This window comes from Streptomyces sp. GD-15H (assembly GCF_045291515.1).
GTDB lineage: Bacteria > Actinomycetota > Actinomycetes > Streptomycetales > Streptomycetaceae > Streptomyces.
The window spans coordinates 1,370,604-1,427,322 of the sequence record NZ_CP149447.1; the positions used below are offsets into that span (position 1 = coordinate 1,370,604).

Consider the following 56,719-nt stretch of genomic DNA (forward strand, 5'->3'; position numbering starts at 1 on the left):
GGGCTATCTCACGGCGCTCGACTACGGTCATACCCCCTCCCCCGCAGCCGATTCGTCCCCGGTGGGTTCATCCCCGGCGGATTCTTCCCCGGCGAATGAATAGGCCGCCCAGGGGCCGGTGAGTTCGACGCGTATCCCGGGCGTCCCGTTCTTCGTCCGTTCCACCTTTTCCACGAATTCCTCGGATTCCGTCCGCGGTACGAGATAGGCCGCATTCAGCACATTGCGTCCCGACGCACCGGAGAGTGTGGGATTCTGCGGGGCGTGCAGCCGGGAATCCTCAGCGCAGCCGGAAAGCGTCTCGTGCAGCCGGGTCGAAAAGGTCTCGGCCTGCTGCCACAGATCGTCGTGCGATTTCGTCGCCATGCGCCGTTGGCGCAGGTAGTCCCGGCCCGACGCGGGCTTCTGCGCGGGCGGTGCGGCGGTGTCCGGCGGCCGTTCCGCCTCGAGGAAGACCTTCACGCCCCACTCCACCCGGCCTTCCAACCGGTCCAGCGTCCGCAGGAAGCCCTCCTCTCGCGCCTCGATCATCGTCCGTACGCCGCTGTCGTCACGGAACACGGTGCCGAGCCGCAGCGGCAGCGGCGTGGTGACGGTGGTGAGCGCGTCGATGACGCCCTGGTGGGCGCGGGCGACCGTGGTCAGCCAGTCGAGGTCCTCCAGATGCGCGCGGAAGGGTTCCTCGGCGAAGTCCGCCTCCGGCACATGGCTGACGACGGCCACCAGGCCGTGGTGGGTCAGCAGCCGGGGCGGATCACCCGCCACACCGGTCAGCTGTGCCTGGAGCGGTGCGCCGAAGGGACGGCAGACGGCGTAAACGTACCGCAGTCCGGTCACGGGGCCTCCTCCTGTGGACGGCCGGTCTTCCGCTGGCCGGTCTCCAGCGGACGGCCCGTCTCCTGCGAACGACCGGTCTCCAGTGGACGGTCGGTCTCCAGTGCGGCCAGCCGCTCACGCAGCTCGGCGTTCTCCCTGGCCAGTTCGGAGCGACGGGCGCGGGAGGACAGCGCCGGGTCGGTCTCCCACCAGTCGATCCCCATCTCCTTCGCCTTGTCGACGGAAGCGACGATGAGCCGCAGCTTGATGGTGAGCAGTTCGATGTCGAGCAGGTTGATGCGGATGTCGCCCGCGATGACGATGCCCTTGTCGAGCACCCGTTCAAGGATGTCGGCGAGGTTGGCGCCGCCGCCCTGGCCATAGGGCTCGGGGAGCCGGCGGGGAGTCGTCATCGGCGGTTCCCGTCCTCGGCGTACTCGGGCTCGTCCTCGGGCTCGTACTCGCCTTCGTCCTCTTCCTCCTCCTCTTCCTCGTAGGCGTCCTCGTCCTCGTCCTCAGCCGGTTCCTCGTCCTCGGCCGGTTCCTCGTCTGCGGCTTCCTCCGTTTCGGCGCCCTCGGCGCCCTCGGCGCCCTCGGCGCCCTCGGCTTCCGGCTCCTCATCCCCGCGCGGCGACTCCTCGGTCTCCTCCTCGGCGACGGCGTCCTCGTGGCTGCGGACGACCTCACCGTCCTGGATCTCGCCGCGCCAGCTGTCCTCGGCCTCACCCTTGAACGTGATGAAGCGGGCGAAGTTCTTCAGGTCGAGTCGGGCCCGGCGGCCCTGGGCGCGCCAGATGTTGCCGGTCTTCTCGAAGAAACCCGTGGGGTAGTACTCGATGATCAGCAGGATCCGGGTGAGGTTGTCGTCGAGGCGGTGGAAGGAGACGACGCCCTTCGTCGTGCCCTTGGCCCCCTCGGAGGACCAGGCGATGCGGTCGTCGGCGACCTGCTGGGTGGTCTGCGCCTTCCAGCTGCGGTTGGACCAAAAAACCTTGACCTGCCAGTCCGAGGTGGTGTCGTCGGACTTGTTGGCGCTCTTGACGCCCTTGGCGAAGGTGCTGAAGTCCTGGTACTGGGTCCACTGGTCGTAGGCCGTGCGCAGCGGGACGCCGACATCGATGTGCTCCAGGATGACGGTGGGTTTCTTGCCCGCGGAGCGCTTGCGCTTGCCCTTGCCCTTGCCGCCGACCAGGCCCTTCAGGGCGCCCATCACATTGTCCTTGGCCCGTGAAGCTCCCAGCTCGATGGCGCTGCGCAGGGGGCCCTTGCCCTCGGCGAGTTTGCGGCCGCCGTCGAGGGCGAGCTTGGCGAAACCCGGACTCTTGCCCTCGGCGATGTCGGTGAGTTTGCCGGTCGTCTCGCCCAGCTTGTGGCCGACACCGGTCAGCAGGCGGGTGGCCTGGGCCGCGAGGTAGTCCTGCAGCTCCGCCTTGAGGCGGTCGGCGGCCTCGCTGTGGGCCACGTCGGCAAGAGGGTTCTTCGTCCCCTCGCGCGCCGCCCCGCGTGCGGCGGAAGCGGCCGATCCGAGTGCCTCGGTCATCACTCACCGCCTCCCTTCGACGCGCGGGTGCCCCGGGACGAGGTCGTCCGCGCGGCCTCGGTCTTCTTGCCGGCCGTCTTCTTCGCCGGAGCGACCTTCCTGGCCGGCGCCTTCTTCGCGGATGCCTTCTTGGCGGCCTCCTTCGACGGAGCCCTCTTCGACGAGGCCTTCTTCGCCGACCGCTCGGGTGCCGGTTCCGGCTCCTCGTCGTCCGGTTCCTCGTCCGTGGCGTCCTCGTTGTCCGTGGCGTCCTCGTCGTCCGTGGCGTCCTCGGCGCCCCTGCCGTCCTCGGTGTCCTTGTCCTTGTCCTTGTCCTTGTCCTTGTCCTCGGCGTCGCGGTCCGGGCGGCCCAAACCGGTCAGCTGGTCGCGCATCTCGGCGGTACGGCCGTGCAGCTTGTCGGCGAGGGAGCCGAGCTGCCGCTCGACGAGTGCCCCGGAGGCCGCCTTGCCGGCACCGCGCAGATCGCCGCGCAACTGATCCCCGAGCTCCTTGAACTGCGGGTTTTTCTGCAGCTGCGTGGACACCATGTCCGTGATCATCCGCGGTCCGAGGTTCAGCTTCTTGCCGGCCACCAGCCCGCCGACGGCGACCGCCGCCTTCAGCTTCCTCGTCCGTCCGAGGAGGTATCCGGCCCCTACCGCGAGGCCGAGTGCTGTTCGATTCATTGTGGTGCCGTCCCATCCCCTGTGGCGCTGGTACGCATCACGGTCTCCAATCGGTCGAGGAGTTCGTCCTCCTGCCGGTCGAACTCCTCCTCGGTGATCTCTCCGGCCTCCAACTGCTCCTCGAGCCGCGCCAGTTCGGCACGGATCGCGGAGGGGTCGTAGTAGATGCGCTCCGCCTCGCGAAGCACCTGTTGGATGACCCAGCCGCTGCCGCGCGCCGGGGCCAGCGGCAGCAGCAGCACTTCCGAGATCAAACCCATGTCGTCACCCCATTCCGGCGCCCGCCCCACCCGCCGTGGCGCCCGCCGGCTCGGCCGGGCCGGGCTCCACGAAGCTGTACGGCGGCAGCGGACCGTTGAGCCGCACCTCCAGGTGCGGCATGTCCTCGCGGACGCGGTCCAGGGCGGCCATGAAGTCCCCGGCCGCGTCGCGCTGCACCAGGAAGGAGACGTTGGCGAGCCAGCCCGTGGACTCGGGACCCACGCTCACGGCGTCGGCCACCGGTTCCAGGGCGCGCTGCACGGCGACGCCGTCCTCGACCTCCTGTGCCCTGACCGCATCGGCGACCATCTCGCCGAGGCGGATCTTGTCGTCGTAACTTCCGCCGCCGGACTGCCGGTTGGCCTCCGCGAGAGCGCGGATCTCCGGATGGCCGGCCATCACGTGGTGGAGTACGGCTTCCTCGTCATGATTGGCCTTGACGTTGTACTCGACCCGGCCGTCCAGCGCCCGCAGGCGCTCCTTGTAGTGCTCGGCACGCTCGGCGAGGACGCCGGTGACGGTGTCGTCGTCGGGGGCGACGCTGCCGAAGCGCATGGGCAGCACACAGCCTGCCGCGCCGACCTCGGCGAGCACGTTCTGGTGGGCGAGCAGTTCCCTGCGTTTGGGGCGCAGGTCCTCGGGGGCGTCGCTGACGACGGCCGCCAGGTCGCCCTCCTTCAGGACGCGCACCGGGCGCGCCGGGTCGCCGACGCCGCTTATGTTCTCGGGGAGGGCGGGGTGCGAACTCGCCGTGATGCCGTAGACGTAGGTGCTCACTCCTGCTCCTCCCTGCGACGCGACGAGGTGCTCTTGCGGGCCCGCGGACGGGACTCGGTCTCACGCTCGGAGCCGTCGCCGCGCGCCTGCTGGAAGGCCTCGGAGATGGTCTCGGCGGCGCCGGACAGCGCCCCCTTGGACTTGCCGCGGGCGCCGGACTCGGTGACCTGGCCGACCACGTCGGGCAGACCCGGGCTCTTGCGGGGCCCGGCCTCCAAGTCGAGCCGGTTGCACGCCTCGGCAAAGCGCAGGTAGGTGTCGACGCTGGCGACGACGACGCGGACGTCGATCTTGAGTATCTCGATGCCGACCAGGGACACCCGCACGAATGCGTCGATGACGAGCCCCCTGTCCAGAACGAGCTCAAGCACGTCGTAGAGGCCGCTGCTGCCGCCTCCGCCGCCGGACTGTTGTGCCGGTACAACTGTCATGCCGACTGTTCCTTCCTTTCTGTGGGTGTGGGAGCGGATCCGGGCGGGCGGCCTACCGGCCGCCGGACCTGCGCGCGTCGGCCCGTCCTCGCTCGTAGCGGCGAACACGCCGGTAACCGATGAGCTGTCCGTCGGGATCGAGCTCCACCTGGTAACTCGCCATCAGGCTCATCGTGTCGGGTACGCGCTCGAGCTCGAGGACCTCGATCTCCAGCGCCCAGCCCTCCTCCGTCTGCTCGAAGGACGACACGGACTCGGCTTCCATACCGGTGAGCTCCGCGAGCTGTCCGCGCGCCTGGCGCAGTACCTCCATCGGGCCCGGCCGCTTGTTCGCTCTGGTGTTTTCCGTGGACTTGCGGGATGCGTAAACATCCTGTGGTTCCTGTGAACTCTTGGAGTTTTCGGTATCTCTTGTGTTCGCCATGGGCACCTCCTTCTCCGTGTGGCCGTAAGTCCGTTCGCCAAACCTCCCGGGGCTCACCCGATTGCCACGGCCGCGCTCCGTGCCTGGTCGTCGGCCTGGACGGTCAGCCCCGCAGCGCGCCCAGCCGCCGGCGGGCCGGCCCAGGGCGCGGCCCCGGCGCGGCAGTCCGGCCCAGGGGTCGGTACGCAGCTGTTCGACGGCGTCGGCGACGGTCCAGCGGCGGGCGTGCAGCTCCGGGTCGTCCAGCTGGTCCCAGGAGAGGGGGGTCGCGACGGGGGCGCCGGGCAGGGCCCGGACGGTGCAGGGCGCGACCGCGGTCTGCGCGTAGGCGTTGCGCTGCACGTCCAGGTAGAGCCGGTCGCCGCGCTCCTTCTTGCGCGCGGCGGTGGTGAGCCGGTCGGGGTGGGCGTCGGCGAGGGTGTCGGCAACCTCGCGGGCGAAGGCGCGCACCTCGTCGAATCCGTGGTCACCGTTCAGCGGCACGATCACATGGAGCCCCCGGGAGCCGGTGGTCATCAGCGCCGAGGGCAGGCTCAGCTCGTCCAGCAGATCCCCCAGCAGCCGCGCCGCCTCCCGTACCGTCTCGAAATCGTCCTGCGAGGGGTCGAGGTCGAAGACCAGCCGGTCCGGATGGTCGAGCCGGTCGGTCCCGTCGATCGGGGCGGCGCGGGACAGCCAGCGGTGGAGGGTGATGCTCGCCTGGTCGACGAGGTACAGCAGGGTCGCCGTGTCGTCGCACACGGTGTGGCACACCGTGCCGCCCTCCTTGGCGACCTCGACGCGGGTGATCCACTCCGGGTAGCTCCCGGGGGTGTTCTTCTGCATGAACGTGGGCCCGTCGAGGCCGTCCGGACGCCGGTCCAGCATCAGCGGGCGGCCCCGCAGGTGCGGCAGCATGAACGGGGCGACCGCCCGGTGGTAGTCGACGAGGTCGCCCTTGGTGTACTCCTCGGCGTCCCCACCGCCGGGGAAGAGCACCTTCCCCGGCCGGTGGATCCGCACGGTGCGGCGGCCGGCCCGTACCGGTCGCACACCGTCGTCGTCGCTCACGGCGCGATCGTCTCCTCCCCCACATCGTTCACGGCACGATCGCCTCCTCCACCAGCAGCCGCCCGGCCGCCGCGATCGACTCGGCGTCGATGCCGGCGGCGTGCAACTGCGCCTCGGGGGAGGCCGACCCCGGCATGCCGCGGACGGCGAGCCGCACCAGGCGCGGGACGGGCCGCCCGTCGGTGAAGGCGTCGAGGACCGCGTCCCCGAGCCCGCCCTCCGGGTGGTGGTCCTCCACCGTCACCAGGCAGCCGGTCTCCTCCGCCGCCCGGCGCAGCGCGTCCCGGTCGACGGGCTTGATCGAGTACAGGTCGATCACCCGTACCGCGATGCCCTCCCCCGCCAGGGCGTCCGCGGCGGCCAGGGCCTCGGGCACCGTGACGCCCGCCGCGAGCAGGGTCAGCCGGTCGTCGGCCGAGGAGCGCAGCACCTTGCTGCCGCCGACGGGGAACTCCTCGTCGGGGCCGTACAGGACAGGGCCCTCGCCTCGCGAGGTGCGCAGGTACCGGACGCCGTCGAGTTCCGCCATGGCGGTGACCAGGCGCGCGGTCTGGTTGGCGTCGCAGGGGTACAGCACGGTCGAGCCGTGCACCGCCCGCATCATCGCCAGGTCCTCGAGGCCCATCTGGCTGGGTCCGTCCTGGCCGATGGCGACGCCGGCGTGCGAGCCGACCAGGTTGATGCCGGAGCCGCTGATCGACGCCATGCGGATGAAGTCGTGGGCGCGGGTGAGGAAGGCGGCGAACGTGGTCGCGTACGGCACCCAGCCGCGTGTCGCCATGCCGACCGCCGCGGCGACCATCTGCTGTTCGGCGATGTAGCACTCGACGTAGCGTTCGGGATGCTCCTTGGCGAAGAACTCCGCGCGTGTGGAGTCGCCGACCTCTCCGTCCAGGGCCACGATGTCGCCGCGCACGGTGCCGAGGGCGGCCAGCGCCTCGCCGTAGGCGTTGCGCGTCGCCACCTCCTCGCCCTTGTCCCACCGGGGCGGTTCGGCCTGCCCGGTGTGTACGGCGTGCGGCGCGCGGGCGTCGGACGGTTCCCGCACCCGGAGGCGCAGGTCGCGCGGACCGCCGAGTTCGGCGATCGCCTCGTCGGCCTCGGGCAGCGGTTTGCCGTGCATGCCCTCGCGGTCCTGGACGGCCGCGACGCCCTTGCCCTTGAGGGTGCGGGCGAGGATCACGGTCGGCTGCCCCTTGGTGGAGGCCGCCTCGCCGTAGGCGCGGTCGACGGCGTCGATGTCGTGGCCGTCCACCTCCACCGTGTGCCAGCCGAAGGCCGCGAAGCGGTGGGCGTAGGCGTCGAGGTCGTGGCCGTGCCGGGTGGGGCCGCGCTGGCCGAGCCGGTTGACGTCCACGACGGCGGTGAGGTTGTCGAGGTTCTCGTACCCGGCGTGCTCGGCGGCCTCCCACATGGAGCCCTCGGCCAGTTCGCTGTCCCCGCACAGCACCCACACCCGGTAGCCGGACCGGTCGAGTCGCTTTCCGGCCAGCGCGATGCCGACGCCGACCGGCAGTCCCTGGCCGAGCGATCCGGTGGCCGTCTCGACCCAGGGCAGCCGCCTGGGCGTGGGGTGCCCTTCGAGACGGCTGCCGAGCTTGCGGAAGGTGAGCAGTTCCTCGTCGTCGATGGCCCCGGCCGCCTTGAAGGCGGCGTACATCAGGGGTGAGGCATGTCCCTTGGAGAGGACGAAACGGTCGTTGCCCGAGTGGTTGGGGCGGTCGAAGTCGTAGCGGAAGTGGCGCGCCAGCAGGACGGCCATCAGGTCGGCCGCGGACATCGAGGACGTGGGGTGCCCGGAGCCCGCGGCGGCTGCCGCGCGGACACTGTCCACTCGCAGCTGCTGTCCGAGCTCGACGAGTTCACCGGTGTTCATGAGTCTCCTTCGGCCGGATCACGGGGATCGGCGGGGTCGGCTGGGTAGTCGGTGCGCTTGACGGGGCCGGGGGCCGGGTGCCCGCCGGCGGGCGGCCGGGGGCCGGGTCGGCCCTTCGCGGGCTCAGCACTCGGCTGGTTCTTCGCCGGCTCGGCGGCCGGCTGCGGTGCGGCGGCCCGGTTCGGCTTCGCCGGCTCGGCGGCCTCGCCGCCGGACCGCTTCCGCTCCGGACCGGTCGGCACCCGGACGAGTTCCGGGGACGCCGTGTCCAGCGGCACCGACCAGGACCGTACGAGCCCCAACTGCACCGCCTGACGCGGCAGTACGGCGTCCAGCAGCCAGTCGGCGGCGACGCGCACCCGGTTGCCGGGCATCGCCGCGAGGTGGTAGCCGCGAGCGACCGCTCCGGCCGCCTGCCCGGACAGATTGACGCCGAGCGGGTTGGCCGCCCCCTTGACTCCACCCAGGTCCACCACGAACCCCAGGTCGCGGTGGCGGTAGGCGCGCGGCTCGCCGTCACCGAAGGAGGCGGCGATGTTGTGCGCGCAGACCTTGCCCTGCCGCCAGGCGTGCTGCGCGGTCATCGGGGTGTACTGGCCGGGCTTCTCCAGATCGGGCACCGCCGCCGCGTCACCGCAGGCGAACACCTCGGGCCGCCCCGGCACCCGCAGTTGCGGATCCACCAGCAACCGCCCGCGTTCCATGGGAAGACCCAGCGAGTCGGCGAGCGGATCGGGCCGTACGCCCACGCACCACACCAGCGTCCGCGTGTCGACGAACTCGCCGTCGGTCAGCAGCACTCCGTCGTGCGTGGCCTCCTTCACGGAGGTCCCCATCCGTACCTCCACGCCCCGTTCGCGCAGCACCCGGTCGGCGGTGGAGGAGAGCCGTTCGTCGAGTTCGGGCAGGACGCGGTCGGCGATGTCCAGCAGCAGCCAGCGCGGTCGCATGCCCGTCCGCATGGGGTGCTTGTGCACCTGCGCGTCGCTGAACAGCTTTCCGTGCGCGGCGACTTCGGTTCCGGTGTACCCGGCGCCGACCACGACGAAGGTGCACCGGGCGGCGCAGTTCGCGGGGTCGTCGGTGGCGGCCGCGAGTTCCACCTGGCGGGTCACGTGGTCGCGCAGATACAGCGCCTCGGGCAGACCACGGAAGCCGTGGGCGTGCTCGGCGACGCCGGGGATCGGCAGCAGTTTGTTGACGCTGCCTGCGGCCAGCACCAGCCGGTCGTAGGCGAGGGTGCCGCCGTCGCCCTCGGGGCCGGTGTAGTGCACGGTCCGCGCATCGAGGTCGATGCCGTCGGCCTCGCCCAGCACCAGCCGTACGTGCGGCAGCGTGCCGGAGAGGGAGACGGTGACCCGGCGCGGTTCCAAAATGCCGGCGGCGACCTGGGGCAGCAGGGGCAGATACAGGAAGTAGTCGGTCGGATTCAGCAAGGTGATCTCGGCGCGCCCCCGGGCGAGCCGGGACAGGGTGCGGGCCGTGCGGTATCCGGCGAAGCCGGCACCGACGATCACGATGCGGGGTCGACTCACGGTTCGCCTCCAGCGCTGTCGTCGCATGGCTCGGGACACTTCCGCGTTTCCCTCGCCGCGGCCGCCAAACGTCCGCCGGGCCACGCCCCCGCGCTGCCGGCTGTTTCGGCCCCCGGAAGCCCGGCATGATCCAAACGACAGGCCCTAGGCTCGTCCCATGGAGATACTGGGTGCCACGCTGCGCGTCTGCGTCGACGACATCGAGACCGCGATCCCCTTCTACGAGCGGCTGGCGGGAGGCAAAGCGCTCCGCTTCGAGCGGGCCGGTGTCCAAGTGGCCGCGGTCGGCTGTTTCCTGCTGATGAGCGGTCCCGCGGCCGAACTGGACGTGCTGCGCAAGGTGGCGGCGACCATCGCGGTGAAGGACGTCGAGGAGGCCGGTCAGGTACTCGCGGAGATGGGAGCGGACATCATCGCGGGTCCGCTCCCCACTCCGGTGGGCCGCAACCTCATCGCACGACACCCGGACGGGGCTGTCTACGAGTACGCGGACCGCCGCGCCACCGTCTGACCCACGCGGTCACGGTGCGGGCCGCATCCGGAAGTCGTACCGCTGAGGCAGCGGCTCCGTGGTGAGCCGCTGCCACATCCGTCCGATCATCTCGTCCCCCTCCCGCAGGTCGGCGACCTCGAAGCCCGCGTCGAACACGGTGCGGGCCTCGTCGCGCAGGCCCTCGGCGAGCAGGAGTGCCGCCTCCATCAGGCGCAGCCGTCCGCCCGCCCGGGTCGCGGGGTCCAGCCGCCGCCACACGGACCGCGCGTCCGCGGTACGCCCCACGGCGAGCAACGCCTCGACCGCCTCCCGCCCGAGTGCGGCGACGACCGGCGGCCACGGCTCGGCGGCACCACCCTCGGCGGCACATGGTGCCTCCTCGGCCGCACTCCACAGGTCGTCGAAGGCCTGCGCGTAGCGGTCGGCGGCCCGCTCGGGGTTGCGGTCCTCCCGGTCGGCCACGGCGAGGCAGCGCAGCGTCGCCCAGCGGCGCTTCGGCCGGGCGTCCCGCAGGCCCCGTTCCCAACTGCGCACCGCCTGTGCCCGGTCGCCGGCGTGCCACTGGGCGATGCCGAGGTGGTATTCGGTGAGGGGGGTGGCGGGGGCCGTCTCGAGCATGTCCCGCCAGTGGGTGGCGACCAGCGTCCCGCCGGGCGGCCGGCTGCCGGGCGGCTCGGAGAGGGAGCCGGCTCGCAGCAGGTGCAGCCAGGGCTCCTGTTCCTCGGTCAGCGTGCTCGCGGCGAACGGTGTACCGGGCAGTTTCCAGCCGGCGCGCAGTACTTCCAGCGCGCCCCAGCCGGAGCCGGTGGCCAGCTTCTCGCCGGGTTCGGCGTCGGCGTACGGGAGCCAGGCCGCGTGGGCGGCGTCGACCTCGGCGCGCGGCAGGACCGCCTCCAGCCGGGTCTCGGCCTCGCGCAGCACGTCGGGCCACCGCCCTGCCCACGGCGGTGCGTCGAGCGGCCCGTACGCCTCCAGCCAGGTCACCTCGCTGCCGGGCTCCAGCCGGACGTGTTCGAGCTGGGTGCGGGCGAGCCCGGCCTGGATCTCGCAGTAGCCGCCGGTGCCCGGCTCGGTGAGCCACTCCTGCCAGCGCCGCCCGCCGGGCCCCCTGCCCCACACGAACAGCTTCCGGCCGCGCAGTTCGTCGGTGGACGTCTGCACCAGCCCGTGGCCGTCGGCGTCCAGGGCGGCGATCCAGCGCCTGCGGTCGTCGGGCACCTCGTAGAAGTAGTCGGCGGCGTAAGTGCTGTTCGGCGGGTACGTGCGGTCGACGCCGTCGTACTCGGGCACCGGCACCCGGCGCAGTCGCCGCTCGTAGCCGATGGGGGTACCTCCCACGCCGTTCAGGCAGTGGGGGAGCCAGGCCTCCTCGGCGGGGGCAAGGACCCTGCGCTCCTCGGGGACGGCGATGTTGGACCACCAGTAGGTCGGCACCGGCCGCTCGTGCGGGTTGCGGACGCGGACGCCGACGTACAGGAAGTCGGAGCCGTCCGGCAGCCACAGGTCGACCTGGAAGGGCAGGTCGCGCAGCCGTTCCCACTCCCACAGGCGCAGCATCTCCCCGCCGTCGGGAGCGGGCACGCGGGCGGCGTGCACGGGTGCGCAGGAGAGGGTGGTGTGGCCGGTGGCGCCGATGTTCCATTCGATGCCGCCGGAGAACCAGGCACCGTTGAGGGCGAAGTTGGCGGGCTGGAACACCGGGTTGCGGTACAGGAGTTCACGGCCCGTCGGTTTGTGGAACAGGGAGGAGATCCGGCCGCCGAGGCCGGGCAGCACGGTGGCCCGCAGCCGGTCGTTCTCGATCACCAGGGTGTCCAGCGGGCGGGGCCGGCGGTGCCGGTCGTAGCCGTCGCGGACCCGTACGGGCAGCAGGCTGTGCAGGGGGGCGTAGCCGATCTGCCGGGCCATGTCGCGCGGCAGGTGCTCCTTGTCGCGGTCCTCGATGCGGTGCGCCTTGTCGAGGGGTCGCAGGGCGGGCAGGGGGTTGTCCGGGCCCAGGTGTGCGGCGGGCAGGGTCGTCGCGTCACGTCGGATCGTCGTCACGGTTACCCATGGAAGCCGCCGGCCGCCCGTCTGAACAGGGGCGGGACGCGCCGACCGGGGCGGCGGCAGCGGGCGGCGGTCAGCGGGGCCTTCGCATCTCCTGGGTGAGCGCCCAGCGTTCGTGGTCGCGCCAGGCCCCGTCGATGAAGAGCATGTCCGGTGAGAAGCCCTCCAGGCGGAATCCGCAGCTGCGGGCCAGGGCGATGGAGGCGGCGTTGGCGGGCTGCACGTTGATCTCCAGCCGGTGCAGCCGCATCGGCCCGAACGCGTGCCGCACGACGAGGTCCAGCCCTTCGCGCATCAGTCCGCGCCCCGCCGCGTGCGCGAACGCGCCGTAGCCGAGGGCGCCGCTCCGGAACGCGCCGTGGACGATGTTGTTGATGTTGATGAACCCGGCGATGGAGCCGTCGGCAGGGCCCTCGCCCGGGTCCTCGCCGGAGGCTGCGGCCTTCTCGCAGACCAGGAAGCCAGCCTTGGCGGGGTCCTGGATCAGCTGCTCCACGTACGCGGAGTACGCCGCGGCGTTGTCCGGTGGGAACAGCCAGGGGTGGTGCAGAGCCGTGCTCTCCCGGGCGCGGGCGGTGAACTCCGCGCTGTCCGCGTGGGTGAAGTGGCGTATCCCCACGCGGGAGCCCTCGGCGAGGTGGCGGGAGGCGGTGTGCGGCACGGTGCCACCCTACGCCGGGCACGGTGGGCACGCTCAGCTGAGCGCCGGTTCGTCGAGTGTCAGCGTGCCCGCGTCCGCGTCGAGTTCGGCCGTGACGCCGAAGGGGAGGGTGAGCGCCCCGTCGCAGTGACCGAACCCGAACCGCTCGGCCACGGGCACACCCAGTCCGCCGAGCCGGTCGGCGAGCAGGCCCCGCACCGTCTCGTACGGCTCGCACTGCGCCCAGGAGCCGAGCAGCAGCCCCGACACCCCGTCGAGCCATCCGGCCCGCAGGAGTTGGGTCAGGTACCGGTCGAGTCGGTACGGCTCCTCCCCCACGTCCTCCAGGCACAGCAGTCCGCCGCGCGCGGAGTCCCTGGCGTGCGGAGTGCCGAGGTCGGCGGCGAGCAGGGCGAGGCAGCCGCCGAGGGTGACGCCGCGTGCCCGGCCGGGGACCAGCGCGGTGCCGTCGGGGGAGGTGAGGGTGAGGACGGTCTCCGGGGCGAGGAGGGTCGCCTTCAAGTGATCCTGCGCGCGTGCGTTCTTGACGAAGTCGATGCCCGCCGCCATCGGCCCGTGCAGGGTGACCAGGCCGAGCCGGGTCGCGAACGCCTCGTGCAGGGCGGTGATGTCGCTGAACCCGACGAACACCTTCGGCCCGGCGGCCCGCATCGCCGGCCAGTCGAGCAGGTCGACCATGCGCTGGACGCCGTAGCCGCCCCGGGCGCACATCACCACGTCCACGGCGGGGTCGCACCAGGCGGACTGCAGGTCGGCGGCCCGGTCGGCGTCCGTGCCGGCGAGGTAGTCGAAGTCGTGGTGCCGGTCCAGGACATGGGGGGCGATCACCGGGTCGAGGTCCCAGCCGCGCAGCACGTCCAGCCCGGCCTGGAGCCGTTCCTCCGGCACGGGTCCGCTGGGTGCGACGACGGCCACCCGGGCACCGGGGCCGGGCCGGGGCGGCCGCAGCAACGGCTCGGCCCGGCTCATTCGGTGAGTTCCAGTACCGGCACTTCCGGCACCGTCAAACCGAACACCTGGGCGTACAGGGACAGTTCCGCCTCCAGGGCTCGCACCATGGTGGCCGTGCGCCGGAAGCCGTGTCCCTCGCCCTCGAAGGTGAGATACGCGTGCGGCACCCCCTTGCCCTCCAGCCGGGCCAGGAACCGCTCGCACTGCACGGGAGGGCAGATGACGTCGTCCAGGCCCTGGAGCAGCAGGAAGGGGACGGTGAGCCGGTCGGCGTGCGCGGCGGGCGAGCGTTCGGCGTACCGCTCGGGGACCTCGGCGCGCGGGCCGATGAGGCTCTCGAGGTACTCGGACTCGAAGTCGTGGGTCTCCCCCGGGCCCCAGCCGGTCAGGTCGAGCACCGGATAGAGGATGGTGCCGCAGGCGTAGACGTCGGTCGTGGTGAGGGAGACGGCCGTGGTCCAGCCGCCGGCGCTGCCGCCGCGGATGGCGAGCCGGTCGCGGTCGGCGGTGCCCTCCTCGGCGAGGGCGAGCGCGACGGCCGCGCAGTCCTCAACGTCGACCACGCCCCACTGCCCGCGCAGCCGGTCGCGGTAGGCGCGTCCGTATCCGGTGGAACCCCCGTAGTTGACCTCCACGACGCCGATGCCGCGCGAGGTGAAGTAGGCGATCTCCAGGTCGAGCACGGGGGGTGTCCGGCCGGTGGGTCCGCCGTGCGCCCAGATCACGTACGGCGGCAGCCGGCCCTCCGGCGCGACGCAGTCGGGGTGGTGCGGCGGGTACACGTGGGCGTGGATCTCGCGGCCGTCCGGACCGGTGAAGGTGCGGATCTGCGGGTCGGGGTAGTGGGCGGGGTCCACGGCGTCCGTGTGCGGGGCGCCGATCACCCGGGTCCTGCCGGTGCGGGGGTCCAGTTCCACCACCTCGTGGCCGCTGCGGGGTCCGGCTCCGACGGCGACGACCCTCTCGCCGTGCGCCGCGAGCGTGGGCGCGAACTCGGTCCAGGGCCCGACGGCGTCGACGACCTCGCCCGTCTCGGGGTCGAGTATGCCGAGCGCGGCAGCGCCCCGGCCGTGCACGACGGCGATCAGGCCGCTGTCCAGCGGGGCGAACCAGCGCGACCCCGGCTTCCACAGCGGTCCGCCGAACTCCTCCTCGCGCGGGCAGACCGGTTCGCCGTCAAGGTAGAGGTTCCACCAGCCGGTGCGGTCGCTCGTGTGGAGCAGCCGGCCGTCGTGCGTCCAGTCGGCCTGGGCGATCGACTCTCCGGGGCCGCCGGCCACGGTGCGGGCGTCGTACAGGGTGCCGTCGGGTGCGACCTCGGCGAGACGCAGTTCGGTGCCGTCCCACGGCATACGGGGATGGTCCCAGGCCAGCCAGGCGACGCGTCGCCCGTCGGGTGAGAGGCGCGGTCCGGTGACGAACCGGTGGCGGTCGTCGGTGAGTTCGCGGACGGCGCCGCGGTCCTCGGCGGCCGAGCCGTCCAGCGGTACGGCGGCCAGGACGCGGCGCACCTCGCTCGGTCCGTCGCCGGTGAACTCCTCCAGGACACACCACACCTCGCCGCGGTCCGGCAGCAGTGTCGGCTCGGCCCAGCGCAGCCCCTGCCCCACCGGGGAGAGGGGGGTCAGCGGACGCGGCTCGCCGCCGGGTTCATAGCGGTGGAGGCGCTGGTCGGCGAAGTTCACGAACACCACGAGCGGATCGTCGTCGCGGACGAACCCGCCCCAGGGCCGTCCGCCGTACTCGACGACCCGGCTGCGCACGTTCCACGGCGCCGCCAGCACGGACTCCTCCGTGCCGTCGGAGTGCCGACGCACCAGGGTGCGCCGGCCGCCCTCGGCGGGCCGGGGCTCGGTCCACCACACCTCGTCCCCGACGAACCCCACGAACTCGGGGCTTCCGTCGTGTGCCGCGGCCGTGGCCGCGTCGATGGGCGAGGGCCACTCGCCGTAGGGCAGGGTCTGCACCGTCTCCCCCATTCGCTCAGGCCGTCCGCAGGAACCGGTCGAGGACGCGGACACCGAAGTGGAGCGCCTCGACCGGGACGCGCTCGTCGACTCCGTGGAAGAGGGCCTGGTAGTCGAAGCCCTCCGGCAGTTTCAGCGGGGCGAACCCGTAGCCGGTGATGCCGAGGCGGGAGAACTGCTTGGCGTCCGTGCCGCCGGACATGCAGTACGGCACGGCGTGTCCCTCGGGCGCGAACTCCTCCACCGCGGCCCGCATCCGCGCGAACGTCGGCGAGTCCACCGGCGCCTCGAGGGCCGGCTCGCGGTGCTGGAACTCCCAGTCCACGTCCGGCCCGGTGAGCCGGTCCAGGGTGGCGCGGAACTCGTCCTCCCCGCCGGGCAGATACCGTCCGTCGATATGGGCCACGGCCTGCCCGGGAATCACGTTGATCTTGTAACCGGCGTCCAGCATCGTCGGGTTGCTGCTGTTGCGGAGGGTGTGCTCGACGAGTTTCGCGGCCGGGCCCAGCTTGCCCAGCAGCGTGTCCACGTCGGAGAGGTCGGGGTCGACACCGTACAGGGCGGCGAGTTCGGTGAGCGCCGCACGGACGGTCGGGGTGAGCCGCAGCGGCCACTCGTGCTCACCGATGCGCGCGACGGCGGCGGCGAGGCGGGCCACCGCGTTGTCCCGGTTGACCTTGGAGCCGTGCCCGGCCCGCCCGCGCGCGGTCAGCTTCAGCCAGGCCGTGCCGCGCTCCCCCGCCGCGATCGGGTAGAGCTGCCGGCCGGTGCCGTCGTGGACGGTGAAGGCGCCCGATTCGCTGATCCCCTCGGTGCAGCCCTCGAAGAGCGCCGCGTGCCGGTCGGCGAGGAACCCGGAGCCGTCCTCCGCGCTGGCCTCCTCGTCCGCGGTGAACGCGATCACGATGTCGCGCCGGGGCCGCACGCCCTGCCGTGCCCAGGCCCGCACCACGGCGAGGATCATCGCGTCCATGTTCTTCATGTCGACGGCGCCGCGCCCCCAGACCACTCCGTCGCGTACCTCGCCGGAGAACGGGTGCACGCTCCAGTCGGCGGCCTCGGCCGGTACGACGTCGAGGTGACCGTGGACGAGGAGCGCGTCGGCCGTCGGGTCGGTGCCCGCGAGGCGCGCGACGACGTTGGTCCGGCCGGGGGTGCGCTCCAGCAGCACCGGCTCCAGGCCCGCCCCGGCCAGCCGCTCCGCCGCGTACTCGGCGGCGGGTCGCTCCCGGCAGTCGCCCCCGCCCCTGTTGGTGGTGTCGATCCGGATGAGTTCGGAGGTGAACGTCACCACCTCGTCCAGGGCACGTGCGTCAGCCATACTGCTCCTCCACCGCGGCCGAGGCGATCGTGGTGACCGCCTTGAAGGTGCGGATCCCGTCGTGCATGGTTCCGCTCGTGTACGCCACCCTCCGCTCGCCGGTGCGAGCCACGCCCGGCACCACGGTGGCGGCCATCGCCAGATGCTCGGCGTCGAACTCCACCGCGACGGTGAAGGGGCCTGCTGCCAGCGGTTCCTGACGGACCGCCAGCGCGGCGGCCTCCTTCGCCGCGGCCCGGATGTCGGCGGCCGTCCTGGCGGGCGTGCGGCACACGGCCGCGTACCGCGACACATGGTCCTTGACCGCGACCTTCAGCGCCTCCGGCGCGTAGCCGAGGGCGTCCTCGCAGGCCACGTCGTCACCGGTGACCAGGACCACCGGCACCCCGTACTCGGCGACGACGGCCGCGTTGAGCAGGCCCTCGCTGGCCCGTTCGCCGTTCAGCCACACTCCGGTGATGGAGTTGGCGAGGTAGGTGTGCGCGAGGACGCCCTCCATGCCGGCTCCCGCGTGGTAACCGACGAACGCGATGCCGTCCACGTCGCCGTGCTGCACGCCCTCCACCATGGACAGCGACTTGTGCCGCCCGGTGAGCATCTCGGCCCGCTCGTCGAGCCGCTCCAGGAGCAGGTTGCGCATGCTCCAGTGCGCCTCGTTGATCAGTACCTCGTCGGCGCCGCCGTCGAAGAAGCCCCGTACGGCGGCGTCGACGTCGGAGGTGAACATCGATCGGCAGCGCTCCCACTGCGGTGTGCCCGGCAGCACGTCGGCGGGCCAGGTGACACCGGTGGCGCCCTCCATGTCCGCGCTGATGAGGATCTTCATGCGCTCACGCTACGTCGTGCTGCCGAAGCGCGGCCAGGCCTGTGGAAAACTCTCACCGGGCCAGACCAATGACGGAACGGAAGCTCCGGCCCACACCTCCGCCGACCGCTACGTCATGTGGCGCGACCCGTCACATACCAGGCGGACGGCAGTTCTATGCGTGTGCCGTCGGGCCCGTACTCGGTGGTGGTGAGGGGCAGGGTGCCGGTCGCCAGGAGGGTCGGCCCGGCCGCGGTCAGAAACTCCGGTACCGCGCCGTCCGCCACCTTGCCGGGGGCTATGCCGTGTGGGAAGACCGGCGCCGACTTGGGCGGCGGCCCGGAGGACGAGGTCACCAGGTCGCGCAGCACGAACCCGGCGGCCTCGGAGGGTTCGACGAGGAAGGCACGGCCGCGCTCGCCGAGCAGGGTGGCTATGCCGTCCGCCACAGGCTGCCGGTCGTCGGCCTCGCACTGGTGCAGCACCCCCCGCATGTAGACGTTGACGTCGCCGAACTCCGCGTGCAGCCCCTGCGACTCGCCCTTCCCCGCGGCGTCCAGCCGCCGGTATACGGCCCGGCCGGCCGGATCGGCCGTGCGGGCGTGCTCCAGGGCGGCGGCGGACAGGTCGACGCCGAGAACTTACGGGAAACGGTCTGCGAGGAAACGGGTCTGGGTGCCGTTGCCGCAGCCCAGGTCCACCAGGGGCAGACCGGGGTCGGACAGATACGGCTCGAACAGGGCCAGGTGGCGGACGACGGTCAGGGCGGGTTCAGCGTCCCAGAACACGGCGCCCCGCTCGTACGGCGACTCACGCCAGAAACCCTCCCAGGCCGCCCGGTACCGACTGGTCACGCCCATGCCCAACTCCCCAGGGCGTGAAGCGAACCCGCCCGTGTGACGGACCAGTACGGTGTATCGCGCGCCGGGACGCGCGGACAGGCACGCGGCGCATTCCTTCACGCCTCGTCCGCGGCCGGTCCGCCGTCGTGCGCGTCAGCGACAGCCCTCACGCACGGGCGGTCTGCACTCACTCGCGTCGGCTCAGCGGCGGGGCAGGGCCAGTTCGAACCACACGGTCTTGCCGGACGTGGTCCGGCTGGTGCCCCACTCCCGCGCGAGCGTGCTGACCACGCGCAGTCCGCGCCCTGCTTCGTCCATCGGCTCGACGTCGAGCAGCGTCGGCAGTTCGTGGTCGTCGTCCTCGACCTCGCACAGCAGGGTGTCGCCACGGACCAGGCGCAGGGCGACGGGCCGGGCGTGGGCGTGCTGTACGGCGTTGGTGACGAGTTCGCTGACCATCAGCTCGGCATGGTCGGCCGGCTTGCCCAGACCCCACTCGTACAACTGCTCGCGGACCATGGCGCGGGCTCGGGCGACCTCCGACGGGTCGGGGACGAGCCGCCACTCGGCGACGTGGTCGGGCTCGATGCCGCTCAGGCGTGCCATCAGCAGGGCCACGTCGTCCTTGCGGCCGCCGCGCCCCGCTTCCGAGAACGTCGCAGCGAGGGCGCGGATGATGGTGTCGCAGGCATCGTCCATGGACGCGGCCGGGTGGGCGGCGGATTCGCACAGCGTGGCGAGGCCGACACCGATGTCCTCGCCGCGCACCTCGACCAGCCCGTCCGTGCACATCACCAGCCGGTCGCCGGGCTCCACGCGCACGCGTACCGCCTCGAAGGGCACCCCCCCGACGCCGATCGGGGCGCCGGTGGGCAGGTCGAGCAGTTCGCTGCGGCCGTCCGCCGCGCGGACCAGGACCGGCGGGATGTGCCCGGCGTTGGCGAGGTGGAGATCGTTCGCGATGGGGTCGTAGACGGCGTACAGGCAGGTCGCCAGGTGGGTGTCGCCGAGCCGCTGCGCGAGGTCGTCGAGATGGCGCAGCAGTTGCGCGGGGGGCAGGTCCAGCCCCGCCATGGTCTGCACGGCCGTACGCAACTGGCCCATCGTGACGGCCGAGTTCAGGCCGTGCCCCATGACGTCGCCGACGACGAACGCGGTGCGGGCGCCGGGCAGCTTCACCGAGTCGAACCAGTCGCCGCCGACCCGGCCGAGCAGGGTGCCCGGCAGATAACGGGTGGCGATGTCGCAACCCGCCATGCGCGGCGGGATGTGCGGGAGCATGCTCTCCTGGAGCGTCTCGGCGACGTTCTCCTGGTACGTGTACATGCGCGCGTTGTCGAGCACCAGGCCCGCGCGGGCGGCGAGTTCGGCGCCGGTCACCCGGTCCATGTCGTTGAAGACCGGCCGCTCCGGGTGGCGCAGCAGGACCATGAAGCCGAGGACGACATCGCGCGCCTTCAACGGCACGACCAGCATGGAACGGCCGGTGATCAGCGGGCGGAGGTCGCGCTTCTCGAACTGCGAGGCGACGGCGTGCCCCATCTCCTCGCTGATGCGCGGCACGAGGACGGGCTCGCCGGTGGTCATGCACTGGAAGAACGGGGTGTGGGCCGGAAAGGGCATGGCCTCGCCGACGGGCACGACGTCGTCCCAGCGGCCGGGTTCGTCGGTGTGTTCCAGGGCGACCCGGTGCCACATGGTGGTGGTGTCGGGCACGCCCTCGTCGAACCCCTCGCCGGCGACGACCTGTTCGCGCAGATAGGTGCACGCGACGTCCGTGAAGCGGGGCACGACGGCCTCGCTGACCTCGACGATGGTCCGCGACAGGTCGAGGGAGGTACCGATCCGGGAGCTGACCTCCTTGAGGAACTCCAGGTGTTCACGGACGGCGGCGTACTCGAGGTCCTCGCCGTCGTCCCGCAGTTCCTCGGGCACCGGCTCGCCGGCCGCACGGGCCCGCGCCGCCCGCTCACGGCGCGCCTTGCGCTCGGCGCGCCGGGGCACACCCCAGTCGGGGGTGACGGGCACCCGGTCGTTCTGACTGAACTCCAGTATGGGGTAGCCCAGTTCGAGGATCTGGGCGACAATGCGGGCGCTCTCCCCGACGCTCATGCTGGGCAGGATCTCGGGGAGCCGACGGGCCAGGTCCGCGGAGCCGGGGAAGTCGGTGTGCAGGGCGAATCCGGGGGCGATCCGCTCGGACACCTCCGTCTCCTCGCCGTGCAGCGCCTCCGCGTCGGCGGCGAGCACCAGCAGCCGCTCGTGCCCGGGGCCGACCAGCGGGTAGGCCCACCACAGCACGTCGACCCGGCCGGACCCGGACCCGGCGGCGGTGGCAGCAAGGCGGGCACGGCCCGCGGCCGGATAGGAAAGGCCCTGGTCGAGGGAGAACTCGAGACCAGGGCCGAGACCGTCGCAGGCTTCGTGCGAACCGTACGGATCGTGCCGGGCGGCTGTCCCGCCCTCCTCCTCGCCGCCGTCGGGGAGGGCACCGGAGACGGGCAGCAGATCGACGGCGGAGCGACCGAGGGCATCGCCCTTGGCGAGCCCGAACAGGCGCCGTGCTCCCGTACTCCAGTGCGAGACAAGCCCGTCGCGGTCCACCACGACGACGGCCAGCGGGATACGGCCGGCGCCGAGGTCCCCGGTCACCGTGCCGTCCTCTGCTCCATGGTCGGCCGACGCGTCCCGCTTGGTGCCACGGTCCATGGCCCAGGCCCTCTCTCCCCATGGCTCCCAAGATCTGTACCGCCGTCACCACCGTACGGCCACGGCTGGTGGCGATGTGCGGCAATACGGGAATTGCCCACCGGGTTCGGCCCGCGGTCAGTCCTCGTGCCCCAGTTGCAGGTCCCGTTCGGTGCGGCCTCCCCCGGCGACCTGGAGCACGGTCGCGACCGGCGGATAGCCGGCGGCGATGACGGTGTACTCGCCGGACGACAGGTCGACGAACCGGAAGGTCCCGTCCGGCCCGGTGGTGAGGGTGTCGACCACGTTGCCCGCCGCGTCCAGCAGGGTCACGCGCGCGTCCTCCACGGCCCGTCCGCCACCGGCCCGCACGGTGCCGCGCAGCACTGCGCCGCCCGCCAGCTCGACGTCCTGACGGGTCTCCCGGGCCGCCTGGACGGTGACGGGGAGCGCGGCCGGGCGGAACGCGGGCGCGCTCGCGGCGAGGGTGTACTCACCGGCCACCAGCTCGGTGATCTCGTAGCCGCCCTCCCGGCCGCTGCGGGTGGTGGCGACGACCTCGCCGTGGACGTTGGTCAGGGTCACGATGGCGTCCCGCACGGGCGAGCCGTCGGCGGTGAGCACACAGCCGGCGAGACGGCCCGCGCCCCCGAGGACGACGTCCAGCTCGACAGGCCGTTCGCCGACGGTCACCGAGACCGCCTGCGGCTGGTGACCGCCCGCGGCGGCGATCAGGACGTACGCCCCAGGGCCGGGCGTGGCCAGCGCGTACCGCCCGTCGGCGCCGCTCGCGCCCCGCCCGATCTGCTGACCAGCGACGTCGATGAGGGTGAGCGCGGCGCGCGGTACGACGGTCCCGTCCGGATGCTGGACGGTGCCGCAGACGGCGATGCCCGCGGCGTGCGGCGAGCGGAGCGAGGTGGGGGTCCCCCCGCCCGCAGGGTGGGGGAGGGCCTGCGACACGGGCGCCGTCATGTGCGGTGCTTCCGCTGCCGGGCCGGCGGTGGGGGCGTAGTGGGACACCAGGGGTTTCTCCTTGAGGAAGAAGGTGATGAGCAGGCCGAGGACGAGCACCGGCACCAGGTAGAGGAAGATGCGCGGCATGGCGTCGGCGTAGGCCTGGATGTAGGAGTCGCGCAGTGCGGGCGGCAGCGCGTGCACGAGCTGCGGGGTGATCGACTCGGCGTCGGGCAGCCCCGCGCCCTCCCCCGCGGGGAGCCGCTCGGCGAGCGCGTCGGTGAGACGGCCGGCGAAGAGGGTGCCGAAGACCGCGGCGCCGACGCTGCCGCCGATCTGCCGGAAGTAGTTGTTGGCGCTGGTGGCGGTGCCGAGGTCGCCGGGGCGTACGGAGTTCTGCACGGCGAGGACCAGTACGGGCATCACCATGCCGATGCCGGCGCCGAGGACGGCCATCCAGATGCTGTAGTGCAGCCGGGGCGTGTCGGGTTCGAGGCGGGACAGCAGCCACATGCCGGCGATGGAGAGGGCGGCGCCGAGCAGGGGGTGGCGCCGGTAGCGGCCGGTGCGGCTGATGAGCTGCCCGGAGACGAGGGAGGCGCCGACGATGCCGCCCATCATGGGCAGCATCAGCAGGCCCGACTCGGTGGCCGTGGCCCCGTCGACCATCTGCAGGTACGTCGGCAGGTAGCTGGCCGCGCCGAACAGGGCGACGCCGATCACCAGTCCCACCAGAGCGGTGACGTTGAAGACGGAGTCCCTGAACAGCCGGAGCGGGATGAGGGGTTCGGCGGCGAAGCGCTCGACGACGAGGAAGAGCACGGTGGCCGCCGCCCCGCCCGCGCCGAGGCCGAGGACGACGCGCGAGTCCCAGGCGTACTCGGTCCCGCCCCAACTGGTCAGCAGCACCAGGCAGGTGGAGGCCGCGGCCAGCAGCAGGGCACCGAGGACGTCCAGACGGGCTCTGGCGGAGGGCTTGGGGAGTTTCAGCACCAGGGCGACGACGACCAGGGTCACGATGCCGAGGGGGACATTGAAGTAGAAACACCAGCGCCACGACAGATGGTCGGTGAAGTAGCCGCCGAGCAGCGGCCCGGCGACCGAGGCGAGGCCGAAGGCGGCGCCGATCAGGCCCATGAACCGGCCGCGTTCCCGTGCGGGCACGATGTCCGCGATGATCGTCTGGACACCGATCATCAGTCCGCCCGCACCGACGCCCTGCACCGCGCGGTAGGCGATCAGCTGGTCCATGGTCTGTGCCCGGCCCGCGAGCGCGGAGCCGACGACGAAGACGACGATCGCGAACTGGAAGACGCCCTTGCGTCCGAACAGGTCGCCGAGCTTGCCGTAGATCGGCAGTCCGATGGTGGCGGTGAGCAGATAGGCGGTGATCGCCCAGGACATCCGGTCCAGGCCGTGCAGTTCGCCGACGATCTTCGGCAACGCGGTGGCGACGATCATCTGCTCGAGGGCGGCGAGCAGCAGCGCCAGCATCAGCGCGAAGAACACCAGCCGCACCCTGATCCGGCCCAACACGGGGCCTTCCGGGCCCTGATGGGTCTCCTCACCGGGTTCCGCGCCGTACTCCGGGCCGTATTCAGAACGGTGCTCCGGGCCCGGCCCCGGACCCGGTCCGGGCTCCGGGCCGGAGCCCGGTGCGTGGACCCGTTCCGGAGGCGGGCGCTCGGCCGACGGGGCCGCCGCCGTGGCCGGTTCGTCCTGCGTCAGAGTGATCCCGCCGGTGTCGCCCACGTGCCGCTCCCCTCGTCGCGCTGCCACACAATTCCCGCGTAAAAGCGACAACCACGAGCAAGCGCGACGAGTTACGGCATACGGAAGGTCGGCATGGAGATCACTCGAACCGGTGAGGAGAGCCGCCCGGGAGCCAACCTCCCCTCGTCACCGGCTTCTTGAGACGACGGCTACTTCTCGACCTCGGCGGCCAGCTTGGCGAGCAGCGCGTCGTAGATGCGCCCGAGCCCCTTGGGCGCGAAGGTCTTCTCGAAGAAGCCGCCGATGCCGCCCGCACCCGTCCAGGTGGTGGTCACGACGACTCGGGACCTGCCCTCTCCGGCCGGTGTGACGCGCCAGGTGGTGACCATGGAGGAGTTGCGGTCCTTCTCGACCAGTTCGCCGTCGCTCGGCTCGGTGACCTCCAGGAGGCAGTCGCGGACGCGCTTGCTGGTGGCCTGGAGCTTCCAGTGGACGAGGGTGCCCTCTCCGTCGCCGCCCTCACGGACCTCGTACTCGCTGAACTGCTCGGGCAGCAGCCTCGCGCGCGTGCCGCTGTAGTCGGCGATGGCATCGAACACCGTCTCCGCGTCCGCCGCGACGATCCGCTCCGTAGTGGCCTCGACCTGCGCCATCGTTTTCCTCCAGGACATGAGTTCTCAGAGTGCTCAAGCGGTCGGTGCAAGCCAACCACCCCCTCACCCGACCCCCCAAATCGGGGGTCCGGAAGTGATCAGGAGTGTGACCGAAGATGCCGTTCACATGATCAAGGGAACGTTTGTTCCGCTCTGTGGGCCAGTGTTGCCGAGGAGACGTCATGCGCTGGGAGAGACCCCGGCCCTGCACCGCTACCTCCGCCTGCGCAACGCCCACGCCCGCCGCCCCGACGTACTCGCTGCCCAGCGCAAGGAACGCGCCCGCATCCGCAACGAGAAGGGCATCCGTTGGATCGGACGTCCCCTCGCACCAGCGGTCTGACCAACCCGTGGTGCGGCAGGCGCGGCGAGTATCTGGGCGCCGTGTACGCCGAGCTGTTCCCGGAGCGGGTGCGGCGCCTCGTCCTGGACTCGATCATCGACCCCACCGAGGTGTGGTACGAGTCCAACCTGCACCAGGACTACGCCTTCAACGACCGCCACCGCGCCCTCATGGGCTGGATCGCCGAGCACGACGACACGTACAAGCTCGGCATCGATCCGGAGAAGATCGAGGCCAAGTGGTACGCGATGCGCGCGGCCCTGGCCATGGAACCGGCCGACGGCAAGGTGGGCGCCGCCGAACTGGAGGACACCTTCCTCCCGGGCGGCTACGACAACGGCTACTGGCCCTGCCTGGCGGAGGCGTTCGCGGCGTACGTGAACGACGGCGACGCCGAGCCGCTGATCCAGACGTACGAGGACTTCGGCGCGATCGGCGCCGCCGGCGACAACGGCTACAGCATCTGCACGGCGGTCGAGTGCCGGGACGCGTCCTGGCCGCGGGACTGGCGGCAGTGGCGCAAGGACCACTGGGAGGCGCACGAGGAGGCGTCGTTCCCGGCTTGGAACAACGCCTGGTACAACGCACCGTGCGCGTTCTGGCCGGCCCGGTCGCTGCGGCCGGTGAACATCGCCAACGGGAAGCTGCCACCGGCGCTGCTGTTCCAGGCCACCGACGACGCGGCCACCCCGTACCGGGGCGGTGCGACGGTCCACCCTCTGCTCGCCCGCTCCAGCCTGGTGGTCGAGGAGGGCGGTGGCAACCACGGCGTCACGCTGAGCGGCAACGCCTGCCTCGACGAGCATCCGGCGGCGTATCCGACCGACGGGACCGTGCCACGCGGGCCTGGTCAGGCCGACGCGGTATGCGATGCCCTGCCCGCCCCGACGCCGCGGACGTCGAAGGCGGCGCCGACCACGTCACGCGGCTCGACCCTGCACGGCCTGCTCGGCTTCCGCAGCTGAGCGCCTGACGACGCGTCGGGCCGTCAGGCCGTCGTCGGGACGGGAGTCGGCAGACCCCCGGCCCGCCATGGAGCCATGGGTGAGCCGGCCAGCACTCCCGCCCTTGACGACGCCCTCCGGCGGCCCTCGGCCGGCCCGGCTACCTCTGGCCGGGGATCCGTGGGCCGGGTGCCCGGCGCTGCCGGGGGATCCGGGCCAGGGCGTGGACCGCCGCCTCGGCCAGCGCCGGGTGGGCGAGGGCCTCGTTCAGGACGGGCTCGGCACGGGCGTCGCCGAGTTCACCCAGCCCGTCCACACACGCGAGGGCGACCCGGCGGTACGGGTCGTGGGGGCGCAGCCGGCGCCGCAGGGTGGTGATCAGGGCGGGCACCGCCTCCGGGGCGCGCAGTTCGACCAGCAGGCGTACCGGGTGCAGGGCGTAGGCGACACGCAGTTCGTTGGTGGCGAGCGCGGCGGCGGCGCGGGCGGTGCGCGGGTCGCCGAGCCGGGCCAGCGCGTACGCGGCGCAGGCGCAGCGCGGGGGGTCGCGGTGGTTGAGGAGGAGCACCAGGGACTCGAAGGCCCGCCGGTCCCCCCTCAGCCCCAACCGGAAGGCGGCCAGTTCCCTGGCCCACAGCGGCTGCCCGGGTTCGGTGAGCACGGCGGCCAGGGCATCGGGGTCCTCGATCGCCAGGAGCCGGTCGAGAGCCACCGATCCGGACGCCTCGGCCCGTAAGCGCTCCGTGAGCGAACGCAACTCTTCGTCCATGCACCCGAGGTTAGGGGCCTGGAGGGCCGATCGGGACCTACATCACAAACACAGGGGGCTGGCGCGCTCGTTACCCGCAAGTTAGGCTCAGAAGAGCGAGTGACCCACTCGTGTTTCGTTTCTCCTCACAGTGGTCTGGTGACGCGGCCACGGTGAGTGCAGTCGGTTCGGTACTCGTGTACCGCAGTACGGCTCGGCCCCGGGACAGGGCCGGTCGGACCCGCCGTTCCCGGGCGTGCACGCGCCCGCCGCGACGGCACCGGGCGTGTGCGCTCGCAGCCCGGCACCACCCGCACTCCGCGCGCACCCCGTGCGCCCTCGGCGCATCCGGGCGCGGTTTCCGTCGTCACCCTCATTCCTGGAGTCCCTCGATGGCCACTCCCCTGTCCCCCAGTCCGGCACTCCTCTGCCCCCGCTCAGGACCATCGCCGTCGTCGGCCTCGGCACGATGGGCACCGGCATCGCCGAGGTCCTGGCCAAGGCCGGCCGCGAGGTCGTCGGCATCGACATCAGTGCGGCCCAGGCCGCGCGGTGCGTCGCCGCCCTGGAATCCTCGACCGCCCGCGCCGTGGAGCGCGGGCGGCTCACCGCGCGGGAGCGCACGGAGCTCCTCGCCCGCGTGACCACCTCGACCGACATCACGGCGGCGGCCGACGCCGACCTGGTGATCGAGGTGGCGCCGGAGTCGTACGCGATCAAGCAGCAGATCTTCCGTGAACTCGACGCCGTCGTGCGGCCGGAGACGATTCTGGCGACCGGTACCAACGCCCTGTCGGTCACCCGCCTCGCCGCCGAATCGGCCCGCCCCGAGCGCGTGCTGGGCCTGCACTTCTTCAACCCGGCCCCGGTGATGAAGCTGGTGGAGGTCGTCTCCTCGGTGCTGACCGCGCCGGCGGCCGTCACCGCGGTCACCGACCTCGCCCTGGACCTGGGCAAGGAGCCCGTCGCGGTGGGCGACCGACCCGGATTCGTCGCCGACGGACTGCTGTTCGGCTACCTCAACCAGGCCGCCACGATGTACGAGGCGCACTACGCCTCCCGCGAGGACATCGACGCGGCGATGCGGCTGGGCTGCGGCCTGCCCATGGGCCCGTTGGCGCTGCTCGACCTGATCGGCGTGGACATCGCGCGTACGGTCCTGGAAGCCATGTACGCGGAGTCCCACGACCGGTTGCACGCGCCGGCCCCGATCCTCAAGCAGCTGAGCGAGGCGGGGCTGACGGGCCGCAAGGCCGGGCGTGGTTTCTACACGTACGAGGAACCGGGCAGTGCCGCCGTCGTGCGGGACGCGCTGACCCCCTTGGCGGGCGGCTCCCCCGTCGCGGGCCGGGCAGTCCACTCGGTGGGGGTGGCGGGCTCGGGCACCATGGCCTCCGGTATCGCCGAGGTGTTCGCGAAGGCCGGCTGACGAGGTGGTCCTCGCCGCTCGCAGCGACGAGAAGGCACAGGGTGCCAAGGCGCGTATCGGCAAGTCCCTGGCGCGCTCCGTCGACAAGGGGCGGATGACCGCCGAGGCCGCCGCCCAGACCCTGGAGCGCGTCCGGCCGACGGGCACCTATGACGACTTCGCCGACGTGGACCTGGCGGTCGAGGCGGTCGCCGAGGAACTGGAGGTCAAGCAGCAGCTGTTCGCCGCGCTGGACAAGGTCTGCAAGCCGGGTGCGGTGCTCGCCACCACCACCTCGTCCCTGCCCGTGATCGCCTGCGCCCGTGCCACCTCGCGTCCGCAGGACGTGATCGGCATGCACTTCTTCAACCCGGCGCCGGCCATGAAGCTGGTCGAGGTGGTCCGCACGGTGCTGACCGCCGACGACGTCCACGCGACGGTGCGCGAGGTCTGCCAGGCGATCCGCAAGCACGCCGTGGACTGCGGCGACCGGGCCGGGTTCATCGTCAACGCGCTGCTGTTCCCGTATCTCAACAACGCGGTCAAGATGGTGCAGGAGCACTACGCCACCCTCGACGACATCGACGCCGCGATGAAGCTGGGCGGCGGCTACCCGATGGGCCCCTTCGAGCTGCTGGACGTCGTCGGGCTGGACGTCTCGCTCGCGATCGAGAAGGTCCTGCACCGCGAGTTCCGCGACCCGGGGCTCGCTCCGGCGCCGCTGCTGGAGCACCTGGTGGCCGCGGGCTGCCTCGGCCGCAAGACCGGCCGTGGCTTCCGCGAATATGCCAAGCGCTGAGCAACCCCGCCTGGACGACTGGTTCCGCGGCGACGCCCAGTGGGGCGGGCTGCTGGATCCCGGCCGGTGCGCGCCGCCCGCGGGCCGCACGGCTCCCCCGCCGCCGGAAGGCGGGGGAGCCCCCGGTCCCGCGCGGTGGGCCGCGCGCATGCAGTACGTTCGGGGCATGTCCCAGCCCGCCAAGTTCGCCCGTACACCAGCCACGACCGAGCCGCAGGAACGTGCCGCAGGCAGTCGCGCAGCCGCCCAGCGGCTCAAGATGCGCCGGGAACTGGCGGCCGCCGCGATGGAGCTGTTCGCGACCAAGGGGTACGAGGCCACCACCGTCGACGAGATCGCGGCCACGGCCGGGGTCGCCCGCCGCACCTTCTTCCGGCACTTCCGCTCCAAGGAAGAGGCGATCTTCCCGGATCACGACGACACCCTGGTGCGCGCCGAGGCGGTGCTCAACGCCGCGCCGGCGCACGAGCATCCGCTCGACACGGTGTGCCGCGGCATCAAGGAGGTCATGCGGATGTACGCGGCGCGGCCGGAGATCTCGGTCGCCCGCTACCGGCTGACGCGCGAGGTGCCCACGCTGCGCGAGGCGGAGATCGCGTCGGTGGCCCGCTACGAACGTCTCTTCACCCGTTATCTGCTCGGCCACTTCGACGAGCACGCGAACGACGACGACGCGGGCGACGACCCGCTGCTGGCGGAGGTCGCGGCGTCCGCCGTGGTCACCGCGCACAACCACGTGCTCCGGCGCTGGCTCAGGGCGGACGGCCGGGGCGATGTGGAGGCGGAACTCGACCACGCCTTCTCGATCGTCCGCAAGACCTTCGGGAGCGGGATCATGGCGGGCCGCCGCACCGCGCCCCCGAGGTCGCCCACCGCGTCGGTGTCCGCCCACGGTGAGGTGCTGGTGACGGTCGCCCGCACCGACGCCCCGCTCGACGAGGTGATGCGGACCATCGAACAGGCCCTGAAGGAGCGCTGAGCGCACCCTCACCACTGTGACGACGGCCACCCCACGGGGTGGCCGTTTTGCCATGCCAGAGCCCCTTTTGACGCCCTTCCGGATCCCATTCGATCGATCATCGCTCATTTGTCACGTAAAGATTTCATCTGAGACCGATTTCTGGCACCCAGTGCCTTGCGCACTGTCACGGCGTGCCATACGTTGAAGGAGTCCGGGCGGCCGGCGCGCAGAGACCCTTCGTGCGTCGGCTGTCCCAGCAAGCCTCTCCCAGGCCTGCCCGCCCGGACGCCTGCGTCACAGGCACCTCCCGCGCCACAAAGCGCTGCCGAAGCACCACCCCGCCGAACCGACGGCATCCCCTCGAACCCTCAGCAGCACCGACGTAACCCTCAGCGCCCCTCCCTCAGGGTGCTCACCGCCGGAGGCAACACCGTGACCGTCAAGGACATCCTGGCCGCGATCCAGTCGCCCGACTCCACGTCGGAGGACTTCGCCGCCCTGCCGCTCCCCGAGTCGTACCGTGCGATCACCGTGCACAAGGACGAGACGGAGATGTTCTCCGGACTCGCCACCCGGGACAAGGACCCCCGCAAGTCGATCCACCTCGACGACGTGCCCGTGCCCGAACTCGGCCCGGGTGAGGCCCTGGTGGCAGTCATGGCCTCCTCGGTCAACTACAACTCGGTGTGGACGTCGATCTTCGAGCCGCTGCCGACCTTCGGCTTCCTGGAGCGCTACGGCAAGCTCAGCGAGCTCACCAGGCGTCACGACCTGCCGTACCACATCATCGGCTCCAACCTCGCGGGCGTCGTGCTGCGCACCGGCCCCGGCGTCAACGCCTGGCACCCCGGCGACGAGGTCGTCGCCCACTGCCTGTCGGTCGAGCTGGAGTCCAGCGACGGCCACAACGACACGATGCTCGACCCGGAGCAGCGGATCTGGGGCTTCGAGACCAACTTCGGCGGCCTGGCCGAGATCGCGCTGGTGAAGTCCAACCAGCTGATGCCGAAGCCCGACCACCTGAGCTGGGAGGAGGCCGCCGCCCCCGGCCTGGTCAACTCCACCGCCTACCGGCAGCTGGTCTCCCGCAACAGCGCCGGCATGAAGCAGGGCGACAACGTGCTCATCTGGGGCGCCAGCGGCGGACTCGGCTCCTACGCCACCCAGTTCGCGCTGGCCGGCGGCGCCAACCCGATCTGCATCGTCTCCAGCGAGCAGAAGGCCGACATCTGCCGGGCCATGGGCGCCGAGGCGATCATCGACCGCACCGCCGAGGGCTACAGGTTCTGGAAGGACGAGAACACCCAGGACCCGCGCGAGTGGAAGCGCTTCGGCAAGCGCATCCGCGAACTCACCGGCGGCGAGGACGTCGACATCGTCTTCGAGCACCCCGGCCGCGAGACCTTCGGCGCCTCGGTGTACGTCACCCGCAAGGGCGGCACCATCGTCACCTGTGCCTCGACCTCGGGCTACAACCACGAGTACGACAACCGGTACCTGTGGATGTCCCTGAAGAAGATCATCGGCTCCCACTTCGCCAACTACCGCGAGGCCTGGGAGGCCAACCGCCTGGTCGCCAAGGGCAAGATCCACCCCACGCTGTCCCGGGTGTACTCCCTGGAGGACACCGGCCAGGCCGCCCACGACGTGCACCGCAACGTCCACCAGGGCAAGGTCGGTGTGCTGTGCCTCGCCCCCGAGGAGGGCCTGGGCGTGCGCGACCACGAGAAGCGCGCGAAGCACGTGGACGCCATCAACCGCTTCCGGAACATCTGAGGGCTGCCGGATGACAGAGCGTCAGACCGCGCCGCAGGCGCGAAGGGAACGGGACCGGCCGTGGCTCATGCGCACGTACGCCGGTCACTCCACGGCCGAGGCGTCCAACGAGCTGTACCGGCGCAATCTCGCCAAGGGCCAGACCGGTCTGTCGGTGGCGTTCGACCTGCCGACACAGACCGGCTACGACCCCGACCACGTCCTCGCCCGCGGTGAGGTGGGCCGGGTCGGGGTGCCGGTCTCGCACATCGGCGACATGCGCAGGCTGTTCCAGGACATCCCCCTGGAGCAGATGAACACCTCGATGACGATCAACGCCACCGCCATGTGGCTGCTGGCTCTCTACCAGGTGGTCGCCGAGGAGCAGGGCGCGGACATCACCAAGCTCCAGGGCACGACCCAGAACGACATCGTCAAGGAGTACCTGTCCCGCGGCACGCACGTGTTCCCGCCGGGACCGAGTCTGCGCCTGACGACGGACATGATCGCGTACACGGTCTCCCACCTGCCGAAGTGGAACCCGATCAACATCTGCAGCTACCACCTGCAGGAGGCGGGCGCCACGCCGGTGCAGGAGATCGCGTACGCGATGTCCACGGCGATCTCGGTACTCGACGCCGTGCGCGACTCCGGGCAGGTGCCGCCGGAGCGCATGGGCGACGTCGTCGGCCGTATCTCGTTCTTCGTGAACGCGGGCGTCCGCTTCGTCGAGGAGATGTGCAAGATGCGCGCCTTCGGCCGCATCTGGGACCAGGTCACGCGCGAGCGGTACGGCATCGAGAACCCCAAGCACCGCCGCTTCCGCTACGGCGTCCAGGTCAACTCCCTCGGCCTGACCGAGGCGCAGCCGGAGAACAACGTCCAGCGGATCGTGCTGGAGATGCTGGCCGTGACCCTCTCCAAGGACGCACGCGCGCGTGCCGTCCAGCTGCCGGCCTGGAACGAGGCCCTGGGCCTGCCCCGCCCGTGGGACCAGCAGTGGTCACTGCGCATCCAGCAGGTACTCGCCTACGAGAGCGACCTGCTGGAGTACGGGGACCTCTTCGAGGGCTCCAAGGTGGTCGAGGCCAAGGTGGCGGAGCTGGTCGAGGCGTCGCTGGCCGAGATGGGGCGGATCGAGGAGATGGGCGGTGCGATGGCCGCCGTCGAGTCCGGCTACCTCAAGTCCCAGCTGGTCTCCTCGCACGCCGCGCGCCGGGCCCGGATCGAGTCCGGCGAGGAGAAGATCATCGGTGTCAACGCCTTCGAGGGCACCGAGCCGAACCCGCTGACCGCCGATCTCGACACCGCGATCCAGACCGTCGACCCGGCCGTCGAGGCACGGGTGGTGGAGGCGCTGGGCCGCTGGCGCGACACGCGCTACCAGCCGCCGTTCAACCACCCGCGTCCCTGCAAGGCGCTGGAGGCGCTGAAGGAGGCCGCGAAGGGCGACGGCAACCTGATGGAGGCCACCCTGGAGTGCGCCCGCGCGGGGGCCACGACCGGCGAATGGGCCGGTGCCCTGCGCGAGGTGTTCGGCGAGTACCGCGCCCCGACCGGGGTGTCCTCGGCACCGGTCGCCGTCCCCGCCGAGGAGGGCTCGGCGCTCGCCCGGGTCCGCCGCAAGGTGGAGGTGACGGCGCGTGACCTCGGCGTCGGCAAGCTGCGCTTCCTGGTCGGCAAGCCGGGCCTGGACGGGCACTCCAACGGCGCCGAGCAGATCGCCGTACGGGCCCGGGACGCCGGGTTCGAGGTGGTCTACCAGGGCATCCGGCTCACGCCGGAGCAGATCGTGGACGCCGCCCTCGCGGAGGATGTCCACGCGGTGGGCCTGTCCATCCTCTCCGGCTCGCACGCCCAGCTGGTGCCGGACGTGCTGGAGCGGCTGCGCGAGGCCGGCGCGGCCGACATTCCGGTGATCGCCGGCGGGATCATTCCGAACGCCGACGCCGAGCAGCTCAGGGCCGCGGGAGTGGCCGCGGTCTTCACCCCGAAGGACTTCGACATCACCGGGATCATCGGCCGTATCGTCGACGAGATCCGCAACGCGAACAAGCTCGACCCCCTGGAGGTCCCCGCATGACGAGCGCCCACCCGTCGCCCGCCACCGCCCTCGCAACGAGTGGCTCCGCCGCACACCACTTCAATCGCCTTCGCCCCCGGCGCTCCTGCCTCGCGGTTCCCGGAAGCAACCCCCGCTTCCTGGAGAAGGCCCAGGGCCTCCCCGCCGACCAGGTCTTCCTCGACCTGGAGGACGCCTGCGCGCCGCTGGCCAAGCCCGAGGCGCGGCACACCATCGTCAAGTTCCTCAACGAGGGCGACTGGACCGGCAAGACCCGCGTCGTGCGCGTCAACGACTGGACGACCGAGTGGACCTACCGCGACGTCGTCACCGTCGTCGAGGGCGCCGGGGCGAACCTGGACTGCATCATGCTGCCGAAGGTCCAGGACGCCCAGCAGATCGTCGCCCTGGACCTGCTGCTCACCCAGATCGAGAAGACCATGGGCCTCGAGGTCGGCCGGATCGGCATCGAGGCGCAGATCGAGAACGCCCAGGGCCTGAACAACGTCAACGAGATCGCGCAGGCCTCCCCGCGGGTGGAGACGATCATCTTCGGCCCGGCCGACTTCATGGCGTCCATCAACATGAAGTCGCTGGTGGTGGGCGAGCAGCCGCCCGGCTACCCGGCGGACGCCTACCACTACATCCTGATGAAGATCCTGATGGCCGCCCGCGCCAACGACCTCCAGGCGATCGACGGCCCCTACCTGCAGATCCGCAACGTGGACGGCTACCGCGAGGTCGCCCGGCGCGCCGCCGCGCTCGGCTTCGACGGCAAGTGGGTGCTGCACCCGGGGCAGGTCGAGGCGTCCAACGAGATCTTCTCGCCGTCCCAGGAGGACTACGACCACGCCGAGCTGATCCTGGACGCCTACGACTACTACACGTCCGAGGCGGGTGGCAAGAAGGGCTCCGCGATGCTCGGCGACGAGATGATCGACGAGGCCAGCCGCAAGATGGCCCTGGTCATCTCCGGCAAGGGACGCGCCGCCGGCATGCGGCGCACCTCCAAGTTCGAGACGCCCACCGACTAGAAAGGCCCTGAGCGCGATGCAGTTCGGACGCACCTTTGAGGAGTTCGAGGTCGGGGCGGTCTACAAGCACTGGCCCGGGAAGACGGTCACCGAGTACGACGACCACCTGTTCTGTCTGCTCACCATGAACCACCACCCGCTCCACCTGGACAGCCACTACGCCGAGCAGACCACGGACTTCGGCAAGAACGTCGTGGTGGGCAACTACATCTACTCGCTGCTGCTCGGCATGTCGGTGCCGGACGTCTCCGGCAAGGCGATCGCCAACCTGGAGATCGAGTCGCTCAAGCACGTGGCGCCGACCTTCCACGGCGACACGATCTACGGCGAGACGACCGTGCTCGACAAGTGGCCGTCCAAGTCCAAGAACGACCGCGGCATCGTCCACGTCGAGACCAAGGGCTACAAGCAGGACGGCACGCTCGTGTGCGTGTTCCGCCGCAAGGTGATGGTGCCGACCGAGACGTACATCAAGGAGCGCGGCGGCGAACAGCCGGGCCGCCCGGAATTGAAGGACCAGGAGAAGTAGAGATGAGCCGTCTCGCCCAGACCCACGGTCTCACGGACGTCCAGCGGGAGATCCTCTCCACCGTCCGGGACTTCGTGGACAAGGAGATCATCCCGGTCGCGACCGAGCTGGAGCACCGCGACGAGTACCCGCAGCAGATCGTCGACGGCCTGAAGGAACTCGGCCTGTTCGGACTGATGATCCCCGAGGAGTACGGGGGTCTGGGCGAGTCGCTCCTCACCTACGCGCTGTGCGTGGAGGAGATCGCCCGCGGCTGGATGTCGGTGTCCGGCATCATCAACACGCACTTCATCGTGGCGTACATGCTCAAGCAGCACGGCACCCAGGAGCAGAAGGACCACTTCCTGCCCCGCATGGCCGCCGGCGACGTCCGGGGCGCGTTCTCCATGTCGGAGCCGGCCCTGGGCTCGGACGTGTCGGCGATCTCGTCGAAGGCGGTGAAGGACGGCGAGGAGTACGTCCTGAACGGCCAGAAGATGTGGCTGACGAACGGTGGGACGTCGTCCCTGGTGGCCGTTCTGGTCCGGAGTGACGAAGGACACCCCGAGGGGACGCCCCCTCACAAGTCGATGACCACCTTCCTGGTGGAGAAGGAGCCGGGCTTCGGCGAGGTGCGGCCCGGACTGACCATCCCGGGCAAGATCGACAAGATGGGCTACAAGGGTGTCGACACCACCGAGCTCATCATGGACGGCCTGCGTGTTCCCGCGGATCGCGTGCTCGGCGGGGTCACCGGCCGCGGTTTTTACCAAATGATGGACGGCGTGGAGGTCGGCCGCGTCAATGTGGCGGCGCGTGGCTGCGGCGTCGCCCAGCGTGCCTTCGAACTCGGCGTCCGGTACGCCCAGCAGCGTCACACTTTCGGCAAGCAGATCGCCCAGCATCAGGCCATTCAGTTCAAGCTCGCGGAGATGGCCACCAAGGTGGAGGCCGCGCATGCGATGATGGTGAACGCCGCACGCAAAAAGGACTCCGGCGAACGAAACGACCTGGAGGCGGGGATGGCCAAGTACCTCGCCTCCGAGTACTGCAAGGAGGTCGTCGAGGACGCCTTCCGGATTCACGGTGGCTACGGCTTCTCCAAGGAGTACGAGATCGAGCGCCTCTACCGGGAGGCCCCGATGCTGCTGATCGGAGAGGGCACCGCCGAGATCCAGAAAATGATCATCGGTCGCAGACTGCTCGAAGAGTATCGATTCCAGGGCTGAATGTCCGGATACGGGGTGTTTTCTTGGAATAGCGGATCACACCCCGTCAACACCCTCCGGTCGTCGACTCGACTGCCTGGCTTACCCAGTTGTCACCTGGAGCCGCTACGATCGCCGGACAGCCGCCGTCCCCCGTCAGTGCGCGGCACCATCCGCTACGAAGGTCATCCATGCCCCACAGCCAAACCTCTGCATCTCGCGACAGCCTCGCCGGTGTACGCCTCGCGCGCGGAGCATCGCCGTGGCTTCTGCCGACCGTCGCCACCGCAGCCGTCAGCCTGGTCCGTGCCCGCCGCTCGGGCGCCGCCAAGGCCGTAGCCGTTCCCGCCACCGCTCTCGCGGCGGGGATGCTGTGGTTCTTCCGCGACCCCGAGCGCGAGATCACCCGAGGCCGGGTCATCTCGCCCGCCGACGGTGTGGTGCAGAGCATCATGCCGTGGAAGGACGGCCGGACCCGTGTCGCGATCTTCATGAGCCCGCTCAATGTCCACGTCAATCGGGCGCCGCTGGCCGGCACGGTGACGTCGGTCGAGCACGTCCCCGGTGGCTTCGTTCCCGCTTTCAACAAGGAGAGCGAGAACAACGAGCGCGTGGTCTGGCACTTCGACACCGAACTCGGTGACATCGAGATGATCCAGATCGCCGGTGCGGTGGCCCGCCGCATCGTCCCCTACGTGCCCCAGGGCACCAAGGTCGAGCAGGGCGAGCGGATCGGTCTCATCCGGTTCGGCTCCCGTGTGGATCTCTACCTGCCCGAGGGCGTCGAGATCGACGTCGAGGTGGGGCAGAAGACCGTGGCTGGGGTGACTCGAATTGACCGTGATTGATCCTGAGACACAGGCCGGATGGGTGACCGACGTCCACGAGGAGGACGACGAGGAGGAGATGCCGCTCTCGCTCCGCCTGTCGATAGCGGACACCCTCACCCTCGGCAACGCCACCTGCGGCTTCATGGCCGTTTACTTCACCACCACTGGCATCCTGATCCCGCACCTCACAGGCAGCCAGGAGTCCGGCATGGCCCGCCACAGCGCGGCCACCGCCGTGATCCTGATGCTGTGCGCGGCCGTCTTCGACCTGTTCGACGGCCTGGTGGCCCGGAAGCTGCGCTCCTCCCCGATGGGCGCGGAACTGGACAACCTCTCGGACCTGATCAGCTTCGGTCTGGCACCGGCGTACTTCGTCCTCGTGTACGGCATGGTCGCGGACGACGCGCACCAGAGAGTGGCCGCGGTCGGCGCGATCGTGGTGTTGCTGGCGGTGGTGCTGAGGCTGGCGAGGTTCTCCTGCGTCACGGTCAAGGACGGCACCTTCCAGGGCATGCCGTCACCGTTCGGCGCGCTGACCATCGTCTCGATCGTGCTGCTGGAGCTGCCGTTCGTGGCGACGGTGCTGGCGATCCTGGGCACCGCCTGGCTGATGGTGAGCCGGGTCGAGTACCCGAAGCCGCGGGGCCCCCTCGCGGTGGCGATGCTGGCCTGGATCGTGCTGAGCATGGGGATGCTGGCGGCCTGGGCCTTCGACGCCCCCAGCGGCCAGCTGCTGCTGCAGACGGGCTGCGCGCTGCAGCTGGTGATGGGCGCGGTGATCCCGCTGTTCGCCACGGCCCGCCGGGTGAACAACTTCCGCGACAACCGCCGCGAGGCGCGGGCGGCACAGCCGTAACGGCGCCGCGGAGGGCCCCAAACCCTGGTGGGTTCGGGGCCCTCCGCTTTTCGGCGGCCTTCTCGCCGACCGGGTCGGGTGGTGGGCGAAGGACGGACGGGGGTCCAGGGGGCGGAGCTCCCTGGTACGGCGACCGGGCTGGCTCAGCTCAGGAAGTCCCGTGCGATCCGCTCCGCGGTCCGCTCCAGGATCGGCCCCGCCTCCGCGATGCACGTCGCCACGTCCGGCTCGAGATCCGTCAGCGCGTACGCCCGCCGGATCCCCGCCCTCCCCAGCACCTCCGGGGGCAGGGCGAGCCGCCCGCACACCGCGACGACCTCCTTGCCGGCGGCACGGGCCGCGGCGGCGACCCCTGCCGGGGCCTTGCCGTGCAGGGTCTGCTCGTCCAGTGACCCCTCACCGGTGATCACGAGGTCGGCCCGCTCCAGCGCGGACGCGAAGCCCAGGACGTCCAGCATGACCTCGATCCCGGGCCGGAACCCGGCCCCGAGGAGCAGCGCGCCGAACCCGAGACCGCCGGCCGCACCCGCGCCCGGGGAGACGGCGGACTCGGCGGCTTTCGCCCCGGCCGACTCCTCCAGCACCCGCGCGAAGTGCCCGAGCGCCGCGTCCAGCCGCTCCACATCCTCCGGCGAGGCACCCTTCTGCGGCCCGTAGACCGCTGGGGCGCCCTTCGGGCCGGTCAGCGGGTTGTCGACATCGCTCGCGAGCACGAACTCGACCTGGCCCAGACGGGGGTCCAGGCCCGACAGATCGGCCGAGGCCAGCTCGGCGAGGCCGCCGCCGCCCGGCGCCACCGGCTCACCGTCGGCCTTCAGGAAGCGGGCGCCCAACGCGGCCAGCATGCCGGCGCCGCCGTCCGTGGTGGCGCTGCCGCCGACCCCGAACACCAGGGTGCGCGCGCCCGCGTCCAGCGCGGCCCGCAGCAGCTCGCCGGAACCGTACGTGGACGCCGTCAGCGGTGCGAGTACGCCGTCCGGAAGCCGCTGGAGGCCGCTGGCCTCCGCCATCTCCACCACGGCGGTGCCGCCGCGCAGCGCGAACACCGCCGTCACCTCGTCACCGACGGGGCCGGTGACCCGTACCTCCCGTCGGTCGAAGCCGGCCGCGACCGCCGCCGCGACCGTGCCGTCACCGCCGTCGGCCACGGGCAGCGCCTCGACCTCGAGGTCCGGCACCACCCGACGCAGCCCGGCCGTCACCCGCTCGGCGACCTGCACGGCCGTCAGCGACCCCTTGAACTTGTCCGCGGCGACGAGCACCCGTTGCGCCGACTGTGCCGACCGTGCTGATCGAGTACCGCTCACTGCAGCGTCCGCCACTTTCGCAATCCCCCTGCTCTCCGGGCCCCGTACGCGTGTCGAAGCCGGTCGCGCGCCCCTGCGACCCTAACCGGCGGGCACCCGCACCGTCATGCGCTGCGCGTCCCGTGGACCGGGCGGACACCGGTCGGAAAGGCGCGGTCGCGGCCGGAATCGGGTAGACCGGACGCATGACCGCTGTGGATACGGAACCGGGCCTCGCCGACCGCGTCCTCGGGGGCTGGCTGGGCCGGATCGCGGGCAACATGCTCGGCAAGCCGGTCGAGCAGGGCGAGGTGTGGACCCGTGAACGCATTCACCGCTACCTGCGCCGGGCGACGGCCCTCCCCCTCGACGACTACCTGCCCGAACCGCTCACCGAGAGCGACCGCCGCGACCTGCGCCCCGAGTGGCGGTACTGCGTCCGTGGCCGCGTCCACGGCAGCTGCCGGGACGACGACATCGACTACGCGATCCTCGGCCTGCACCTGCTGGAGACCCACGGCTTCGGTTTCAGCACCGAACAGGTGGGCGACCTGTGGCTGCTGCGGCTGCCGTATCTGCAGACGTTCACGGCGGAACGTGCGGCGTACCGGAACCTCGCGAACGGCCGCAGACCGCCGCTGACGGCCACCTACGACAACCCGTACCAGGAGTGGATCGGTGCCCTGATCCGCGCCGACATCCACGGCTGGACGTCCCCCGGCGCCCCGCGCCGCGCGGCCTCGCTGGCCCGCCGGGACGCGGTGCTGTCGCACACCGGCAACGGGGTCTACGGCGCGATGTGGGCGGCGGCACTGGTCTCGGCGGCGTTCACGGCGCGCACGGTGCGCCGCGCCGTGGACGAGGCGCTGACGGTGATCCCGGCGGGCTGCCGCCTGGCCCGCACCGTGCGCAGGGTGTGCGCCCTGCACGACACCGGGCTGGCCTGGGAGGACACGCTCAGCGCGCTCGAGGTGGAGACGGCGGGCCTCGGCTGGATCCACACCGTCCCGAACGCCGCCGTCCTCACCGCCGGCCTCCTGTTCGGCGACGGTGACTTCACCCGCACCATCGCCCTGACCGTCCGGGGTGGCCTGGACACCGACTCCAACGGGGCGACGGCGGGCTCGGTGGCCGGCGTCCTGTGCGGCGCATCGGCCGTACCGGAGCAGTGGAAGGACCCGCTGGAGGACACGGTGCGCACCGCCGTCTTCGGCTTCGACGGGGTGCGCATCAGTGAGCTGGCGGAGCGCACGCTGAGGCTGGCACGGACAGCGGTCTGATCCCGGCTCCGGGATACGGGCGGTGCGGCTGACGGCTCCTGTGGCTCGTGTGCCCCGGCGCGTGCGCCGTTCGGTGTCGATCTTGGGGCCGGGGTGTGCTGCCGTGCGCCCCGGTCGGGCCGCCCCGTCGTCACGGTGGCGTTTTCCGGCGCCACTACCCTGCCCGTATGACCACCACACAGCACGTTCAGGACTTCGCCGCCTATCTCGCCTCGCTCCCCCGGGTCCTCGCCGGGGCAGCCGCTCTGTTCCGGGACGGCGAGGGCCGGGTGCTGCTCGTCGAGCCGAACTACCGGGAGGGGTGGACGCTGCCCGGCGGCACGATCGAGTCGGACGACGGGGAGACCCCACGGCAGGGTGCGCGGCGCGAGACGGCCGAGGAGATCGGGCTCGACCGTGCGCTCGGGCGGCTGCTCGCGGTGGACTGGGTGCGAGGGCCCGGGCGGCCCCCGCTGGTGGCGTACCTGTACGACGGCGGGGTGCTCGGCGCGGACGACCTCGCGGCGATCCGGTTGCAGGAGGAGGAGCTGCTCTCCTGGCGGCTCGTACCGCGCGAGGAGCTGGCCGGGTATCTCCAGGCTTCCCTGGGGCGCCGGGTGCTGGCCGCCCTGGACGTCCTCGCCGACGGCTCGGACACGGCGGAACTGGAGAACGGGCACCGGGTGCACTGACCGGGTCATCACCCAGAACGTGGACGGCCTGCACCGGCTCGCCGGGATGCCTGCCCACCAGGTCCTGGAACCGCACGGCAGTGCCACGCGCGGGTCCCGTGGAGGACGCCTTCGCCCGGGTCGGGCCGGGGAGGGCGGTCCGCCGTGCCGTGTGTGCGGCGGGATCCTCAAGTCGGCGACGGTGGTGCTCGGCGAGCGGCCCGACCCCGTGGTGCTCGGCGGCGCACTCGCGCTCAGCAAGACCTGCACCGCCTTCCTCGCCGTCGGCACCAGACTCCAGGTCCAGCCCGCCGCCGGCCTCTCGGGCGGCGCCGCCGACCACGGCGCCCGGCTCGTCGTGGTCGGCGGCGAGCCGACGCCGTGCGACGACCGCGCCGACGAGGTCATCCGGGAACCGATCGGCACGGCCCTGCCCGAGCTTCTCGGCCGGATCGCCGCTCAGAACAGGGCCGTCCCGCGCTCGAAGTCCAGCAGGCGCTGTTTGCGGACCAGGCCTCCGCCGTAGCCGGTGAGGCCGCCGCTCGCGCCGATGACGCGGTGGCAGGGGATGATGATGCCGATCGGGTTGCGGCCGTTGGCGAGGCCGACCGCGCGGGAGGCCTTGGGACTGCCGAGTACATCCGCGAGCTGGCCGTAGGAGCGGGTCTCGCCGTAGGGGATGCGCGTCAACTGGTCCCAGACGCGACGCTGGAACAGGGTGCCGTGCAGACGTAGTTCGAGGGTGAACTCCTTCAACTCGCCCGCGAAATAGGCCTTCAGCTGTTCCTTGGCCTCGGCGAAGGGAGTGTCGTCGCTCCCCCACGCTCGGCTTCGCTCGCGCGGGGGGACCTCCATGCCGAAGGTTTCCTCCGGCGGGCGGTGGCGCTGGTCGGTCATGTAGAGGCCGCACAGCACGCCGTCGTCGGCGACGAGTGTCAGGGGGCCGTAGGGGCTGTCGGCCACGGTGTGCTGCTTCGTCTGCGTCATCTGCTTCGGCTCTCTGTTTCCCTGCGGTTTCCTTACACAGGCAGGAAGTTGATCGGGTGGCTGTCCGTCGCCCACAGGTACTGGACCGCGTACGCCCGCCAGGGCTGCCAGGCCGCCGCGCGTGCGGTGAGCGCGGCCGGGGTGGACGGCAGGCCGAGTCCGCGAGCGGCACGGCGGATGCCGAGGTCGGTCGGGAGGAACGCGTCGGGGTCGCCCAGGGCGCGCATGGCGATGACGTCGGCCGTCCAGGGGCCGAAGCCCGGGAGGGCGAGGAGCTTCGCGCGCGCCTCGGGCCAGTCGCTCCCGACGCCCAGCCGGAGGTCGCCGGCGGCGAGTTCGCGGACCAGGGTGGTGAAGGTGGTCCGGCGGGCGCGCGGCATGGCCAGGGTCTCGGGATCCAGGGCCGCGAGCGCCTCGGGCGACGGGAACAGGTGGGTGAGGCCGCCCTCGGGGTCCGGATCGTCCACCGGTTCGCCGTGCGCGGTGACCAGGCGGGCGGCGTGGGTGCGGGCGGCCGCCGTGGAGACCTGCTGGCCGAGTACGGCCCGGAGGGCGAACTCCGCCTCGTCGACCGTACGCGGGACCCGGCGACCGGGCGCCTTGTCGACCAGTGGTGCGAGCACCGGGTCGGTGCGCAGCCGGTCGTCGACGGCCACCGGGTCGGCGTCCAGGTCGAGCAGACGGCGGCAGCGGCTGATGGCGACGGTGAGGTCGCGCGGGTCGGTGAGGGTGAGGCGGCAGGCGATGTGGTCGGGCTGCGGGGTCAGGGTCACGACGCCGTGTCCGTACGGCAGCCGCAGCGTGCGCCGGTAGGCGCCGTCCCTCCACTCCTCCACGCCGGGTACGGCGGTCGCGGCGAGGTGGCCGAAGAGGTTGTCGGGGTTGAGTGGGGCGCGGAACGGCAGACGCAGGGACAGCGCGCCGGGAGTCCCCGGAGTGCTGGCAGGGGTGCCCGGCGTCCCGGGGGTTCGCTTCGGGGCGCGGGCGCGCAGGTCGCTCGGGGCGAGAGCGAAGACCTCGCGCACCGTGTCGTTGAAGGAGCGGACTGAGGAGAACCCGGCGGCGAAGGCGATCTCCGTCATCGGCAGGGCCGTCGTCTCGATGAGCAGCCGCGCGGTCTGGGCGCGCTGCGCCCGTGCGAGGGCGAGGGGCCCCGCGCCCAGCTCGGCGAGCAGTTGGCGTTCCACCTGCCGGGCGCTGTAGCCGAGCCGGGCGGCGAGGCCGGGCACGCCCTCCCGGTCCACGGTCCCGTCGGCGATCAGCCGCATGGCGCGAGCCACGGCGTCGGCGCGCTGGTTCCACTCCGGGGATCCGGGGCTGGTGTCGGGACGGCACCGCTTGCAGGCCCGGAACCCCGCCTGCTGGCAGGCCGCCGCACTCGGCTGGAAGACCATGTTCTCGGGTTTGGGCGGTACGGCCGGGCAGCTGGGCCGGCAGTAGATGCCGGTGGTCAGGACGGCGGTGAAGAACCAGCCGTCGAACCGCGCGTCCTTGGACTGGACGGCCCGCACGCAGCGTTCGGTGTCGATGTGCATCCCCTTCTGCATGTGTCCAGCATCGGGGACGGGCCGGGCCCGGTCTCGCGGAAATCCGACATGAACCTCGGTCGGCCTGCACCACCCCGGTTCGCCATGCCGACTCGCGCGGCAGCCGCGGTCCGTTGGGGCCGACCAGTACGGTCGAGCCCTCGTGGCCGACGACGCCGGGCGGGAGCGGGAGGTGGCCGATCAGGTCCCACAGAGCCAGGCCGGTGATGGCCGCCCCCGCGATGACGAGGTTCCGCACGACCAGGCGGCGGGCGGCCCGGGACAGCCGTACGACCGCGGGCACGGCCGCGAGCTCGTCCCGTACGACGACCGCGTCCGCCGTCTCCAGGGCCAGGTCGGAACCCGCGCGCCCCATGGCGACGCCCGTGTGGGCGGCGGCGAGGGCGGGCGCGTCGTCGACGCCGTCGCCGACGAAGGACCTTGCGGTCGGCGTCCTGGAGGCCTCGGACGTCGGTGAGGCCGGTCGCGCAGGCCACGCGTGCGCCGGTCCGCCTCCGGCCGGCACCCGCATCGGCTTCTCCCCGCCGGTGGCCGGCGGGGCACGCGGCCTCAGGGTTTCAGCACCGCACCGCGGCCGGCCGATCTCCCCGGTGAACGTCTCGTACACGGACGCTTACGCCCGGTGCCTCCAGGGCACTCAGCCTCCGGTGACCGCTTTCAAGTCACGTCGGAGAGTGGCGCAACTGCTCTCGTACTCCTGTCCCAGCCGGGCTGCCCGTTCGACTGTGACCCGCAGCATGCGGTGGGTGAGGCCGAGGCGTCGCATGACGTAGTGGCGAGTGATGTCCTCGGCCTCTCGATGCGCCTCGCCGTGATGAGCCTGAGCCTGAGCCATGAGGTGGTCCTTGGCCTTCCGCGACGGGGGCCGAGACCCGGCCGACCGGCGGGTGACTGCCGCACCCCGTGATCACGACCGGTCACTCTCATGGCCCGAGGCGTCGATCACGTCGCGTTTACCGGTGTTCTCCTTCTCGTCCAACGCGGCCACGGCCGGATGGTGGAGGTCGAAGGCGGGGGATTCGGAGCGGATGCGCGGCAGTGTGACGAAGTTGTGGCGCGGCGGCGGGCAGGAAGTGGCCCACTCCAGAGAGCGGCCGTAGCCCCACGGGTCGTCGACCTCGACGCGCTTGCCGTACTTGGCGGTCTTCCACACGTTGTACAGGAAGGGCAGGGTGGACAGGCCGAGCAGGAACGCGCCGATGGAGGAGGCGGTGTTGAGTGCGGTGAAGCCGTCGGCGGCGAGGTAGTCGACGTAGCGGCGGGGCATGCCCTCGGCGCCGAGCCAGTGCTGGATCAGGAAGGTGGTGTGGAAGCCGACGAACAGCGTCCAGAAGTGGATCTTCTCCAGGCGCTGGTCGAGCATGGTGCCGGTCATCTTGGGCCACCAGAAGCTGAAGCCGGCGAACATCGCGAAGACGACCGTGCCGAACACCACGTAGTGGAAGTGCGCGACGACGAAGTAGCTGTCGTGGACATGGAAGTCCAAGGGCGGCGAGGCGAGGATGACGCCGGTCAGGCCGCCGAAGAGGAAAGTGACCAGGAAGCCGATGGACCAGAGCATCGGAGGTTCGAAGGACAGCGATCCTTTCCACATGGTGCCGATCCAGTTGAAGAACTTCACCCCGGTGGGGATGGCGATCAGGAAGCTCATGAAGGAGAAGAACGGCAGCAGTACGGCACCGGTGGCGAACATGTGGTGGGCCCATACGGTCACGGACAGGCCGGTGATGGCGATGGTGGCGCCGATCAGACCCATGTAGCCGAAGATCGGCTTACGGGAGAAGACCGGGATGACCTCACTGACGATGCCGAAGAACGGCAGCGCGATGATGTAGACCTCGGGATGGCCGAAGAACCAGAACAGGTGCTGCCACAGGATCGGTCCGCCGTTCTCGGGGCTGAAGATCTGGGCGCCGAAGCGGCGGTCGGCCTCCAGTGCCAGCAGCGCGGCTGCCAGGACGGGGAAGGCGAGCAGCACCAGCACCGAGGTGAGCAGCACGTTCCAGGTGAAGATCGGCATGCGGAACATGGTCATGCCGGGGGCGCGCATGCAGATGATGGTGGTGATGAAGTTGACCGCGCCGAGGATCGTGCCGAAGCCGGCCAGCGCCAGCCCCATGATCCACAGATCACCGCCGAGCTGGGGGGCGCGGGTGGGTCCGCTGAGCGGGGGGTAGGCGGTCCAGCCGAAGTCGGCCGCGCCGTCGGGTGTGAGGAAGCTGCTCAGAACGATCAGACCGCCGAAGGCGAAGAGCCAGTACGACAGCATGTTCAGGCGGGGGAAGGCGACGTCCGGGGAACCGATCTGCAGCGGCATGATCGCGTTGGCGAAACCGGCGAAGGTAGGAGTGGCGAACAGCAGCAGCATGATGGCGCCGTGCATCGTGAACGCCTGGTTGTACTGCTCGTTGGAGAGCAGTTGCAGGCCGGGGCGCGCCAGTTCCGCCCGCATCGCCATCGCCAGCACTCCGCCGACCAGGAAGAACCCGAACGACGTGACCAGATAGAGATGCCCGATCTTCTTGTGATCCGTTGTCGTCAGCCAGGAAACAATCACCTGCCCCCGGCTGCGGCGTCCCTGCGCCGCCGGGACCGGAGCCACCGGTTCAGTCGTATGAGTCGCCATGAGTTCCCTCAATCGGCAGCAGTCGGTGCACAGACGGACATGGCCGGGGCAGACGAGCAAGTGCCCCTGCCGTGCAGGTCTGCGTGACGGGGCAGCGCGTAACCCTCCCAGGGCAAGATAATCCTGCCGAGTCGGCGCCGCATGTCGACGCCGACGTTTCTGGGCCGAACGCCTGACTGTTCACCCGTCCGAGTGGGTGGGTCTTCCCCCGTGATGGTGGACACGTGTTCGTGTGGGGGCCGAGGTGTTCGTTGGCGGAGTGCCGGCGGCGGGTGTGGTCGCGGGGCAGCCAGGCGAAGACCGTGCTTCCGCGGGTGGCTGGGTCACCGCAGTCGCGGGCGCCCTGGAGGGTCTCGCACTTCAGGGCGGTGTGGAAGCTCGCGCAGGCCCCGTTGTCCGCGCTGCTGCCGACCGCGCCCATGAACTGCGTGACCCCGAGGTCCGAGCAGCGGCCGGCGAAGGTCCGGGACACGTACGGCGGTCCGTGCGAGGCGTCGCAGCCCCAGGTGGCGACGTCCCCGCTCCGGCCCGCCGGAGGGCGGCGAGGGAGCCGGCGGGGCCGTGGACGGTCCGCCGGGACCGAATCCGGCTGTCGTCCGCCGGCTCGTCCGCGCGGGGCCCCGGCGCCGCGTCCCGAGGGCCGACGTGCACGGCAGGGCTGGAGGTCATGACCGAGGGGAACCCGCCGCAGGCCGTGCCGTGGCCGGACTCACCAGGGCGGTACGCCGCCACGGTGCGCCCCCGGAGCAATCCGGCCCGGGTGGGCGCCGACCGGCCCCGTGGGGAGGCCCTCGGCCGCCGTACCGACCGGTGCCGGCCCGCCCGGGTGCGAGCGAGGCAGAGACCGAAAGCGGCCCTGGGGCCATGACCGAGAAGCTCCGCACCTGGCCTTCGAGGCACCCGCTCGGCGCAGTCGGACGGTCCACCCCCGTGCCCGGAGGGAGGGCTCGCCCACTCCTCCGGGCGTGTGCGGTGGCGGGCGGCCCTGGGTGACTGAAACATGACGGGGGTGCCTTGGGTCGCGGCCATGCGGTACGGCGACGGGGGTACTTCGCCCGCCCGGTCCTTCAACGAGGAGAGCCCTCCATGACGTTCAACCCTCTGGAGCAGCGGGGCATCCCGCTGGACCGCCAGGTGCGCAACTGGCGTGAGCTGAATGTGCAGCCGATCGATCCGGACCACTGCGACCCGTACACCCGCTGCCGCATCATCACGATGAACGGCATCGAGGTCGAGGCGATCATGTTCAGCCACCACCTGGCCCGCCATACGGTCGATCCGGAGGTCAAGCGGCAGCTGGCGCAGACCCGGTACATCGAGGCCCAGCAGCAGAAGGTGGTGAACTGGCTCCTGCCCGGCGTCTCGTCCGTGCTGGAGACCACCATTGCCTACGAGCAGGTCGCCGTCGACCTCACGGCGTGGGTGGCGCGGATGGAGCCGGACCCGTATCTGAAGCAGGCGTACCAGTTCGGGGTGCTGGAGGACTTCGATCACCTGTACCGGTACGCGAACCTGTACGAGATGATCGAGCACCGCAAGGCGGAGTCGATCGTCGACGACCTGACCGAGGTCATGCCCGGCCGGCCCACGAAGTTCCACCACCGCGACCCGGTCGACAACGTGCGTGATCCGTACGCCAAGGACCAGACGAATCCGCTGTCGAAGCTGCACGCGCTGACGATCATGTCGGCGGAGCAGCAGACCATGAACTTCTACATGAACACCGGCCCCACCTACATGGAGCCGATCGCCCGGCAGCTGTACCAGGAGATCGGGCTGATCGAGGAGGAGCACGTCACCCACTACGAGTCGCTCGTCGACCCGGGTGAGACGTGGTGGGAGCAGCTGGTCAACCACGAGTACAACGAGTGCTACCTGTACCACTCGTTCATGGAGCAGGAGAGCGACCCCAGGGTGAAGGCGATCTGGGAACTGCACCTGAACATGGAGCTGGAGCATCTGCACGCGGCCTGTGACCTGATGCGCCGGCACGACGGACGCGACCCCGCCTCCGTACTGGCGCCCGAGCTGCCCAACGTCCTCACCTTCGAGCCGAACAAGGGCTACGTGCGCGAGCTGCTGGACACGCAGATGGACCTGACCACGCTGGGTGCGGGCTACGTGCGCGAGGCGCACGAGCGGTTCGAGAAGATGCAGGAGCAGATCCACGGCGGTGAGGAGCCGCCGAGCGAGCGGGTCATGGCCGAGCACGACGCGATGTTCGGCCGCGAGTACCGCGTCGAGTCCGAGGGCGCGCACCCCGACCCCGCCATGCGCGAGAAGTGAGGGGAGCCGAGATGTCCGAGCTGCACACCCCGCAGGCCGGGGACGACCACGCCAAGGACACCGACGTGGTGGCATTGCTGATGCGCCAGCACGGTGACATCCGCAACCTCTTCGACGAGGTCGAGGCCACCACCGGTGAGGAGCGCCGCGACGCCTTCCGTCGCCTCGTGCGGCTGCTGGCCGTGCATGAGACCGCCGAGGAGGAGGTCGTCCACCCCTTCGCCCGACGCGCGTTGCCGGGCGGGGAAAAGGTCGTCGAGGAACGGCTCACCGAGGAGAAGGCGGCCAAGGAGACGCTGGCCGCCCTGGAGGATCTCGACACCGACGACCCGAAGTTCATGCCACAGCTGCTGAAGCTGCGCCAGGACGTCCAGGAGCACGCGCGGGCCGAGGAACGCTACGAGTTCATCCACATCCGCCGCAGCGCAGACGCCACCAGCCTCGCCGCCATGGCCAAGGCCATCAAGGCCGCGGAAGCCATGGCCCCCACCCATCCGCACCCGGGCGTGGAGTCCGCGGCGAAGAACGTGGCGCTCGGACCGGTCGCCGCCCTCATGGACCGCACCAAGGACACGGTGCGCAGGGCCATGGGCAAAGACGGCTGACGGGCACGCGCGGCCCGGTCGGCAGGCCGGGCCGCGTGCCGGGAACACCGTCGGCGGATGCGTTGTGCGCGGTGCCGTTGTCGCTCATCGACCGGCGCCTTCCGCCCCTGGCGGGGGAACAGTTCGAGCAGCAGGTCACGGCTCGGCTCGCACGCCGGCGCCTCCTGACGGAGAGGCCGAACAGCACGTTCGGCCTCGTTGAGGATCACGGCTCCCGCGACCGGAAACAGTGGGAGCGCTCCGCTTGTATGCGTACAGGTCGGGCGCGGCACGCGCACTCGCCCTTGTCCAGGGCCCAGCGTCCCTTTCCACCAGGGCCCTTGGGGCATATATCCCAGATGCCATACTGACCTGCGGTTTCTCCCGCCAGAACCCGGCGGTTCGGAGTCTGTTCACCGTCGAGCCGCCCCCGCATCCTCGACACGTTCCTCAAGGAGCCCAGCCATGTCCCGACCCTGCCGCCCGCTTCCAGCGAAGGCCCCGCACCGACCGGACCGGTGGGCTCCCGTTCCGGTCGCCGCCCCGGTCGGGACCGGACCCGGCCCCGTACAGGTCGCCGCCGGGCGCGAGACGGGGAGAGTCCGCTGACCATGAGCGCGGAAGACAGGACGTACCACGCACTCCTCGCCCGGCACGACGCGATGCGGCTGCGTCAGCGGTTGCTCTCCTCCGGGAGCGACCTGGGCACCGGCCGCGGCGGCCGGCCCCGGCCGAAGAGACTGCCGAAGAGACGTACGACGCGGCCGGCGACCGGCAGATCATCATGCGCGACCTGGACCTGGTGGCTCCGCTCGACGAACTGATCACCGACCTGTACCGGGCGCTGTTCACACGGCATCCCTCACTGCGGTCGCTCTTCCCCGCCACGATGGCGTTCCAGCAGGCGCAGTTGGCGCGGGCGTTCTGGTATCTGATCGAGCACCTGCACCGCCCCGAGGAGATCACCAGGACCTTCACCCAGCTCGGCCGCGACCATCGCAAACTCGGCGTGCGCCCGGCGCAGTACACGGCGTTCAAGGACGCGTTGTGCGAAGCGCTGCGGGTCCGCGCGGGCGAGTACTGGAGTCCGGAGCTCGAGCGGGCGTGGATGCGGATGCTGCAACTCGGCGTCACCGCCATGATCCGGGGCGCGGAGGCCGCGCTGCGCGAACCGCCGTGCTGGCGCGCCACGGTGACGGACCACCGGCTGTACGGGCCGGACCTGGCGGTACTCCGCCTCCTGCCGCACGAGACCTTCCGGTACCGGGCAGGCCAGTACACCACGCTGGAGTGCGCCCGGCTGCCGCACACGTGGCGTCCGTACTACCTGGCCGACGGGCCCGGCCCGGACGGGGAGCTCGAGTTGCACGTCCGGCGCAGTGGCCCCGGCGGAGTCAGCGAGATGCTGGTGCGCCACACCGCGCCCGGGGACGAGGTACGGCTCGGGCCGCCCAAGGGCAACCTGACGCTCGACGCGGAGCCCCCGGACACCTTGCAGTTGGTCGCCTGGGACACCGGCTGGGCCGCGGTGAAGGCGCTGCTGCAGGAGCTGGCCAGCAGTGTGCGGCGGTCATCCGCGCATCGGGTGCGCCGGGTAGGGCTCTTCCTGGGCGCCGACTCGCTGTCCGACCTCCACGACATCGAGTATCTGACCGGCCTCGAACAACGTCACTCGTGGCTGACCGTGGTCCCGATGACGGGTGGGGCGCCGACCGAGGGCAGGTACGACCGCCTTGTCCTCGCGGTGACCCGGAGCGCCCCCCTCGCCGAGGGGCGCACCCTGATCGCCGGACCACCGGACATGGTCCGTACGGTGACGGACGGGCTCGTCCGCGCCGGGCATCCTGCCGAACGCGTCGTCCACGACCCATTGCCGACCGGCCCGCACGCCCTGCCACGGTTCACGCAGGGGCACGGGACGCCGGGGGACTCCATGCCCCCAGGGCAGCAGGTCCTCGCCTGAACCGGCCGCCGCGACGGCCCCCGTCCTCTTCCGTCGCGGCGGACCGTCATGGCTGTGGGGTGGTGCGGGCCTGCTCGACGGTGTAGCGGTGGCGGACGGCGTGCATGCCGTCCCGCAGGGTCACGTCCTGGACGTAGAGGGAAGTCATCGGGATGCCACCTCCGTGGCGCGGTGGGCGGCCATGCGTTCGGCGGTGCGCAGCGCGGCCGAGGTCATGATGTCGAGGTTGCCGGCGTAGGCGGGCAGGTAGTGGGCGGCGCCCTCCACTTCGAGGAAGACCGACACCTTGGCCGCCCCGCCGGTCCGGGAGGCCTGCGGGAGCAGCGAGCGCAGCGGGTCGTCGGCGGCGACGCGCTCGAACTGCACCCTCTGCTTGAGCCGGTAACCGGGCACGTAGGCCTGGACGCGGGCGACCATCTCCTGCACCGAGGCGGTCACCGCCGCCTCGTCGCAGTCGCCGACCAGGCAGTGCACGGTGTCCCGCATGATCAGCGGCGGCTCGGCCGGGTCGAGGACGATGATCGCCTTGCCGCGGGTGGCCCACCGGCCGCCGGCCCGCCGCGACGCCGCGCGCGACGTGCCGCCGCCGCACCGCGTACGCGGCGTCGAGGTCTCCTGCGGGCAGGAGCGTGCGGACCGGCGGACACGGCACACCGGTGCGGGCGGCCTCCTCCAGAACGGCTGCCGCCTCGGTCACGGCGGCGGACTCGCCGGCGCTCGTGCCCGCCTCCTCGGGGCGGTGGTGCTGTGCTGCGGAACGGACATGCGGGCTATCTCCGAGGAGGAACGTGGGGGTGAGGTGCTCGCCGTGCGGGACGCGGGTGTCGCGTCGGCGCGTCACAGGTACATGCGGGTGGCTCGAACTGCGACAGAACGTCCTGAGGGGCTCTCAGAAGAGCACCGACGCCGGCAACGGGTGACCGAATGTGTTCAGGCCGTACGCCTGGTAGATCGGGTCGGCGTTGTTGCTGGCGTGGTTCATCGCGGCGTGGATGTCACGCCAGCACCGCTGCAGCGTGGAGTCGCTGCGCAGCGCCGTGCCGCCGGCGTGCAGGAACAACTCGTCGACGGCATCGACCGCGCGACGGGCGATGCGGACCTGGTTGCGGCGGACCCGAACCCGTTCCTCGGGCGAGAACCGCTCGTCACGCTGTGCCTGCTCCCACATCCGCTGGATGTCGTCGAAGAGCTGGACCTCGCCGGCCTCCAGGTCGGAGATCGCCCGGCCGAGCACGGCGAGCTGGTGCGGGTCGTTGGCGGTCTTCACCCCGCGTGCGGTGACCCGGCCTCGCATCGAGGCGACGAACGCCGCCAGGGCGCCCTGCGCCATCGCGACGGTGGCGGTGGTGATGCCCGCGGTGAACATCGGGTGGAACGGCATCCGGTACAGCGGCGAGTCACCGCGACCAACCTGGTGGGCCAGGCCGCCGTCCTCCATCGGAAGCGGATCGAGGATCCGGTGCTCCGGGATGAACTTGTCCTCGATCAGGATGTCCTTGCTGCCGGTACCGCGCAGCCCCACGACGTCCCAGGAGTCCTGGATGATCTCGTAGTCCGCCCGCGGAAGGACGAAGTGGCGCAGTCCGCCCGGGACCGGCCTGCCGTCCTCGTCCACGATCAGGCCGCCGAGGATGATCCACCGGCAGTGGTCGGTGCCCGAGGAGAACGGCCAGCGGCCGGAGAACCGGAACCCGCCCTCGACCGGGGTCGCGCGCCCCAGCGGGGCGTACGGCGAGGCGATCCAGGTGTCCGGGTCCTCGCCCCAGATCTCCTTCTGCAGGGTGATGTCCATCTGGGCCACCTCGAAGGCGTGGACGCCGACCACACCGGCCACCCAGCCCGCGGAGGAGGACTGGACGCCGATGTCACGCAGGGTGCGGAAGAAGGCGACCGGGTCGGCCTCGTAGCCACCGAACTCGGTCGGCTGGAGCATCCGGATGACGCCGCTGGAGCGCAGCACCTCGGCGGCCTTGTCGGTCAGCCGGCCCAGCTCGTCGCTGGGTGCGGCCTCGGCGGCGATCTCCTCGGCGCGGGCCAGGATCCGCTCGTGTACCTCGTGCATGGCAGAAGCCCTTTCTTCCTCAGTTGTGGAGAAGGAAGTCGGTGACGGTGCGGTTGAACTCGTCGGCGTGCTCGAGCTGGGCCCAGTGGCCGCAGCCGGCCAGCAGCACCATCCGGGAGCGCGGCACCAGTGAGACCAGCTTCAGCGAGCTCTCGTAGTGCACGACCCGGTCGTCGCGGCCGTGGAAGAACAGTGCCGGCGCGGTGATGCCGGCGATCTGGGCGTGGGTGGCCATGTGCGGGCGCGGCCTGCCGAGCCCGTCGGCGAAGTTGGCGAGGTGGTCCGGACGCTCGACCGCGGCCCGGTGGCGTTGGCGGACCAGTTCCTCCGAAGCGTGCGCCGGATCGAAGGTCATCACGTCGACCAGGTCGCGGAAGTTCTCCTCGGTGGGCTCGCGGTAGGTCCGCTGCAGCACCCGCACGCCCTCGCTCGGCCCGCCGCCGGGCACGAAGAGGTGGGCGCCGCCGACCCCGGCGCCCATGGTGACCAGGTGGCTGGTCCGCTCCTGGTGGGTCGCGGCGAACATGATCGAGGTGGCGCCGCCCATCGAGTTGCCGATGAACGCCGCTTTCTCGATCTCCAGCGCGTCGAGGAACTCCAGCGCGGTCGCGGCGTGGTCCCGGTGGTCGTAACCGACCGGGTCGGACTTGCCCCAGCCGGGCATGTCGACGGCCAGGCAGCGGAACCGCTTGCCCAGCTCGCGGATGTTCGCCGCGAAATTGCTCCAGCCGGTCGCGCCGGGGCCGGAGCCGTGCAGCAGGACGAGCGGGTGCCCCTCGCCGTACTCGTGGTAGTGGACGCGCCCGCTCGGCAGTTCCACGAAGCGGCTGGTCGCTTCCTCGGTGAAGGTGTCGGTCATGGTCGGATCTCTCCTGGTGTCGGGTACGGCGACGCGGTGCGGGTTGCGTCCGGGGGAGGCGGGAGGCCGGGTCAGCCGCCGTGGACGGGCGGGCCGGCGAGGAGTGTCTGCAGGTCCTGCGGTTCATCGGCGTCCGGGACGGTGTGGAGCGCGGCGAGCCAGGACTCGTTCACGGGGCCCCGTCCCACGCACTGGTGGAACTTGGCCGCCAGCTCGGCGGGCGACAGCGGCCGGTGCGAGTCGCCGCGGGAGTGGTGGACATCGCGGACCAGGAGTCGGCCGTCGTCGGTGTGCAGCCGGACGACGGTGTGGCCCGGCTCCTCGGCCGGCGGCCGCTCGGTGAGTTCGATCCGGGCCATCAGCTCGGCGACACCCCGCCGCTTCAGGGCCTCGTCGGTGAAGTCGCTGAGCAGCACGTCCCCGGTCAGCAGGGCGACGGCGAGGGTGTACTCCAGGGAGAACTTGGCCTCGAGTCCGTTGCTCGGAGCGGTGTCCCGCAGTGGCCGGGTGCCACCGTGCTCGAGGGTCACCGCGATCCGCGAGACCCGGTCGACGTCGGCGCCCAGTTCCTCGCGCAGGGAGAGTCCCGCGTCGATCGCGCGCTGGGTGGCGAAGCAGGAGGGATAGGCCTTGAGCGCGTAGTCGTCGACCCAACCGGTCACCCAGTGTTCCAGCCGCTCGCCCAGGACCGCTGTGCGCCGCGGGTCGTGGTCGCCGAAGAGGTCGAGGAAGCCGCCGCGTGCCTCCAGCTGGGCGGGGTTGGCGGTGAAGCCACGGCCGGCCAGCCCTACGGCCATCACGGCGTCCCGCGCTGCCAGGCCGGCGTGCATCGGCTTGGTCATCGTGCCGAAGTTCGCCAGGCTTCCGGACGCCTGGGAGGCGGCGATGCCCAGGGCGTGGGCGGCCGTACCGCCGTCCAGGTCGAGCAGTCTGCAGGCGGCGGCGGTGGCGGCAAGCCGTCCGGTGGTGGAGGTGTTGTGCCAGCCCCGGCCGTAGTGGACGGCGTGCGGGAGTGCCTCGGAGACCGCGCGGAAGACGGCGGAGCCGACGCTGTAGGCGGCGTCGAGTTCGGCGCCGGTCACCGGGCGGCGGGCGGCGAGCGCGAAGAGTGTGGGCAGCAGGACGGCGGCGGGGTGCATCGCCATCGAGGGAGCGGCGTCGTCCCAGTCCAGAGCATGTGCGGCGGTGCCGTTGACCAGGGCGGCGTCGGCGGGCCCGAGCCTGCTCGTGGAGCCCCACACGGCCGCCGTCCCGGCCGGCGCGACGGTGTCGGAGGGTGCCTGGTCCTCGACCCAGTCGCGCACCAGCATGGCCGCCGGTGTGGTGAGTCCGGCGACGGCGACCCCGACGGTGTCGACCGTCAGTCCGCGCAGGGCCGCGCGGGTGGCGGGCTCGGTACGGCGGTCCCGTCTGCAGATGAAGTCGACCAGCTGCGCGGTCGCGCCGACCTGCTGCGGCACGGGGGAGGCGACGCTCACGGCTGTCCTCTCGATGGGTGGCCTGCGGGCCGCCCGGCGACCCACGGTGACCAGTCTCGGAGGACGAGGCGCCGAGCGGTCCGCGGCTCGCATCCAGCGGAAAGCGAGTTGGTGAGCGGGGCGCAGCGAGTGGGCCCGGCTGTCGGCGGAGCAGGCCACGCGTGCGCGTGCCGGCCGGCCCGACACCGGTGCAGCGCATGGCCGGCGTGCTGACGTGCGGGGCCACGACTTCCAGCTCGTCTGGCAGCACCTCCACGGCGGTGCGCCGAGCGCTGCGGCGTCGGGGTCCGCCGCTCGCGTCGGCGGCTCACCCCGGCTCACCTGCTGACGAGGTCGTTCGCCCGGGTGGCCTCCGCGGCAAGGGCCCGCCCCGTCAGGCGTGTGTCCTGCCGAGCGTGGTGTCCTCGTCACGGCCGCGCAGGCCTGCGGAGATGTCCCGGGCGGTCATTCGGGCCTGGCGGCCCAGCGCCACCGGCGGGTGCTGGCCCCGGCGCCCGCCGATCATCACGCAGGTGCCGACCGTCTGGTCCTCGGCGAAGACGGGAGCGGCCGCCCAGACCAGCGGGGAAGTGTGCTGCGTGCCGGTGGGAGAGTGCGCGAAGCCGTTCTGCCGCACCTGGGCGAGCGTCTGTCGCCAGGCGAACTGCTCCTCGCTGCGCAACGGACGCGACGTCGGCCGGCGGTCCAGGTCCTGTCCCCAGGCCAGGAGGACCAGACCGGCGGGGTGCTCGTCCAGCGTCGGCGACCCGAACTGCTCCCAGACCCGGACGGTACTGCGCCCGGCGATCTTGTCGATGATGTGCAGCCGGTCGCCGTCGCGGGTCACCAGGGCGACCGGCAGCCGCGTGCTCGCGTGCAGGTCGACCAGGGCCGGGCGGGCGCAGTCGCGCAGCAGCCGGATGTCCGGGACACCGTGGCCGAGCCGCCACAGGCGCGGGCCGAGCCGGTAGCGGCCACGGCCGGTCCGCTCGATCGCGCCGTGCTCGGAGAGGGTGGCCAACATACGGTGCACGGTCGCCGGCGGCAGGTCGGTCACCGCGCAGATGTCGGCGACCGAGCGCTCGGGCCCGCCGCCGGTGAAGCAGCCGAGGATGTCGAAGGCCCGCGCCAGCACGCCGCGCTTGCCGTTGATCTCACTCATCTCGACTCCATCCCGCCTGCGACCGGCGTTGCCCGT

The 56,719-nt window shown here is 71.5% G+C and carries 47 protein-coding genes and 6 pseudogenes (1 of these 53 running past the window's edge); 20 read left to right on the forward strand and 33 right to left on the reverse strand.

The window, feature by feature from the left end; genetic code table 11:
• The 12 genes and pseudogenes from WJ438_RS06710 to WJ438_RS06765 form a co-directional block, all read right to left on the reverse strand.
• Window positions 1-31, reverse strand: the beginning of a protein-coding gene (locus WJ438_RS06710; protein ID WP_406724381.1) for a gas vesicle protein. 158 nt of this gene lie to the left of the window's left edge; 31 of the gene's 189 nt are visible here — the first part of the coding sequence; it begins with the start codon at window positions 29-31; its stop codon lies beyond the left edge, outside the window.
• Complete coding sequence (locus tag WJ438_RS06715; RefSeq protein WP_406724382.1) at window positions 28-837, reverse strand: GvpL/GvpF family gas vesicle protein; 810 nt, start codon at window positions 835-837, stop codon at window positions 28-30. The genes WJ438_RS06710 and WJ438_RS06715 overlap by 4 nt, the downstream gene beginning before the upstream one ends.
• Window positions 834-1,229, reverse strand: a complete 396-nt coding sequence (locus WJ438_RS06720) for a gas vesicle protein (RefSeq protein ID WP_406724383.1) — start codon at window positions 1,227-1,229, stop codon at window positions 834-836. The genes WJ438_RS06715 and WJ438_RS06720 overlap by 4 nt, the downstream gene beginning before the upstream one ends.
• Complete coding sequence (locus tag WJ438_RS06725) at window positions 1,226-2,356, reverse strand: SRPBCC family protein (protein WP_406724384.1); 1,131 nt, start codon at window positions 2,354-2,356, stop codon at window positions 1,226-1,228. The genes WJ438_RS06720 and WJ438_RS06725 overlap by 4 nt, the downstream gene beginning before the upstream one ends.
• Window positions 2,356-3,024: a DNA primase gene (locus WJ438_RS06730; RefSeq protein ID WP_406724385.1), complete on the reverse strand. Its 669-nt coding sequence runs from the start codon at window positions 3,022-3,024 to the stop codon at window positions 2,356-2,358. The genes WJ438_RS06725 and WJ438_RS06730 overlap by 1 nt, the downstream gene beginning before the upstream one ends.
• Window positions 3,021-3,284, reverse strand: a complete 264-nt coding sequence (locus tag WJ438_RS06735) for a gas vesicle protein GvpG (protein WP_406724386.1) — start codon at window positions 3,282-3,284, stop codon at window positions 3,021-3,023. Before WJ438_RS06735 ends, WJ438_RS06730 begins: the two co-directional genes overlap by 4 nt.
• A 4-nt stretch (window positions 3,285-3,288) precedes the next feature.
• The gene (locus WJ438_RS06740) at window positions 3,289-4,062 is read right to left on the reverse strand and encodes a GvpL/GvpF family gas vesicle protein (protein WP_406724387.1); all 774 of its coding nucleotides are present in this window, start codon (window positions 4,060-4,062) and stop codon (window positions 3,289-3,291) included.
• Entirely contained in the window at window positions 4,059-4,493 is a 435-nt protein-coding gene (locus tag WJ438_RS06745) for a gas vesicle structural protein GvpA (RefSeq protein WP_406724388.1), read from the reverse strand. Before WJ438_RS06745 ends, WJ438_RS06740 begins: the two co-directional genes overlap by 4 nt.
• 52 nt (window positions 4,494-4,545) lie before the next feature.
• Complete coding sequence (locus tag WJ438_RS06750; protein ID WP_406724389.1) at window positions 4,546-4,917, reverse strand: gas vesicle protein; 372 nt, start codon at window positions 4,915-4,917, stop codon at window positions 4,546-4,548.
• A 103-nt stretch (window positions 4,918-5,020) separates the two neighbouring features.
• Window positions 5,021-5,967: pseudogene (gene ligD / locus WJ438_RS06755) on the reverse strand (non-homologous end-joining DNA ligase).
• 28 nt (window positions 5,968-5,995) lie between these two features.
• On the reverse strand, window positions 5,996-7,843 hold the full coding sequence (locus tag WJ438_RS06760) for a transketolase (RefSeq protein ID WP_406724390.1): 1,848 nt from the start codon (window positions 7,841-7,843) through the stop codon (window positions 5,996-5,998).
• Window positions 7,840-9,378, reverse strand: coding sequence for an FAD-dependent oxidoreductase (locus WJ438_RS06765; RefSeq protein WP_406724391.1), 1,539 nt, complete (start codon window positions 9,376-9,378; stop codon window positions 7,840-7,842). Before WJ438_RS06765 ends, WJ438_RS06760 begins: the two co-directional genes overlap by 4 nt.
• Window positions 9,379-9,535: 157 nt before the next feature.
• Here WJ438_RS06765 and WJ438_RS06770 point away from each other — a divergent pair, with 157 nt between their 5' ends.
• The gene (locus WJ438_RS06770) at window positions 9,536-9,889 is read left to right on the forward strand and encodes a VOC family protein (RefSeq protein WP_406724392.1); all 354 of its coding nucleotides are present in this window, start codon (window positions 9,536-9,538) and stop codon (window positions 9,887-9,889) included.
• A gap of 9 nt (window positions 9,890-9,898) precedes the next feature.
• On the opposite strand, the gene WJ438_RS06775 is transcribed toward WJ438_RS06770, so the two are convergent.
• From WJ438_RS06775 to WJ438_RS06820, 10 genes and pseudogenes are all read right to left on the reverse strand, one after another.
• Window positions 9,899-11,914 carry a DUF5107 domain-containing protein gene (locus WJ438_RS06775; RefSeq protein ID WP_406724393.1) on the reverse strand — a complete coding sequence of 672 codons (2,016 nt, stop codon included), beginning with the start codon at window positions 11,912-11,914 and terminating at the stop codon, window positions 9,899-9,901.
• Between the two features lie 79 nt (window positions 11,915-11,993).
• Window positions 11,994-12,581 carry a GNAT family N-acetyltransferase gene (locus tag WJ438_RS06780; protein ID WP_406724394.1) on the reverse strand — a complete coding sequence of 196 codons (588 nt, stop codon included), beginning with the start codon at window positions 12,579-12,581 and terminating at the stop codon, window positions 11,994-11,996.
• A 33-nt stretch (window positions 12,582-12,614) separates the two neighbouring features.
• Complete coding sequence (locus WJ438_RS06785; RefSeq protein WP_406724395.1) at window positions 12,615-13,550, reverse strand: LD-carboxypeptidase; 936 nt, start codon at window positions 13,548-13,550, stop codon at window positions 12,615-12,617.
• Complete coding sequence (locus WJ438_RS06790) at window positions 13,547-15,511, reverse strand: prolyl oligopeptidase family serine peptidase (protein WP_406724396.1); 1,965 nt, start codon at window positions 15,509-15,511, stop codon at window positions 13,547-13,549. Before WJ438_RS06790 ends, WJ438_RS06785 begins: the two co-directional genes overlap by 4 nt.
• 4 nt (window positions 15,512-15,515) lie before the next feature.
• Window positions 15,516-16,820: a M20/M25/M40 family metallo-hydrolase gene (locus WJ438_RS06795; RefSeq protein WP_406724397.1), complete on the reverse strand. Its 1,305-nt coding sequence runs from the start codon at window positions 16,818-16,820 to the stop codon at window positions 15,516-15,518.
• Window positions 16,813-17,646, reverse strand: a complete 834-nt coding sequence (locus WJ438_RS06800; protein WP_406724398.1) for a M55 family metallopeptidase — start codon at window positions 17,644-17,646, stop codon at window positions 16,813-16,815. The genes WJ438_RS06795 and WJ438_RS06800 overlap by 8 nt, the downstream gene beginning before the upstream one ends.
• A gap of 113 nt (window positions 17,647-17,759) precedes the next feature.
• A pseudogene (locus tag WJ438_RS06805) lies at window positions 17,760-18,485 on the reverse strand (class I SAM-dependent methyltransferase).
• A 183-nt stretch (window positions 18,486-18,668) separates the two neighbouring features.
• A complete protein-coding gene (locus tag WJ438_RS06810; RefSeq protein ID WP_406724399.1) occupies window positions 18,669-21,176 on the reverse strand; it encodes a SpoIIE family protein phosphatase in 2,508 nt (835 codons plus the stop codon).
• A 117-nt stretch (window positions 21,177-21,293) separates the two neighbouring features.
• Window positions 21,294-23,864, reverse strand: coding sequence for an MFS transporter (locus tag WJ438_RS06815; RefSeq protein ID WP_406724400.1), 2,571 nt, complete (start codon window positions 23,862-23,864; stop codon window positions 21,294-21,296).
• A gap of 170 nt (window positions 23,865-24,034) precedes the next feature.
• The gene (locus WJ438_RS06820; RefSeq protein WP_406724401.1) at window positions 24,035-24,478 is read right to left on the reverse strand and encodes an SRPBCC family protein; all 444 of its coding nucleotides are present in this window, start codon (window positions 24,476-24,478) and stop codon (window positions 24,035-24,037) included.
• A 127-nt stretch (window positions 24,479-24,605) separates the two neighbouring features.
• On the opposite strand from WJ438_RS06820, the gene WJ438_RS06825 reads away from it, so the two are divergent.
• Both WJ438_RS06825 and WJ438_RS06830 read left to right on the forward strand, forming a co-directional pair.
• The gene (locus tag WJ438_RS06825; protein WP_406724402.1) at window positions 24,606-24,821 is read left to right on the forward strand and encodes an integrase; all 216 of its coding nucleotides are present in this window, start codon (window positions 24,606-24,608) and stop codon (window positions 24,819-24,821) included.
• A 23-nt stretch (window positions 24,822-24,844) separates the two neighbouring features.
• Window positions 24,845-25,786: pseudogene (locus tag WJ438_RS06830) on the forward strand (alpha/beta hydrolase); the annotation flags it as partial.
• Between the two features lie 139 nt (window positions 25,787-25,925).
• Here the strand turns inward: WJ438_RS06830 and WJ438_RS06835 are convergent.
• Window positions 25,926-26,534, reverse strand: coding sequence for an adenylosuccinate lyase (locus WJ438_RS06835; protein WP_406724403.1), 609 nt, complete (start codon window positions 26,532-26,534; stop codon window positions 25,926-25,928).
• 448 nt (window positions 26,535-26,982) lie between these two features.
• Here WJ438_RS06835 and WJ438_RS06840 point away from each other — a divergent pair.
• From WJ438_RS06840 to pssA, 9 genes and pseudogenes are all read left to right on the forward strand, one after another.
• Window positions 26,983-28,720: pseudogene (locus WJ438_RS06840) on the forward strand (3-hydroxyacyl-CoA dehydrogenase family protein).
• A gap of 166 nt (window positions 28,721-28,886) precedes the next feature.
• Entirely contained in the window at window positions 28,887-29,699 is an 813-nt protein-coding gene (locus WJ438_RS06845; RefSeq protein WP_406724404.1) for a TetR family transcriptional regulator, read from the forward strand.
• A gap of 414 nt (window positions 29,700-30,113) precedes the next feature.
• Window positions 30,114-31,457, forward strand: coding sequence for a crotonyl-CoA carboxylase/reductase (gene ccrA, locus WJ438_RS06850; protein WP_406729615.1), 1,344 nt, complete (start codon window positions 30,114-30,116; stop codon window positions 31,455-31,457).
• A gap of 10 nt (window positions 31,458-31,467) precedes the next feature.
• Window positions 31,468-33,519: a protein meaA gene (locus WJ438_RS06855; protein ID WP_406724405.1), complete on the forward strand. Its 2,052-nt coding sequence runs from the start codon at window positions 31,468-31,470 to the stop codon at window positions 33,517-33,519.
• A complete protein-coding gene (locus tag WJ438_RS06860) occupies window positions 33,516-34,532 on the forward strand; it encodes an HpcH/HpaI aldolase/citrate lyase family protein (RefSeq protein ID WP_406724406.1) in 1,017 nt (338 codons plus the stop codon). Before WJ438_RS06855 ends, WJ438_RS06860 begins: the two co-directional genes overlap by 4 nt.
• Before the next feature lie 16 nt (window positions 34,533-34,548).
• Window positions 34,549-35,061: a MaoC family dehydratase gene (locus tag WJ438_RS06865; protein ID WP_406724407.1), complete on the forward strand. Its 513-nt coding sequence runs from the start codon at window positions 34,549-34,551 to the stop codon at window positions 35,059-35,061.
• A 2-nt stretch (window positions 35,062-35,063) separates the two neighbouring features.
• Window positions 35,064-36,269 (forward strand): acyl-CoA dehydrogenase family protein, encoded by a 1,206-nt coding sequence (locus WJ438_RS06870; RefSeq protein WP_406724408.1) that lies wholly within the window; start codon window positions 35,064-35,066, stop codon window positions 36,267-36,269.
• Window positions 36,270-36,439: 170 nt separating this feature from the next.
• Window positions 36,440-37,096 carry a phosphatidylserine decarboxylase gene (locus WJ438_RS06875; RefSeq protein WP_406724409.1) on the forward strand — a complete coding sequence of 219 codons (657 nt, stop codon included), beginning with the start codon at window positions 36,440-36,442 and terminating at the stop codon, window positions 37,094-37,096.
• Window positions 37,097-37,154: 58 nt separating this feature from the next.
• A complete protein-coding gene (gene pssA / locus WJ438_RS06880) occupies window positions 37,155-37,934 on the forward strand; it encodes a CDP-diacylglycerol--serine O-phosphatidyltransferase (RefSeq protein ID WP_406729616.1) in 780 nt (259 codons plus the stop codon).
• A 143-nt stretch (window positions 37,935-38,077) separates the two neighbouring features.
• On the opposite strand, the gene WJ438_RS06885 is transcribed toward pssA, so the two are convergent.
• Window positions 38,078-39,256 (reverse strand): glycerate kinase, encoded by a 1,179-nt coding sequence (locus WJ438_RS06885; protein WP_406724410.1) that lies wholly within the window; start codon window positions 39,254-39,256, stop codon window positions 38,078-38,080.
• 170 nt (window positions 39,257-39,426) lie between these two features.
• On the opposite strand from WJ438_RS06885, the gene WJ438_RS06890 reads away from it, so the two are divergent.
• From WJ438_RS06890 to WJ438_RS06900, 3 genes and pseudogenes are all read left to right on the forward strand, one after another.
• Window positions 39,427-40,500: an ADP-ribosylglycohydrolase family protein gene (locus tag WJ438_RS06890; RefSeq protein WP_406724411.1), complete on the forward strand. Its 1,074-nt coding sequence runs from the start codon at window positions 39,427-39,429 to the stop codon at window positions 40,498-40,500.
• A 167-nt stretch (window positions 40,501-40,667) separates the two neighbouring features.
• Complete coding sequence (locus tag WJ438_RS06895; RefSeq protein ID WP_406724412.1) at window positions 40,668-41,171, forward strand: NUDIX domain-containing protein; 504 nt, start codon at window positions 40,668-40,670, stop codon at window positions 41,169-41,171.
• Window positions 41,158-41,676: pseudogene (locus WJ438_RS06900) on the forward strand (SIR2 family NAD-dependent protein deacylase); the annotation flags it as partial. The gene WJ438_RS06895 and the pseudogene WJ438_RS06900, both read left to right, overlap by 14 nt.
• Here the strand turns inward: WJ438_RS06900 and WJ438_RS06905 are convergent.
• Both WJ438_RS06905 and WJ438_RS06910 read right to left on the reverse strand, forming a co-directional pair.
• Complete coding sequence (locus WJ438_RS06905) at window positions 41,610-42,137, reverse strand: methylated-DNA--[protein]-cysteine S-methyltransferase (RefSeq protein ID WP_406724413.1); 528 nt, start codon at window positions 42,135-42,137, stop codon at window positions 41,610-41,612. The pseudogene WJ438_RS06900 and the gene WJ438_RS06905 sit on opposite strands and share 67 nt — an antisense overlap.
• A gap of 32 nt (window positions 42,138-42,169) precedes the next feature.
• On the reverse strand, window positions 42,170-43,684 hold the full coding sequence (locus WJ438_RS06910; RefSeq protein ID WP_406724414.1) for an AlkA N-terminal domain-containing protein: 1,515 nt from the start codon (window positions 43,682-43,684) through the stop codon (window positions 42,170-42,172).
• A gap of 142 nt (window positions 43,685-43,826) precedes the next feature.
• Between WJ438_RS06910 and WJ438_RS06915 the strand changes: the two genes are divergently transcribed.
• Window positions 43,827-44,141, forward strand: a complete 315-nt coding sequence (locus WJ438_RS06915; protein WP_406724415.1) for a hypothetical protein — start codon at window positions 43,827-43,829, stop codon at window positions 44,139-44,141.
• A 180-nt stretch (window positions 44,142-44,321) separates the two neighbouring features.
• On the opposite strand, the gene WJ438_RS06920 is transcribed toward WJ438_RS06915, so the two are convergent.
• Together WJ438_RS06920 and ctaD are read right to left on the reverse strand one after the other, a co-directional pair.
• Entirely contained in the window at window positions 44,322-44,519 is a 198-nt protein-coding gene (locus WJ438_RS06920; protein WP_406724416.1) for a hypothetical protein, read from the reverse strand.
• 72 nt (window positions 44,520-44,591) lie between these two features.
• Window positions 44,592-46,310 carry a cytochrome c oxidase subunit I gene (ctaD, locus tag WJ438_RS06925; RefSeq protein ID WP_406724417.1) on the reverse strand — a complete coding sequence of 573 codons (1,719 nt, stop codon included), beginning with the start codon at window positions 46,308-46,310 and terminating at the stop codon, window positions 44,592-44,594.
• A gap of 1,086 nt (window positions 46,311-47,396) precedes the next feature.
• On the opposite strand from ctaD, the gene WJ438_RS06930 reads away from it, so the two are divergent.
• The 4 genes from WJ438_RS06930 to WJ438_RS06945 all read left to right on the forward strand — a co-directional run bounded on the left by WJ438_RS06930 (window position 47,397) and on the right by WJ438_RS06945 (window position 51,143).
• Window positions 47,397-48,596, forward strand: a complete 1,200-nt coding sequence (locus tag WJ438_RS06930) for a hypothetical protein (RefSeq protein WP_406724418.1) — start codon at window positions 47,397-47,399, stop codon at window positions 48,594-48,596.
• A gap of 11 nt (window positions 48,597-48,607) precedes the next feature.
• Window positions 48,608-49,201 (forward strand): hemerythrin domain-containing protein, encoded by a 594-nt coding sequence (locus WJ438_RS06935; protein ID WP_406724419.1) that lies wholly within the window; start codon window positions 48,608-48,610, stop codon window positions 49,199-49,201.
• A gap of 590 nt (window positions 49,202-49,791) precedes the next feature.
• On the forward strand, window positions 49,792-50,004 hold the full coding sequence (locus WJ438_RS06940; RefSeq protein ID WP_406724420.1) for a hypothetical protein: 213 nt from the start codon (window positions 49,792-49,794) through the stop codon (window positions 50,002-50,004).
• Entirely contained in the window at window positions 49,965-51,143 is a 1,179-nt protein-coding gene (locus WJ438_RS06945) for a globin domain-containing protein (protein WP_406724421.1), read from the forward strand. Before WJ438_RS06940 ends, WJ438_RS06945 begins: the two co-directional genes overlap by 40 nt.
• A gap of 144 nt (window positions 51,144-51,287) precedes the next feature.
• Here WJ438_RS06945 and WJ438_RS06950 read toward each other — a convergent pair.
• The 5 genes and pseudogenes from WJ438_RS06950 to WJ438_RS06970 all read right to left on the reverse strand — a co-directional run.
• Window positions 51,288-51,683 (reverse strand): annotated as a pseudogene (locus tag WJ438_RS06950) (acetaldehyde dehydrogenase (acetylating)); the annotation flags it as partial.
• Window positions 51,684-52,032: 349 nt separating this feature from the next.
• Window positions 52,033-53,205, reverse strand: coding sequence for a hydroxylase (locus tag WJ438_RS06955; protein ID WP_406724422.1), 1,173 nt, complete (start codon window positions 53,203-53,205; stop codon window positions 52,033-52,035).
• Window positions 53,206-53,224: 19 nt separating this feature from the next.
• A complete protein-coding gene (locus WJ438_RS06960) occupies window positions 53,225-54,064 on the reverse strand; it encodes an alpha/beta fold hydrolase (RefSeq protein ID WP_406724423.1) in 840 nt (279 codons plus the stop codon).
• A 71-nt stretch (window positions 54,065-54,135) separates the two neighbouring features.
• Window positions 54,136-55,542, reverse strand: a complete 1,407-nt coding sequence (locus WJ438_RS06965; RefSeq protein WP_406724424.1) for an MmgE/PrpD family protein — start codon at window positions 55,540-55,542, stop codon at window positions 54,136-54,138.
• A gap of 373 nt (window positions 55,543-55,915) precedes the next feature.
• Window positions 55,916-56,683 (reverse strand): IclR family transcriptional regulator, encoded by a 768-nt coding sequence (locus WJ438_RS06970; RefSeq protein WP_406724425.1) that lies wholly within the window; start codon window positions 56,681-56,683, stop codon window positions 55,916-55,918.
• Between the last annotated feature and the right edge of the window lie 36 nt (window positions 56,684-56,719).

Bases quoted from the DNA above. Each gene is read 5' to 3' on its own strand.
- WJ438_RS06720 (WP_406724383.1), bottom strand. From the start codon at position 1,229: ATGACGACTCCCCGCCGGCTCCCCGAGCCCTATGGCCAGGGCGGCGGC.
- WJ438_RS06725 (WP_406724384.1), bottom strand. From the start codon at position 2,356: ATGACCGAGGCACTCGGATCGGCCGCTTCCGCCGCACGCGGGGCGGCG.
- WJ438_RS06730 (WP_406724385.1), bottom strand. From the start codon at position 3,024: ATGAATCGAACAGCACTCGGCCTCGCGGTAGGGGCCGGATACCTCCTC.
- WJ438_RS06735 (WP_406724386.1), bottom strand. From the start codon at position 3,284: ATGGGTTTGATCTCGGAAGTGCTGCTGCTGCCGCTGGCCCCGGCGCGC.
- WJ438_RS06745 (WP_406724388.1), bottom strand. From the start codon at position 4,493: ATGACAGTTGTACCGGCACAACAGTCCGGCGGCGGAGGCGGCAGCAGC.
- WJ438_RS06750 (WP_406724389.1), bottom strand. From the start codon at position 4,917: ATGGCGAACACAAGAGATACCGAAAACTCCAAGAGTTCACAGGAACCA.
- WJ438_RS06760 (WP_406724390.1), bottom strand. From the start codon at position 7,843: ATGAACACCGGTGAACTCGTCGAGCTCGGACAGCAGCTGCGAGTGGAC.
- WJ438_RS06770 (WP_406724392.1), top strand. From the start codon at position 9,536: ATGGAGATACTGGGTGCCACGCTGCGCGTCTGCGTCGACGACATCGAG.
- WJ438_RS06785 (WP_406724395.1), bottom strand. From the start codon at position 13,550: ATGAGCCGGGCCGAGCCGTTGCTGCGGCCGCCCCGGCCCGGCCCCGGT.
- WJ438_RS06790 (WP_406724396.1), bottom strand. From the start codon at position 15,511: ATGGGGGAGACGGTGCAGACCCTGCCCTACGGCGAGTGGCCCTCGCCC.
- WJ438_RS06795 (WP_406724397.1), bottom strand. From the start codon at position 16,820: ATGGCTGACGCACGTGCCCTGGACGAGGTGGTGACGTTCACCTCCGAA.
- WJ438_RS06800 (WP_406724398.1), bottom strand. From the start codon at position 17,646: ATGAAGATCCTCATCAGCGCGGACATGGAGGGCGCCACCGGTGTCACC.
- WJ438_RS06810 (WP_406724399.1), bottom strand. From the start codon at position 21,176: ATGGACCGTGGCACCAAGCGGGACGCGTCGGCCGACCATGGAGCAGAG.
- WJ438_RS06820 (WP_406724401.1), bottom strand. From the start codon at position 24,478: ATGGCGCAGGTCGAGGCCACTACGGAGCGGATCGTCGCGGCGGACGCG.
- WJ438_RS06825 (WP_406724402.1), top strand. From the start codon at position 24,606: ATGATCAAGGGAACGTTTGTTCCGCTCTGTGGGCCAGTGTTGCCGAGG.
- WJ438_RS06835 (WP_406724403.1), bottom strand. From the start codon at position 26,534: ATGGACGAAGAGTTGCGTTCGCTCACGGAGCGCTTACGGGCCGAGGCG.
- WJ438_RS06845 (WP_406724404.1), top strand. From the start codon at position 28,887: ATGTCCCAGCCCGCCAAGTTCGCCCGTACACCAGCCACGACCGAGCCG.
- WJ438_RS06855 (WP_406724405.1), top strand. From the start codon at position 31,468: ATGACAGAGCGTCAGACCGCGCCGCAGGCGCGAAGGGAACGGGACCGG.
- WJ438_RS06860 (WP_406724406.1), top strand. From the start codon at position 33,516: ATGACGAGCGCCCACCCGTCGCCCGCCACCGCCCTCGCAACGAGTGGC.
- WJ438_RS06865 (WP_406724407.1), top strand. From the start codon at position 34,549: ATGCAGTTCGGACGCACCTTTGAGGAGTTCGAGGTCGGGGCGGTCTAC.
- WJ438_RS06870 (WP_406724408.1), top strand. From the start codon at position 35,064: ATGAGCCGTCTCGCCCAGACCCACGGTCTCACGGACGTCCAGCGGGAG.
- WJ438_RS06875 (WP_406724409.1), top strand. From the start codon at position 36,440: ATGCCCCACAGCCAAACCTCTGCATCTCGCGACAGCCTCGCCGGTGTA.
- pssA (WP_406729616.1), top strand. From the start codon at position 37,155: ATGCCGCTCTCGCTCCGCCTGTCGATAGCGGACACCCTCACCCTCGGC.
- WJ438_RS06890 (WP_406724411.1), top strand. From the start codon at position 39,427: ATGACCGCTGTGGATACGGAACCGGGCCTCGCCGACCGCGTCCTCGGG.
- WJ438_RS06895 (WP_406724412.1), top strand. From the start codon at position 40,668: ATGACCACCACACAGCACGTTCAGGACTTCGCCGCCTATCTCGCCTCG.
- WJ438_RS06905 (WP_406724413.1), bottom strand. From the start codon at position 42,137: ATGACGCAGACGAAGCAGCACACCGTGGCCGACAGCCCCTACGGCCCC.
- WJ438_RS06910 (WP_406724414.1), bottom strand. From the start codon at position 43,684: ATGCAGAAGGGGATGCACATCGACACCGAACGCTGCGTGCGGGCCGTC.
- WJ438_RS06920 (WP_406724416.1), bottom strand. From the start codon at position 44,519: ATGGCTCAGGCTCAGGCTCATCACGGCGAGGCGCATCGAGAGGCCGAG.
- ctaD (WP_406724417.1), bottom strand. From the start codon at position 46,310: ATGGCGACTCATACGACTGAACCGGTGGCTCCGGTCCCGGCGGCGCAG.
- WJ438_RS06930 (WP_406724418.1), top strand. From the start codon at position 47,397: ATGACGTTCAACCCTCTGGAGCAGCGGGGCATCCCGCTGGACCGCCAG.
- WJ438_RS06935 (WP_406724419.1), top strand. From the start codon at position 48,608: ATGTCCGAGCTGCACACCCCGCAGGCCGGGGACGACCACGCCAAGGAC.
- WJ438_RS06940 (WP_406724420.1), top strand. From the start codon at position 49,792: ATGAGCGCGGAAGACAGGACGTACCACGCACTCCTCGCCCGGCACGAC.
- WJ438_RS06945 (WP_406724421.1), top strand. From the start codon at position 49,965: ATGCGCGACCTGGACCTGGTGGCTCCGCTCGACGAACTGATCACCGAC.
- WJ438_RS06955 (WP_406724422.1), bottom strand. From the start codon at position 53,205: ATGCACGAGGTACACGAGCGGATCCTGGCCCGCGCCGAGGAGATCGCC.
- WJ438_RS06960 (WP_406724423.1), bottom strand. From the start codon at position 54,064: ATGACCGACACCTTCACCGAGGAAGCGACCAGCCGCTTCGTGGAACTG.
- WJ438_RS06970 (WP_406724425.1), bottom strand. From the start codon at position 56,683: ATGAGTGAGATCAACGGCAAGCGCGGCGTGCTGGCGCGGGCCTTCGAC.